Below are 57,671 nucleotides of genomic sequence, written 5' to 3'. Positions count from 1 at the left end.
GACCTTGATGTGCCAGAACGTGATCGCCAATAACAACGGCAACAGCAGCACAAACCAGCGCTTTCTCCAAACAAAAGACACGCCCTATTCTCCGCTGGCTTCCCGCAACAAACGCTGGAGGGAATATTCCTGTTGCTGGGCTGCGGTGGCTTTCTGCATGCGGTACTCGGTGGATTCGCCGTCCGACTGCTTGATTAAAATGCGCCGTTGTTCGTCTTTGTCATCGCCGGATATTTCGATAGAAGGGAGATCATCGCCGCTCAGCTCCGGTTTCGGCGTAAGCCGCAAAGTCCATTGCGGGCCTTGCTTTTCGGCGGCGATGGCATAGTTAAGCTGCAATTCTTCGGTACGGCCTTGCAGGATGCTGCGAAACACCTTGATTTGCTCGCCCGCAGGCCCTGCCGAATCCAAAGCCGCGCTGTGGCGCTGGTTTTGCTGCGGATCCCAGTAGAGCATGCGCTGTTCGGCGATAGCCATGATTACCCGCGTGGGTTGCAGTTGCAATTTGACCAGACTGCCGTCAGCCCCAGATAGCATCTGACCTTGGCCATGCCACGGTTCGTTAGCCAGTTCCAGTATGCGCGTTTCTTCATAGCGAAACTGCGCCTGACCCTTTTGGCGAATGCGCGCCAGCAATTCGGTCAGCACGCTGTCATCGGCCGATCCAGCAATTGGCAATAAAGCCAAGAGCAAGAACATCGCGCGTTTAATCGTCATCCCTTAAATACCTTATGGCCGTTCATAGCGATGACTTTAAACGTCTCCAATGCCGGCGGAATCTCCAAATCCGGAAAACGCCGGTGCCGGTAAAACCATTCACCGGTTCCGAGTAACCCCATCAACCCATACACCACCACACCGGTGTAAAGTGCCCAAGCGGTTTGCCCCGCGATAGCCGGCAGGGCGGCGCAGATGACTATATTAGAGGCAAAAAATAAGGTCCATATCCAGGTCAGATTCCGGCAATAGTCGGCAATGCCCGGCACTAACTCGGGAAATTGCAAACGCACCAAGCGTTCGATAAACGAAGGTGGCGACCACAGGGTATGCCCGAATAAGAATGTCAGCCACAGATAGGCGAATGATGGCACCAGCCAGACAAAATAAGTCGTCGCGAAATAGGCGCCGGCTAGTAACACCGCAGCCAGTAAAAAACTAGTTAAGCGTGCAACTAAGCCAGACGCGGTAAAACCGCGCCACAGTGTCAATGCTGCAAATACAATGAGTTCAAAGCTGGCAAAGCCCAGGCCGGCCAGATAAGCACTGAGGAAGGGATAAGCAACAACAAAACCGGCGATAATGATCGGTTTGACGACATTACCCATACTTAACGGGTGCGATTAGCGGCGACGAAGTCTGCGAGCGAGCGGAGGGAGAGAAAAATCTGATTGTTGCGTTCGTCGCCGGAGGTGATCTTGATACCGTATTGACGGTCCAGCATCACGCCAATTTCCAGGGCGTCGATGGAGTCCAAACCCAGTCCACCACCAAATAAAGCATCATCCGGCGACAGGTCATCCGGGACGATGTCTTCCAGGAGCAAGCCTTCGATAAGCATGGTTTTCAATTGGCTGATCAAGTCATCTGACATGGCTGTTTAAATTCCATTAATAAACGCCGGATTCTACACAAATTCCCTTAGAGGTTCAAAATCACTTGGATTGCGGCGCAGGCAATGCCAAAATTGCCAAACGCTTAACCACTCAACACCCCATGCCGATAGATAGATACGTGCGTCCTTTCCTGGCTTTAAAAATCCTGTTATTCACGTTACTCGTCCCTGGTGCGGTGCTGATTTACGTGCCTTATTGGTTACTTTCCGATCCGAACCGCAACTTGCCGCACGCCAATCTGGCATGGGCTCTGCCCTCAGGACTTTTTATCATCCTGGGTTTGGCTATTTATCTGCGTTGCGCTTGGGATTTTGCCGTCGAGGGCTCGGGTACTCCGGCTCCCATCGATCCGCCGAAGACACTGGTCGTGAGTGGACTGTATCGCCGGACCCGCAATCCGATGTTTCAAGGTGTTCTAATGCTGCTAATGGCGGAATGTGTGTTGTTTGCCGATCCGGCCCTACTGATTTATGCCGGCTCGATTGCCCTGTTTTTTCATATTACCGTGGTATTTCGCGAAGAGCCGGACCTCGCCAGCCGGTTTGGCGCGTCTTATAAACTCTATTGTCGACAGGTGCCGCGCTGGGGCTTTGCGTTAAAAGCCTTTTCGCCAGAGCCCGTTTGATGCGCGTGATGCGCTTTGCATACGATTTCTTTCTTAACTTATTCACCATTTCACTGCCATGAAGGAAACACTGAAGAATTTCATCTTTGCCGAGCTTATTTACCATGAAGATCCAACCTCATTCGGCGATGACGATAATCTGCTGGATGCGGGGCTGGACAGCATGGGTATCATGCGTCTGATCATGTTTGCCGAGAAGGAGTTTGGGGTGACGCTGCCGGACACCGAAATCGAACCGGATAACGTCGGCAGCCTGAATTCTCTGGAAAACTGGCTCCGCCGCAGCGGTTACGCCGGATGACCAATTCCACGGAACAGCTGTTCAATCCTGGCGATTATTTTACCTACGTACTTGATCAGGAGATTCGTAATGCCGGCATGCCCGGCGGTTATTGCGGATTTGCGCTGCAACTGGCGGAAACGCCTGATTTGTCTGGCCTACAGAATCGACTGGATTTACTGGTAGAACGCTTTCCGCAAGCATCCGCCAAAATCGAGCCGCGCGGCAAGCGCTTTGCGTGGGTCGCCACCGGCAAGCCCATAGCGCTGGAACTTCATGAATGCCGGGCGGATGCCGATGAAGCGGACGAATCGCAACGCATATTGTTGGAGATTTTCAATCGCCCGGAATCCCGGCCGCTGACCGTACACTGGATAGCCGGTGCAGACGGCGGCACCTTGCTGCTCATCTGGCTGCATCCGCTGTTAGATGCCCGTGGCTGCAAGATATTATTGGATTTCCTGTCCTCCGAGCGGCCGGAAAGCTTTAAAGATTCGCCGTCGCTGATCGAAGCCAAATTGGCGCAATGGAGCTTTTGGAAAAAACTGCAATTATTCTTCAAAGCCAAACGCCACAACACGCAAGCCAATAGCCTGGACAGTTGCCTGCCTACTCAGGTTGAACAAGGCCCACAACGCCTGAAATTGAAATTACAAAGTTTCGATGCCGACCAATCGCAGCGCATTGCCAAGTTGGCACAACAATACACTGGCCTTACTGGCCGCACCCTTTATTACCTCGGCTGTTTCATGCGGGCGATGGAACTGGTGGGACCGCCGGCGGCAAAAGACGGCTATTGCATCCCTTATGCGTTTAACTTGCGTCGGCAGAATGCCCCAACACCGGTGTTTGGCAACCATATCGGCTGCTTGTTCGCCCGCGCTACTCGTCAACAAGTGCGAGACCGAAACGGCTTGTTTGCACATCTACTCAGCGAACATAAACAAGTGGTTAGGGATGAGCTGGATCTGGCTTATCTGCCGCTGATGTGGCTGGGCCAATGGCTGGCACCGGCCAAGTACGCCAAAATCTTACGCAAGCAACACAGCGGCGGCGAATTGAGCTCACTGTGGTTTTCCGATATCGGCGAGTTGTCCTGGCGCAAGACGGGCTTTCTCGGCGTTCCGGTTAGCAATATGTCGCTGCTGTGCTGGATGCCTCTACCGCCGGGTTTAGCACTGTTAGCCTGCCAGCTTGAAGGCAAGCTGGTTTTGTCCTATAGCTACTTATCGCCGGCGATAGACGAAGCGTGGCTGGATAAAGTGATGGCGAAGATGAACACGGAGTTGTTGGAAACCGGGGAGAACTGAGTGATCTATCGCTCCCACGCTCCAGTGTGGGAGCGATAATCAGAACCTTCATTTTTTTAGCGAAACCTAAACAGATGTTGCTAGCGCCATTTCTAAACCAATGCCAACACCAACCCGACGCGCTGGCTTTGCAAGAGCAAGATCGGCAAGTCAGTTATCGGCAATTGCTACAACAAGCGCAAACTATCGCCGTCGCCTTGCAGGCAAGGGGCATCCAACCCGGCCAGCCAGTAGCGATTCATCTGGATCGCGGCATAGACGCCGCCAGCGCGCTGTTCGGCGTTCTGCTGGCCGGAGCCTGTTATGTGCCACTGGACTTGAAAAACCCAGCCTCCAGACTGAGCTTTATCGTCACTGATGCTCAGGTTTGCGCAGTCTTAGGCTCGGGTTCCGCGCCGGATTGGTTGGATGAAAACTTGTGGTTGGACATTGCCAGCTTTAGCGAAGGCGTTCCGGAGCCAATCGAAATTCCCGCCGAAGCGCTGGCCGCGATTTTGTACACCTCCGGCTCCACCGGCCAGCCGCGTGGCGTAGCGCTCAGTCACCGAGCGATTTCGGCATTCGCTTCATGGGCAACCGGCTTATTGAAACTAACAGCTGCCGACCGCATCGCCAGCAGCGCGCCGTTCTTCTTCGATCTATCCACCTTTGATCTATATGCAGTATTAGGCGCCGGCGCCAGCCTGCATTTCGTGCCATCCGGTTTAACCATGGCCCCAGCCCGTTTGAGCACCTGGCTAAGCGAACATGCTATCAGTGGCTGGTACACCGTGCCCTCGCTGCTGGCCTTCCTGACCTATAAAGGCAACTTGGCGCAAACACCTTTGGCAGCGTTGCGCTTTCTCATCTTCGCCGGCGAAGTGTTTCCCACCCCGGCGCTGATCGATCTGGCCGCCGGTTTGCCGCAGACGGCCTTGTACAATTTCTTCGGCCCTACCGAAACTAATGTCTGCTGCTATTGGCCGGTGGCGAGGGAACGCTTGATCGCGGAACAATCCATCCCCATCGGCCTGCCTGCCGCTGGCTGCGAACTATATATCGACGCCGAAACCGGCGAGCTCTGGGTACGCGGACCGACGCTCGCCAGCGGCTACTGGCGCGACGGTCACGTGAAGTATTTTATGAACGCTGACGGTTGGTATGCCACTGGCGACCGCGCCAGCCAGGAACAAAACGAATACCGCTTCCATGGCCGCCTGGGCCGCATGCTGAAATGCTCCGGCTACCGCGTCGAACCGGCGGAAATTGAAGCAGTTGTGAATGCCATCCCCGGTGTCAAAGCTTGCGCGGTGATCGGCATAGACGATCCGACTGCCGGCCAGCGTCCGGCATTAGCGGTGGTTTTAGAACTGGGAATGAGCATCGCCGAGGTGCGCAAAACACTGAATATACAATTGCCGGCCTACATGCAACCGAGTCGTTATCTGGTTTTGGAGGAGTTGCCGCTATTGGCGAATGGGAAGTTGGATTACGGCAAAGTGCGGAGCTTACTAGTAGCGTAAAGTTTAGGCGGAAAACCATCAGACTGCGTTTATTGCTGGGCATACTGCAATCGGCGATGATATACGGAAACTTCACAATCATTTGTTGGAGCTCGATGGTGATTCACGAATCGCACTACTGGAAAGCACCGTTGGTTAGAGCCGCTGGCTGGCTCAATCTATTGCGAGTCAATGATAAAAACAGCGAGGCGGCATTGGCGCGCGCTGAACGCGAAATATTTATCGGCTTCTATGCAATCAGGAAGCTACTCAGCACATTCAAACTCTCTGAGTCAACGAAGCAACTCAAATACGAAATTGAGTGGTTTCCGGGTAAGCCGGGGCGGGCGGTCGACTACTTCAATCGAAGTGAGATCGACGAGCTATTCGACCTAAATCAGAAGTCAGTTGAAACTCGCGACATCGGCTTTCTCTGCAATCAAGTAGTGCACAGCTTCATCTTCATTATTACGCTCGGTGAGAAAGGCGAACTGGAGGGGTTCTTTCTCACTTCTGACACCATGCGCTATAGGCGGCTTTACTTTGTCTCAATCGGTTCAGTTCTTCATGCTTTTCGCACCGTTGGGAAAGACTACCCCTCAAAGCAGAGTCTCAAACGAAATGAAGAGACTGGCCAATGGGAGGCATTCGACGGCGAGCCCTAACCCTTCAATCAAGAGGACGTCACCAGGCAAGCCGCGCGCCGCCTCTTATTGAATTCCAGCGAGCACCCAATGGGCCGAAGCGGTTACACCATCACTGAACCTCAGCAAGCGCATTTTATGACCTGCACGGTCGTTGAGTGGCTGCCGGTATTTACCCGACCGGAAACCGTGCAAACCCTGCTCGACTGCTGGCAATTTCAACGGCAACAGGTCGGTTTGAAGCTATACGGTTACGTGGTTCTGGAAAATCACCTGCATTTCATCGCGCAGAGCGCTGCACTGGATAAATGCGTTGCTAGTTTCAAAGCCTTTACCGCGCGGAGAATCATAGATCACTTGCAGGCAAAACAAGCCGAACGCTTGTTGCAACGATTGCGGTTTGCCAAATGTGCGCACAAGCGTGATCGGGAGTTTCAGTTCTGGCAGGAAGGTGTGCATGCGGAGTTGATTCTTAGTGAAGCAATGATGCGGGAGAAATTGGATTATATTCATGCCAATCCGGTGAAGCGGGGTTATGTGAGTTTGCCGGAGCATTGGCGATATTCCAGTCCTTCTAACTATTTGGGACAGGACGGATTGATCGAGATTGACGTATGGTAATTGTGACGCTGGAGCGTCTGAGGCTGCATTCCCACGCTGGAGCGTGGGAACGATAAAAATTCGTAGCCGGGACGCTGGAGCGTAAGAACGTACATAAGATACACAACATTTGGCTTACTTTATGACCTCCTTTAGCCTGATCGACGCCGCCGAGCATGACAAACAATTCATATTTGACGCGTTCAAGCTGTCGATGCGCGATTACGTCGATTGGGCATGGGGATGGGACGATGAATTTCAACATACCGGTTTCTGGAGAAACCTTCAGGTGCAAAACTTCAAATTGATTTGCATCGGCGAAGAACCTGCCGGGGCTATCTATGTGCAGGAGGGCGAGCAAAGTCATTGGGTTCGCACCCTGTTCCTGTTACCTGAATTTCAAAGACGAGGAATAGGCTCCACTTTGCTGGCGCAAGAAGCCATTCGGGCAAAAAATCTCAATAAAAAACTGGTGTTAACTGTCATAAAGATAAACCCTGCAAAACGTCTTTATGACCGAATGGGCTTCAGCGTTATTGATGAAGACCGGGTCTCGTATCACATGGAATTAGGCTGATACTTAAAATTGTGTCGTGCTGGATGGTTGCTCTATGGCCGCCGCCACTCTAGAGCGTTCGGGGCGGCATTCCCATACGTTACAGCAACGGCGAAAAAACTGCCGTCACGGATTCGCCATGTAATCAAAAAATTCCCGTAGCCAATCCTCGCCGCGCTTTTTCGGAAATTGGTTGGGGTGTTTCTTCACCCATTGCAACGCGTAAATCATCGGCACCGAATCAAGGTCTTTGATGTGGCTGGTGCGCCATAGTTTGCGGACAATTTTGGACACCTGAAATTTCAACTCAATATGTCTGACGTGCTCCGGTGTCGGGTTTTGGCAATGTTCGGCCGGCGATGTCACCAGGTATTCCCGGCAGGCCAATGGCCGGACCGGATGGATGGAGCAGCTTTCCGCTTCCAAAAACGGACAGGGCACGCCTTGCTGAAAATAAGTCAGCGCGTGTTGCTGCACCGCTTCGTGGCTCGTACCATCCGCCAGCATTCCTTCGAGCCGGCTCAGCCACTGAATAGCGTCCAGTTTTTCGCAAGCGTCGGCAAAGCGTTGCTTGACCGCCGAACGTCTGGGCTCGGGCATTTGTTCGACCACACCGGCGATTTGATAGGCTTCAAATTCCGCCAACGGCACGACTTGTCGGCAGCAGGCACCGCAGCCGGCTTGGCAGGAGATGGTCTCCTGGTCCGCAACGAAGGCAGCTACTGCGGTTTCGACAAACGTGTTGTTGAGGCGATGCAGTGTCGGCAGCATTGCCACAGGCGTCACCTTTTGCGTCGGCGCGCTGATTTCCAGTTCGATAGGCTTGCCGTAAAGCGTTAGTTTGATGTTGGCTGGTGTGGTTTTGCTCATGCGTGCTGTTATTAATCGTCTCAAGTTTATGCAGGAAGGCAATGAAGGTATTGGCGTTCATGGTGCCCGCAATGACGTCAAAATGGAGGTCGCCGAGCGAGGGCAACTTTGAATACTCATCAGCCTGCGAGTTCTATCAAGCTTCTTGCGGGTTGATCCAAAATTTATGCAAAAAAATATGCTTGCAGAGCTACCATGTCGTGAGCAGAGATCACACGGTTTTCCCGGCTAATATGCTCCTCTTGCAAACCTGGTATGTAAAATTGCCAAGCTTCCAGCGCACCCAGTTCATCCGGAAGAACGGCATCCTTTATCCCCATAGTGCGGCTTGCCGGCGTGGCTCTGCCACGGCTCATTTCCACGGCGAGATTCTGCTTGTGTTTATCGTGCCACTTTTCTTGCGGAGCGAAAGTGCCCCAAAAGCCGGATGCAGTCACTTTTAATGATATTTCGATATAGTTGTCCAGTTCATTCCAGTCAATGGGAACCGCAGACATATAGCGCGCCATCGCACTCATATCAATTTTATTAAGCTTAGCTTGTTCGAATCGGCCAATAGCACCTTCATAGTCTTCCTTAAACGGGCTTACCGCACACCACCATGGCGTTATTCCATACTTGGGATCGGACTTAGCTTCCCCTTTGCTTAATTTGAAAAGTTTGAATCCTGCCGGTAAAGTCTCGACGCGAACCGTGTCTTTAACAAATGCGTCTATATGAGACTGAGGTATATACCAATTGCCAAGCTCTTGCCTTGCTTGGCCTGCCTTAAAATCGCTTATCATCAGACCGTCGTTAACGCCCATAGCCGCTCTCCATTTTTCGTTTTCTTACACCCTTTTCCCAAATCCTGCATTTTTTCATTTCGTCGTTTAACTGACAGTATCAAAAGATCAATAGCTGATTTGGTGATGTAAATTATAGTCAGAAATAACCGCCACTCTTACCGTAGGTCTAAATATTTAAATGTTTATAATGTGGAAATTCCTAATGTTTAACTGTGTTTTTATGTGAATCTTACCTGGGTGTAGTGACTTAAAAATCGGCTGCAAATTGCAGCCCGGCAGCCTGTTGATTGAGCAATGACCAAAAGCCCAACTCTGTTATCATTGCGTCCCGCATGTCGGCAAGCGTGCCGCATCTTATCGATTAGAGTCTTTGTGAATACACCTGAATTTTCGTCCCTGCCGTTAAAACCCGCCCTACTGGAAAACATCGAATCCTTGGGCTACACCCACCTGACACCGATTCAGGCCGAAAGCCTGCCGCATATTCTTGAGGGTAAGGATGTGATTGCCCAAGCCAAGACCGGTAGCGGCAAGACCGCGGCGTTTGGGATCGGTTTGTTGTCGCGGCTGGATTTGAGCAGCTTTAAGGTGCAAGCCATGGTGATCTGCCCTACCCGCGAACTGGCCGACCAGGTATGTAAGGAAATCAGACAATTGGCCCGCTTCACTCAGAACATCAAGGTTCTGGCTCTATGTGGCGGCACACCGTTTGCCCCGCAACGCAGTTCACTAGAGCACGGCGTGCATGTGGTGGTGGGAACGCCGGGCCGTTTGCAGGAACATTTGCAAAAAGCCAGCTTGCGCCTGGATCATTTGAAAGTGCTGGTGCTGGACGAGGCCGACCGCATGCTGGACATGGGTTTTGCCGACATCATCAGCGACGTGATTTCCTATGCTCCCACCCACCGGCAAACCCTGTTGTTCTCCGCGACATACGCGGAGCCGATTCGGGCCTTGAGCCAAAAGTTTCAATTCAAACCGGTGTCGGTCAGCGTCGAAACCAGCCATCATGACAACCCTATCGAGCAGCGTTTTCATCAAGTAGACAAAGCCAAGCGCCTAAACGCTTTGGGTTATTTGCTGGCTTATCATCGCCCGGAATCGACAGTGGTGTTTTGTAACACCAAGCGCGAATGTCAGGACGTTGCGGACACGTTGAGCAATTGCGGCTTTTCCGTGCAGGCCCTGCATGGTGATTTGGAACAAAAAGACCGCGATCAAGTGCTAGTGCGGTTTGCCAACAAAAGCTGTTCGATTCTGGTTGCCACCGATGTCGCCGCGCGCGGCTTGGATATCAAAGACATGCAGGCAGTGATCAATTACGAACTGCCTTGGGACCCGGAAGTTTACGTGCACCGAATCGGCCGCACCGGCCGAGCCGGCGCGAAAGGACTGGCGCTGAGTTTGGTCAGCGAAGCAGAGTTGACCCGCGTCAAAGCGATTGAAGACTATATTGCGGGTTCCGTGAAATGGGATGAAATCGCCCCGTTTAAACTGAGCAGCGAACACCGCTTCGAACCGCCGATGATCACGTTGTGGATAGACGGAGGCCGTAAGGACAAGATGCGGCCCGGCGATATTTTGGGCGCACTGACCGGCACTAACGGCATAAGTGGCAGCGAAGTGGGCAAAATCGATATCTTCGATAAACACGCCTACGTCGCGGTGAAGCGCGGCAGCGCCGATAAAGCCTTGACCTGTTTGCGGGCCGGAAAAATCAAAGGCCGCAATTTCAACGTACGCAAATCGCAATGGAATTAGCTTAAAGGCAAAGGCGTTGTTTGCTCGGCTCTAAAGCGCTGATCGGGCATCCCTCCTTCGCGGGTTTGACAGCCACGGTTGGCTCATCGGCGTCTTGCGCTTGCAGAACACCCGGCAAATAAAACAGCGCGCAGATAGCCGAATAGCCAAAGCCTGCTATACCTATCCCAGCCGATACCTCCTACTTCAAAAGACTCAAGCCCGTGGCGCCTAAAACTCATATCAGTTACCTGGACACCATTCGCGGTCTGGCGGCCTTGGCCGTTATCAGCGAACATTTCGTGATCGCTTATGGACTACCTTGCGAAACGCCGATCTGTCAGCAAGTGCTGGATTTCTCGCCGCTACACATTTGGTGGGACGGCTCGGCGGCGGTTTCGATGTTTTTCGTGCTCAGTGGTGTGGTGCTGTCTATGCGTTATTTTCGGGCCGGGCATATTCCTGATTTGAGCGAATTCCATTTGGCGCGCTTTTTGATCAATCGGATGTTTCGGATCTGGCTGCCTTATTTACTGGTTTTGCTGATCAGCACGGGCCTGTTTTTGCACACGTTCGACAGCGATATACTCCAAACCAGTCTGCCGCCGACCGACTGGATAACCGGCATGTGGCATAAATTTCCGTTAACCCCTGCCAATATGCTGCGCGAGAGCTTTTTATTGAAGTTACCATCCTTGATCGTACTGCTGCCGCAAGCTTGGACTTTAAGTATTGAACTGGTACTGTCTTTGCTATTGCCGGTAGGTTTATTGCTGGCGGGACGCGGCACTTCCTGGCTGGTATTTTTTGGCTTGCTGGCGACCAGCCTGTTGGGTGTGTCGATTTTCTTGCTGCATTTTCTATTGGGTATGACTATTGCCAGACACTATACCGATCTAACCCATTATTTATCCGGTCGGCGCTGGCATCGGCGTTTGCTGCTATTGGCAGGCCTAGCATTTTATACCAGTGCCACGTTTGTACCGTCTGAGTTATTGGGCGATAAGGCCATTTGGCTGGGTTCCGGTCTGGGCGCCGGCCTGATTTTGATGTTCGTATTAGGTTCTAAAGATGCACAAAGGTTGCTGTCGCAGCCGGTGTTAAGGCAAATCGGCAAAGTGTCTTACAGCGCTTATCTCAGCCACATGGCTATCCTGATATGCCTGACGCCGCTTGTCTTAAAATTTCTGGAAGGGTTTACCGAAAACCGGTTGGCGCTTTGGTTTGGCGGCTGGCTTATCACCATAGTCTGTGTACAAGGCGTTTCTCTGCTGTTTTATCACTGGCTGGAGATACCCAGCATGAGTTTGGGACGACGCGTGACCGATGCAATAGCCGCCATCGGCAAGCCGACGCTATAATCCCAACCAATCACTCCATTTCCTAGGCACTTCATCATGCGACTTGCTGCCCTTTCGACAATATTATTAGGCGTTGCCGTTTTTTGCGTTAGCTACGAGGTTAAGGCCGGCTCAACGGCCCAAGACTGGGCAAAAATTACCACACCGACCCAGGAATCCAGCCAAAGCATAGGCACCTACACCAGCGGCTGCATCAGCGGCGCGGCGACCCTGCCCCTTGACGGCCAAGGCTATCAAGTCATGCGCTTGTCCCGCCATCGCTATTATGGGCACCCCAATTTAATCGGCTTTATCCAGCACTTGGGCCAATTCAGTGCTGAACAAAAACTGGGCTCGTTGCTGATTGGCGATTTGGGACAACCGCGCGGCGGCCCGACCTTAAGCGGACATCGTAGCCATCAGTCAGGCCTGGATGTGGATATATGGTTTTTGTTATCCGAACAAGCCAGTAACCGGCAATTAACAGCCAACGAACGCGAAACCTGGAGCGCGCCGTCGGTCGTGAACATGCAAAATGATACTATCGATTACCGGCATTGGTCGTTGGATCTGGCAAAAGTGTTGGAAGCGGCCGCTCAGCAACCGGAGGTTGACCGGATTTTCGTCAACGCCAGTATTAAACAAGAGCTATGCAAAAACAAAAGCGCCGGCTCCGCTGAATGGTTGCGCAAGATTCGCCCCTGGTGGAAACATGACGATCATTTTCATGTGCGCTTGAAATGCCCACCGCATAATCCGCATTGCGACTCGCAAGACCCCTTACCTCCTGGAGACGGTTGCGACGCCAGTTTGGCTTGGTGGTTTTCCGCAGAAGCCAAAGCACCGTCAAAAAATGTGCCGCTGCCACCACCGCCGTTACCGGCATTGTGCGAACAGCTGTTACGGCAGCCATAATTCTCGTGGGAAAACCAAGCTTGTGGGATGAGTCAGGTGCCTCTTCCCACAAGCCTGCCTCGGAATTCTCGGGCTAAAACTCCAGGCGGGCGCCCAGTGTAAATAAATGACTTTCCACGTCCCGGTATCCCACCAGCGCGTCGTAGTTCAAAAAGGCGCTTAAGCCCTGTGCAAAGGTGCCCGATACCCCCGTACCTACCGTAAAATAATTCCGGTCCGGCGCGTTAGTCACCGTGTTAAAGGCTAAGCCGCTGCTGTTATCGCCTAGAAAGCGCACCGCGATATTGCGGCTGCCGTCTTTATACTGATGATGCCATTCGCCGCGCACATTGGGCGTAAACACGCCCCATGCCGTACTAACCGCGTAGGAAATCTGGCTACCAACCGTGGTGGTGACCGACTCGACACCCTGATCGGCAAATGCCATTCCCCAGCCACTGCCGCCTGATTCACTAAAACCGTCGACATCGAGTTTGATGTAATTGGCTTTTACGTAGGGATTAAACAGCCATTGTTTTACCGCAAAGTTATAGCCGCTACCCACGCTAACTGAATATTGGTTCCCGGTAGGCGCAGCTTTGGCAAGCGTATTCACAGTTTCACTGGGTACCGTATATTGGATATGCCGCACCGACGCGTAATCGATGGCGCCCATAGTTGCCACACCGTCGAAATACAAGTTATCCGTTGCGTAGTAAGTACTATAAAGCGCGCCGGTGTAAGCATCGCTATCCAAGGTACCGCCGTTGCGGTCGAAACTGGACTCGGTGCGCGTATAGGTAAACGCAGCACCGACAATCAAATCATTACCAAACCGATAGTCTATGCCGGCATTAATGCTGCCGCTATTTAAGTTATACCCCAGTTGATTGACATCCGTATCGACATTGCCGGTGTTGTAATTTCCGTTGACGAACCCACCCAACCTGTCCCAAACGCCGCCGCTATCGCCAGCCGCGCCGCCAAGCGGATTTGCCAGCGAAGCCAAATTGATCGGCAGCGCACCGCTACCCAAGCCGGCAACCTGAAAGCCGCGAGCGCCGGCTCGCAAAGCAGACATCCGTCCGGCAATCGCGTTGAAAGAAGTACGCGTAGCAGAAACACCTTGCGAAGGTATCTGCTCCGGCGAGGTTTGTTGTAGCGCGTTAAATGTTTGCGGTATCGATTGGTTAAGAGCGGAACCCACTACCGCATCGCAGCGATTCTGAAAATCGTTCGAGTTAATCCCCCGCCCACCTGGACAGGCAATTTCAATCACATTAGCCATATTGCTCTGGCTGGAATTGATGCCGTCGGTATTTTGCAGCAATCCCGCGATAGGCGACACGGCTGGCGTGGCAGCCGAGAAGCTGGAACCTATCAACAGCACGCCAAGTTTTAACCGTACCAGCGGGTAACTAGGGCCGGATATTGCGCCGGTCTTATTTTGCATCGTCATCATTATTTCTCCCCCCATGAAAATGCTTATGTGCTTTAAAAAATCTAAGTATCAAATCAGCAATTTGGTCTTAGCATAGACGATAACGAAAATACCTACATACTTACTGCGAAATTGCAGAAGTTTAAACTTGTTGCCAGGAAATAAATCAGCGTAAAAGTCGGCATCGCTGATGGGTAAATAGTTACAATAAAACTTTATTCTTTAGTTGAGATAGCCATGCCGCACTTCTTACTTCATCAGCAACTAGCCCAAGATTGTTTCAAGGTGGGGAGTTTTAGCCTGTCGGAATTGTTAATGATGAACGATAGCCAATATCCCTGGTTCATCCTGGTACCAAGGCGCCACAATATCAGAGAAATTTATCAGCTTGACCAGGCGGATAGACAGGCTCTGCAAGCCGAGTCCTGCCTACTTGCCGAGACACTTGTAAATATTTATCACCCCGACAAACTCAATATTGCCGCAATCGGCAATCTCGTACCGCAATTGCATTTGCATCATGTGGTGCGCTACCAAACCGATGAGGCCTGGCCGGCGCCGGTATGGGGAAAGCTCGCCAGCCTACCCTATGCGGGCTACCAGACAGAACAACGAATCACCCAGCTCCGCTCCGCTCTGCAGCCGCATTTAATCAATTGAGAATCGAATTAATGTTTTCCGTTACCCATTACGTGGTGTGTGACAACGGCCAAAAATAAGCACAAGGCGTTAAAAAATCCTCATGGACATAATCCAGTTGGAGGATGGGCAAGCGAAAATATGAAATACGCTTTCGGCAGCTGAAATAACCCAATTTTTATGTGATTGACGCTGACAATAAAAGCACGTCACAATCAAAAAAAAGTCGCAAAGTAAGGACAGGTGTTCCGTGAACGGGTAAGTCCAGGTGCTTTTAAATACCCTCAAACTAGACTGTGCGAGCATGACAGGCTCAGAAAATTTCGAGCCTAGTAGGCCGATATCGATTGCTGAAATGCGTCGAGCTTAGGGCAGACTGTGTAAAACTTCAAAAGCCATTGTTACTACCATGCCTATTTTCATCATCTGCTGTTTAATATTAAGCACCCTAACCCTAACCCAAAATGCATTTTTACCCTTACTCAATATAGAGGCCGTATGGGGTGCGTGGGCCTGTCTCGCGGTACTCTTTCTGTTGAGCGGTTGTTTGAAATTAGTACCCGGCAAGATATGGCACGACGGTTTTGCCTGCGCGGGCTTATGGACTTGGTACGGTTACTGGAGCCCGCAATTCAGCGACGGCTCGCCGCAATTCAGCGTGTTTCCGGTCTATTTCGCCTTGCTTAGTAGCTGGATGCTGCTGGGTTTAATTAACAAAAGCCCGCAGTTTGATTGGGAATCGCAAGAATCTTTGCGTTATATGCAAAAATATTTGGCCCGCTTCGACACTTGCGTAGTGGCTGGCTTGGTACTAGTTTGTCTGGCATTGCCGGAGCACTATCTATCCTATCCAATTGCCATGACTTTCTTCATCGTCCGTAGCGCTTTTCAGCGCTGTCTGGAGATTATCGATAGCCTGTAAGTTTGGTAAAACCGAATTGTCAGGCCATACATCGGTTTTACCGTTCCTTTACTAAGTACTTAAGTATTGTCTGCCGGAGCAGTGCGGAAGCCCACCTGAAACTGGGTTACCGCTTGCTCCGGCAAGATGCCTAAAATGCGCGGAGCTAAGCTACTTCCTTGGCCTTATCCTGATAGCTGTCGATTTGATCGAAGTTAAGATAACGGTAGGTATCCGCGCTGGTTTGTTCGATGCTGGCGGCGTATTGCATATACTCGGCAACCGTCGGAATCTTACCCAACAACGAGCATACCGCCGCCAATTCCGCTGAAGACAGATAGACGTTGGCGCCGTTACCTAAACGGTTGGGGAAATTACGCGTCGATGTTGAGACCACGGTGGAGCCTTCCGCTACCCGCGCCTGGTTTCCCATGCACAATGAGCAGCCCGGCATTTCGGTGCGGGCACCGACTTTACCGAAAGTGCCGTAATAGCCTTCTTCGATCAATTGGTTTTGGTCCATTTTGGTCGGTGGAGCCACCCACAAACGGGTCGGCAAGGCCCCGGATTTTTCCAGTAATTTGCCGGCAGCTCGGAAATGGCCGATGTTGGTCATGCAGGAACCGATGAACACCTCATCGATTTTAGTGCCGGCGACTTCGGACAGCGGTTTGATGTCGTCCGGATCGTTCGGGCAAGCTAACAGCGGCTCGGTGATTTCGTTCAAATCGATTTCAATAATTTCCGCATACTCAGCATCCTGATCTGCTTCCATCAATACCGGGTTCGCCAACCAATCTTGCATGGCTTTGATCCGGCGTTGGATGGTTCGGACATCGCCGTAACCCTCGGCGATCATCCATTTCAACAAAGTGATATTGGAATTTAGATATTCGCGAATCGGCGCTTCGTTGAGTTTGATGGTGCAACCGCCGGCGGAACGTTCCGCTGAAGCGTCGGATAACTCGAATGCTTGTTCGACTTTTAAATCCGGCAAACCTTCGATCTCCAGAATTCGGCCGGAAAACACGTTTTTCTTGCCTTGCTTGGCGACTGTCAGCGAACCGCTTTTCAGAGCCGCATAGGGAATGGCGTTGACCAAATCCCGCAAGGTAATACCGGGTTGCATTTGGCCTTTGAAACGTACTAACACCGACTCCGGCATGTCCAATGGCATCACGCCGGTCGCGGCGGCAAACGCCACCAAACCGGAGCCCGCAGGAAATGAGATACCAATCGGGAAACGGGTATGCGAGTCGCCGCCAGTGCCGACAGTATCCGGCAATAGCATGCGGTTCAGCCAGGAGTGAATCACACCATCGCCCGGACGCAGGGACACGCCACCACGGGTCATGATAAAGTCCGGCAAGGTATGCTGCATTTGCACGTCGACCGGCTTGGGATAAGCGGCGGTATGACAGAAGGACTGCATCACCAAGTCGGCAGAAAAACCCAGACAGGCCAAGTCTTTCAGTTCGTCGCGCGTCATTGGCCCAGTGGTATCTTGCGAACCGACCGTCGTCATTTTTGGTTCGCAGTAACTACCCGGTCTGACACCGGCCACGCCGCAGGCCTTACCAACCATTTTTTGCGCCAGGGTAAAACCTTTGCCGCTGTCGTGGGCCACGCCTAAGCGACGGAATACGGCCGATGCCGGCAAGCCCAAAAATTGGCGGGCCCGGTCGGTCAAGCCGCGACCGATAATCAGGGGAATCCGGCCACCGGCGCGGACTTCGTCAAAAATCACCTCGGTTTTTAACGCAAACTCGCAGATTACTTCATCCGTACCATGGCGTTTAACGACACCTTGATAAGGATAAATATCGATCACATCGCCCATCGCCATGCCGGTCACGTCGCATTCGATCGGCAAGGCCCCGGAATCTTCCATGGTGTTAAAGAAAATCGGGGCGATCTTGCCGCCTATACAAACCCCGCCGCCACGCTTATTAGGAATGAACGGAATGTCGTCACCCATGAACCACAGCACTGAGTTAGTCGCGGATTTACGTGACGAGCCGGTGCCGACCACGTCGCCGACGTAAGCCACCGGAAAGCCTTTGGCTTTAAGATCGATGATTTGCTGCTCGGCGTTAGTGATGCCGTCGCGCGGCATTTTCAACATGGCTTTGGCATGCAAGGGAATATCCGGCCGCGACCAGGCGTCGGGGGCCGGAGACAGGTCGTCGGTATTAGTTTCGCCGGTAACTTTGAATACGGTAACTGTGAGTTTTTCCGGTACTTCCGGCTTGGCGGTAAACCACTCGGCATCAGCCCAAGATTGCATCACCTGTTTGGCATAAGCGTTTCCAGCTTCGGCTTTTTCCTGCACATCATGGAAGGCATCGAATATCAGTAGAATTTGCGACAAGGCTTTCGCGGCAATCGGTGCCAACGCGGCATTTTCTAGCAATTCAATCAACGGCGCAACGTTGTAACCGCCAAGCATCGTACCCAGTAATTCGGCGGCTTTTTCCGGGGTCAGCACGGGTGACGTCGCTTCGCCTTTTGCAACGGCAGTCAGAAAACCGGCTTTGACATAAGCCGCTTCATCCACGCCGGCTGGAATCCGGTTGGCCAGCAAATCCATTAGAAAATCGGCTTCGCCAACGGGCGGATTTTTCAATAATTCAACCAATGCCGCGACCTGCTCGGCATCCAAGGGTTTAGGCACTACGCCTTCGGCGGCGCGTTCTGCTACGTGTTTTCGGTATTGTTCTAACATGATGGTTTCCGGTGAAAAGATATTAGGCTTGGGATGCTTCGGCGGCGGCTTGTTCGGCGATAAATGTGCGCATATCGTCGTTATCGACTCTGGCATAAATGTCAGCGACACTGAGAGTCAATCCAACCGATTCGAACGGCACGTCATCGCCGAGAAAATAGTGATTGGAGACCCAGCCTTCGCTACGGCGGCAGACTTCGACGTCGACGATGTCTTGTTCGATCAGTACGTATTCCTCTAACGTCGGGATAGTTTGATACAAGCGGCGCTTGAGGGTTTCGTCGCGGCGACGGGTGGATTTTGACAGCACTTCGACGACCAGTACTGCTGCCTCGGCGTAATAGTCATGGGTGGATGTGTCGTTACAGACCACCATGGCATCGGGGTAAAACAAATAGTTACCGATTTTGAGTTTTACGTCGGAGGAGAACGGTTCACATGGTTGGCCACGCAAATGCACGTGCAACGCGGCAGAAACATTACCTTTAATGCGTTCGTGATTTTTACTGGTTCCAGACATCGCCACCAGTTCGCCTTCGTCATACTCATGCTTGGTATCGCTCAGTAATTCCGCCGCCAGATAATCTTCGAGAGAAATCCAGGTTTGCTCAAACTGTGGTTGCGCGCTCATAACCGCCTCCTCCAATAAAATCAACTCATCGCGTCGACAATGGCCTGACCCATTTCCTTGGTGCCGTATTTGCTATCCGGGTTCAAATCGGGGGTTACATAGACACCACCGTTCACAACTTTTTCAATGGCGTTTTGCATGCGGGTAGCGGCTTCGTGTTCGCCCAAATGATTCAGCATCATCACGCCTCCCATCATCACTGCGGTGGGGTTGGCGATATTTTTGCCGGCGATGTCCGGCGCACTGCCGTGTACCGCTTCGAACAAAGCGGCGTCCACACCTATATTCGCGCCGGGAATCAAGCCCAAACCGCCTACCAAACCGGCGGTCAAATCGGACAAAATATCGCCAAACATATTGGTGGTTACGACTACGTCGAATTGTTCCGGCTTCATCACCATGTGCATACAAGCCGCATCAACGATTTTTTCGTCGAATTCGATATCAGGATATTTTGCCGCTATTTCCCGCGCCGCTCTCAGGAACAAGCCTTGAGTGTATTTCAAGATATTGGCCTTATGACAGACCGTTACTTTCTTACGGTTATTATCGATTGCGTACTTGAAGGCGTACTCGACGATACGTTCCGAACCGGCCTTGGTGACCACGGCCAAGCTCTCGGCAATATCCTTGGCCGGAGTCAAATAATGTTCCAAACCAACGTATAAGCCTTCGGTGTTTTCCCGAACAATGACAATATCTACATCGTCGTAACGGGTTTTTACACCCTTCCAGCTTTTCGCCGGACGCACGTTGGCATAGAGATCGTATTGTTTGCGCAGTTCGACGTTGATGCTTCTAAAACCCTCGCCCACCATCGTGGTTAACGGGCCTTTAAAAGCCACCCTGGTTTGCGCAATGGATTCCATCGTAGCATCCGGCAGCGGCGTACCGGTCCTTTCATATGCCGACATACCGGCGTCCGCCTCATGCCAATGAATTTTCGCACCCGAAGCGTTGATCACCGCCACTGCGGCATCCATGATCGAAGGGCCAATCCCATCACCTTTAATCAACGTGACGTTATGCATTCATTTCTCCTAACTTGATAATTAAAAATAACAACTCACTGGGCACGCTTGGCTGTATCGCGATTAGCATCAATTCGCCCTCACAATAAAGCGCCTACATAATGAGTAATAATACACAGTTTCGCCGCCCGCCGCATGGGCAAGCCGCAAGCGGATACGCCTTAATTTCTGGCATCCTTTGGCGACATCGCCAAGCTCACTAGATAAATCCAGCAAAATTCATACCCAAGTACGGCAAGCCGATAATCGGCGTCCGGCATACAAAAAAGCGTTATCATCAAACCAGCACTATTTCCAGATCCAAGTCCCGATTAAAACTAACCATGATCACCGTCGATAAGCTGATTTTCGAATACCCCGGCCTACGCGCATTGGACGATGTGTCGTTCAACATCGCCGCCGGCAGCATTACCGCGCTGGTCGGCCCTAACGGCGCCGGCAAAACCACGCTATTGCGTTGCATGGCAGCCTTGGATCAACCGGTCAGCGGTTCGATCAATATCGCCGGCATCGACGTGTTGGAACAACCGCGCGATTGCCATCGGATCATCGGCTATCTGTCTGATTTTTTCGGACTTTATCAACGCTTGACTGTGCGGCAATGCCTGCATTACGTGGCCCGCGCCCAGGGCATTTTCGAAGCCGATTGCGCCGCCGCTATCGACGATGTCAGTCGGCGTTTACATATCCAAGATAGATTGGAAAATAGCCCAGCCGAATTATCGCGAGGCTTGCGGCAAAGGGTAGCCATAGCGCAAGCCATCATCCACAAACCGCCGGTGGTGTTACTCGACGAACCGGCCTCCGGCCTGGACCCGGAAGCCCGCCACGAACTAGCCGAGCTGTTTCTGGACTTGCAAGCGCAAGGCATGACACTGCTGGTGTCCTCGCATATCCTCGCCGAACTGGAAGCCTACTGCACCGACATGCTGGTGCTACGCCAGGGCCGGATAGTCGAGCAAGTGGCGGTAAAGGCACCGTCCTTGCTCAAACCATTTAAATTAGTTCTGGCTAATCCTTTAGAAAACCTGCTTCCGCTCCTGCAATCCCTGCCAGGTATTAAGGTGCTAAATAGTGACGATAAACAACAAGCCATATTGCAGCTAGACGGTGGCGCATCGCAACAACACCAAGTACTGAAAGCCCTCATCGCGCTGGATTTACCGGTCTGCGAGTTCGCTCCTGCTGCCAGCAATCTGCAAGACGCTTACCTACAAACCATCCGCCACAACTCATGAATCTAAATCCCGAATTTGAACGCCAACTAATTTTGGAATGCTCGCAAGCCCGGCTGGTCGGCGCGCCTGTGGTGTTAGGGGCGGTGTTTACCTTAACCTATTTCCTGGATGACTATCGGCTAGGCAACATAACCGCGCAAGCCGCACTGACGTTGTTTATGCTAATTACCCTGCTATGGGGCACCCGGCAGAGCCTGGACAGCATCGTGGAAGAATATCGCGACCGTACCTGGGACACGCAGCGCCTGTCGGCGCTAGGGCCGTGGCAAATGACCTGGGGCAAACTGCTGGGCAGCACCAGCATGGCCTGGTACTGCGCCGGCATCTGTTTGCTTGTCCATGCGCTAGCCACCGACAATCCGCCCGCCCTACCCCTTCTGTTTTTTTATGCGATTGGCACCGCTTTATTGGTGCAAAGCGCCGGTCTATTGCTGGGTTTACTGGCAGTGCAACGCGGTCAACTTAAAACCGGTTCGATCCTCATTTTGGTCTTGGTGGGTTTCATCGTTTTCATGCCGTCACTGTCCGATTTAACCGATACGGCAAATTATTTGTCCGGTAATTTTCAAAGTAATTCCTGGTATAGCCTGACGGTTAACTCGCAGACTTTGCACCAAATAAGCCTATTTTTCGCCTTATTCTGGTGCGTAATGGGCAGCTATCGCTTGCTGGCACAAGACTTGGGATTGCGCAATTTGCCCTGGGCATGGTTCGGTTTTACGCTGTTTTTGATTATCTATTTGGGCGGCTTTATTCCCAGCTCCAGCTACTCGTTTTCCCTGGCTGCTTTTGCGGTTTGCAGCGTATTGACTTACGTGGGTGTGATCGTCGAACGGCACGAACCAATGCGTATCAAGCGTCTGCTGGACTATTACCGACAAGCCAACTGGCGCCGAGTGGGCGAGGAACTGCCCTTGAGCGCATTGAGTTTTGCGCTAAGCCTGCCGTTTGCGATATTTCTAAGCTTCCAAGAGCAACGATTCGCCTGGCTGGACATCTCCCTGCATGCCTATCCACTGGCTATCGCACTTTTAGTACTACGCGATTGCACCATTTACCTGTTTTTTTGCTACGGCAAAAATCCGCAACGCGCGTTTAGCCTGAGTTTACTGTCCGCAGCGCTGCTGTACGGCATCCTCCCCGGCCTGTTTGCCGCCATCGGCATGACCGGCGTTTCAGCCTTATTCTTTCCGCTGTGGGCAGAGTCTGCATTTTCTGCGTTAGCCTGTGCTGCGCTGCAATGCGCACTGATTTTACGCCTGCTCTATCAACGCTGGCGAAAAAGCGTTTAACCCCAGCAGAACGTGTCTGTGCGTTAGCACACATAACTTGCTTAAGCGCGCCAGAATAGAGAGAATAAAGCCAAGCTACAAAAACAACAATAACTTGGCTATCGGAAAAACTGATGCGCCCTTTGCGCCGCACCGAGTACGATGGTTGCGACCGGGACCCGCGGCATGCGCAAACCAAATCCATTCATCGAGCATCTTTCCAGCCAGGCTTTTTTTCGGGCACCCGCCCGTCGCCCGCTCGAGCGTTTACTCGATACCAAGCTGTCGCTCAGCCCCATCAAACTATTTGCCATCCCCCAGTTTGACGAAGACACCGAACGACAATTTTGGGAAGAACGTTATTTGGTGTTGCTTAGCCCCTTGAAATGGGCGCTGGGCTTGGGAGCCGCCGCATTCCTGGCTTATATTCTGCTGGATCTACAGATTGGCAATACTTCAAATACCGAAGCGTTGTTACGGCTGCCCATCGTCCTAGTGCTGGTGGGTTTATTCAGATATCTACATGTCTGCGTCGAAGCGGTAGCCAAAATCAACACCATCGCCAAACTCAGCGCCGGACTGTCCGCAGCCAATTTAATCGCTGTCTTGTTATACGACGGCAACCCGCGTTATTACGCGGAAACCTGGCCGGCCCTGCTGCCCATGTATTTTTTCAGTTACGGGCAAATGTTCATGTCTCTGCGCGCAACGATAGGCTTTGGCTGGAGCACCGCACTAACCATGCCGCTAGCCGGTTATTGCCTTGGGCTGACCATGATTGACTTGATCCCGTCTATGCTGAACCTTTGCATCGTCAACATCTTTGGCGTGTGTACCCGATGCCAACTGGAAGCTTACGCCCGCAACTCGTTCCGCGAAAAACGCAAAGCCCAACTCAGCGCCGACGACAAAACCCGCTTCTTACAGCAAATGGGCCACAATCTGCGTCAACCCTTGCAAGCCTTGGCCTGCTATGCCGCAGTGTTAGACACAGCACAAACCAACCCGCTTAGTAACAGCGCAGCGTTTATGGTTAACCGCATGGGGCTGGTGATAGACGAATTGAATGCCGCCTTTAACCACGTATTGGATATCGCCAACCTGGAAACTGGTCGGCAAATTCCGCAACCGACCAGTATCGATCTTAATGCGTTGCTAACCGGCTTGGAAAATCAGTATGCGCCGCAAGCCGCCAAGCGCGGTATCCGGCTTAAAGTAGTGTTGCGCCGCCAAGAGCCTTACAACCTATGCAGCGACAGCAACATCCTGCGGCAAATTCTCGGCAATTTGCTGGATAACGCCATCAAATATACCGAGAGTGGCTGGATATTGGTCTCTGCTGTAAAAACCGGTAAGCACCGTTTGACGCTACATATCTGTGACAGCGGCCCTGGGATTGCGGAAGAGATGCGGGAAGAAGTATTCAAGGAATTTGTCCGCAACCAGCGCCGCCAGAACGACACCCAAGTACCAGGCCTAGGCATCGGTTTAGCCTACGTGGCCGCTGCCGTAAAATGTTTACCCGACCACAGCCTGAGCTTGGTATGTGGTTCGCGTTTTGGATGCGACTTTAAACTCCAGCTGCCAATCGCCGAGCCGATGCTGGCGATACACAACGGATTAGATAAAGACGGCGACTTCTCCGGCTACTTTGTGATGGTGGTTGACGACGATGCCGAGGTATTACAAGCCATCGCCAAGCAACTAAGGGCCTGGGGCTGCCTGGTGCAAGAAGCGTCTTCGCTGGCGGAAACCGCCGAATTGCTAGCCGAAAACGATAGAGACCCCGACTTATTGATCACCGACTTTTACCTGGGCAACCGCGAAACCGCCCACGACATTATCGCCACAGTCCACGCCGCCTGCGGGCCGGTGCCGACCATGATCCTGTCCGCCCGCGCCATCTCAGACCAAGAGAAAGTTACGTTACCGGAACACACCGCCATTCTGCGTAAACCTGCCGGCGCCAAAGCACTGAGGGAAACCATGGTTAAAACCATGCAGATAACCAAATCCGTGTGAAGGACAGTCGACAAAGAAAATCCGTTTATTAACCAATGGCATAAAGTTAAGCTTTGGCGCTATTAACTCCCCTCTTAGAAAAAGAGGGGCCAGGGGAGACTTTATAAAAATCCCCTCAACTTCGAAGCCTTCAGTTGCCCACCCCCGGCTTCCCAAACACAATCCCCCGCTCAAACACCTTCACCAACAACTCAGTACGCTTAGCCACACCAAACTTTTGATAAATCGGCCGCAGGTGATTGCGCACCGTTTGCTCTTCTATACCCAACTGCCGGGCAATCTGCTTATTGCCTATCCCTTGCACCAACCAAGTCAGCACCTCAAACTCACGCTGTGTCAGACCTAAACTGGCCGAGTCGGTCACCTCGGGTATTTCTGTAACGCTACCGACATCCAAACTAGTCGCACGTTGTTGCCCTACTGCCGATGCCGGTAAATACACTTTACCGGCCAATACATCTCGCAACGCATCGACAAAGACCTGCCGAGACACTGTCTTAACGATAAACCCCATCGCTCCCAAACGTAGCGCCTGAAATACCAGCTCCCTATCGTCCAGCCCGGAAAACATTACCACGCACAAATCCGGAAAGGCTTCTTTCATTTCCACCAATCCTGATAACCCATCTTTGCCGGGAAGTTGAACGTCCAGCATAACCAGATTCAAGAGTGTTTGCTTGGCCAAGGCCAAGCCCTCGTCAAAGCTCTCCGCTTCGAACACTTGTAACTCAGGGATAATTTGTTTCAAAAGACACGCCACACCCTCGCGGGCGCAGAAGTGGTCGTCAATTAACAAAATATTCACAATCACAAATCTCCCAGTAAACGCCTTTATTTGATTCTACTCGCGGTAAGTTTTGAAATAAATCCAGTACGTTTGTACTGGTACGGAAAACAACTGGCTATTTCAAAGCAATATGATCAAACTTTCATCAGGATAAATCTTGATTTTCAATTTATTGAAAAGTGGACTTTACACTATGCATTATTTCAAGCAGTTCATTATTTTATTCGCTTCATTAATTGTTTCTGGCTGTTCTTTGCTAAATGGTTCACCTGAATCCCCAATAGATATCGATAAGATCAGTGCCGAGATCACGCCGAAATTAGAAAAGTTCGACTCCAACCAAATTACTGATCCTTCAACCCGCAATATAGCAATCAGCCAAGCCCTGACATTAATTGATTTGCGTTATGCCGAGTTCGTTAATAACGCCGGATTACAACAACGTACAAAAGACATGGTCTTCGACTTTGCGGAGCTATCGCTAAACCTAGCCGGAACTGCCGTTGGTACTGCAGGTACCAAAACACTATTGGCTGCTCTATCCACCGGTATATCCGGTACCAATATCGCCTTCGACAAAAACTTTATTTACGAATCCACAGTACCCGCATTAATTATGCAGATGAATGCCGATCGTGCTGAACTCTATAGGATGATCGCAACCGGCATGCAATCAACTTCGACATCAGGCCAAAACGGATACTCATGGGCACAAGCGGTGCATGATCTAATTGACTATTACAACGCCGGTACTCTTCAACACGCGATTAACTCAATCAAGAAAAATGCTGGTAGCAAGCAAGTTGCCGAGGAAAAACTGACTAAGGACTTATTAATGCCGCAACTTGCTACCGAAGACGACGTGAAAATGCGAGCTTCCATCACCAGTAGCTTAAAAAACATTACGGAACAAAATCTAGCCAAGGTAAAAACCAGCTTCGGCCCCCTGAGTAAAGGGTTAGTTCATCTAAACGGATGCAAGATTCTTGGAGAAAATACGGAAGCAACTATTTCAGTTGCAGACGCCAAAAATCTGCTAATCGAATGTATTCGGGATGTCAGCGAAGAAAAAAACAAAGGTGTAACATTTAAAGACGATCTGACCGAAATCAAACAGCAATTTATTACGGTTGGTCTGATTCCAACCAGTTAGGTCATTCTACTTATACACCAAAAAGGGAGCCTCTAAAAATAAAGCAAACTCCTTCTCTCACGGGGAGAAGGTTGGGATCGGGGAATTTAAATCAATTGTTCACATCCCTCACCCTAGATCCGGAGGGAAAGAGAGTTTTTAGAGGTTCCCAAAAATCAATGGAGATTTTTCACTATGAGAATGCGCGGTTATGAAGGCCATTTGAGCCTTGATCAATTACAAACGCAAATACGCTTCGAAGAGGCTGGTTCGTTGGAATTATTCGATTGCGTGACGGCTTCTGACAAAAACAACAAACCTCTTAATGTGTGTAAATTTAACGAACTTCCTCCAGGCGACATACCAAAAGATATTTTCTTGGTTGTTACAAATTCACCCAAACCGGCTGGCGCAACCAACAAAGTTTTAACTGACACAGTCATAGTAAACAATCAATTTACGACCGTAGATTTTTATCGGTGAAAAATCAACTATTAATTAATTTAATAGGCATTAAATCCGAATGTATTTTGGAGGGAAAATGGCAGGAATCAACTTCACGCCCGCATTACGAATCGAATATGACCGATTATTCAATACCTGCATCATAAACGCAGGTAAACTAACAGAGGTTGGAAAATTATGTGATCAACTAATTGCCAATCGCGCTCGTTACCAAAATATCGGCAATAACTTGGGAATACCGTGGTTTTTCATTGCCGTGATTCATAACATGGAATCCAGTCAAAAATTCTCGAAACACTTGCATAATGGTGACCCACTCACTGCTCGTACCGTTCAAGTCCCTGCTGGCCGCCCACGCACAGGCAATCCGCCTTTTACCTGGGAAGAAAGCGCTTCCGATGCACTAGTGATGCATAATCTTAATGGGAATAACGATTGGTCTACCGCCGGAGTGCTCTATCAGCTGGAAGCCTACAACGGTTGGGGTTATCGAAAGCACCACCCTGAAGTTTTAAGTCCTTACCTTTGGTCTTTTTCGAATCATTACAGCAGTGGAAAGTACATTGCCGACGGCACATGGTCAGACACGGCGATTTCCAGGCAATGCGGAGCAGCGGTTTTGTTGCGACGAATGGCAGAGCTTGGTGAAATTGACTTTACCGATCAGCCACGACCTGTTGAATCGCCCACCCCATTGGTAGTCAGTTATTCCGAAACCAAGTCCGAAGACCTGAGCACGATTAAACAGGCTGAGGATTTGCAACGCTGGCTTAATACCTTTTCCGGTGTGTTCGTATTGATTGATGGCGTACCGGGAAAGAAAACTTCGGACGCTTTCAAACAGGTTACAGGTTCGTTTTTACCGGATGACCCTAGAAACTAGATTGGTCTGAATTACCGGTAAATATATAAATCGGAAAAATGGTCAGATTCCCCGAGGCAAAGCTGATTGTTAATTGCCTAGGCTTTTATGATACTGAGCAAATCCCTCCTTAATTGCAAATATGGACGCTGAAACTCTTGAAGAAAAAGAACTTATTTCTCTAGAGCGAACAAAGCTCGAAAGAGAACGGCTTGAGTTCGAGCAAAAGAAACTACAACGCATGACAATCGGAGTCTCGACGGTTGCAGTCCTCGTATCGCTTCTTCAGGTCGGCATCGCCTATTTACAAAGTCGCCTCTCAACTGCGCAGACAGTTGAGAAATTCATTCCGTACCTTCAAAAACAGGAAACTCGTGATGCAGCTTTACTAACTATGTCAGGATTCGTCGATCAGCAATTTGTCACGCAGTTAGCCGAAAAGTCGAGAGCAACCACTGTTCTCGAAACATTTCAGGTAAAAGGAAGTGAGCGGGAAAAATCACAAGCAACCGCAGCGCTTTCCGAGTTGGATAGAAAGCGTAGAGTTTTAATTGACAAGATCTTTGACTCCAGTAAACCCGCGCGAATCGAAGCGACGACCGAACTAATTCGCCAGTGGAGTACGGATCCCAACATCATCCCACAGCTTATTGAAGTGGCATCAGCAAAACTCGCGAATCAGAGTGGTATTGTCAACACATTGGTGATTTTACGAGAAACTCCCCCTGATATCCTTAGAGCAAACGCCGAGGATCTTGCATCGTTTTTGAGTAAAGCAAAGCTGAATGGTCATCAAACAGCTGGACTTGTAACAGATGTGGAAAATCGCGCAACGGCTTCGCGTTAACACGAGGAATGATATTGCGAGGTTTTTCAAATATTGACACTGGAGCAACTCATAGGAGACAAAAAATGAATGAAAACGTAGCTAAATTGATTGCAATTGCAGAAAATGAGGTCGGCACCCGCGAAGGCGCCACAAACAATACCGGCGCACGCATAGTCGAGTATCAGGGGGCAACTTGGTTGGCACCAGGTGCATGGCCTTGGTGCGCCGCGTTTACAGCCTGGATAATGCGGGAATGGCTCGAAGATGAGAGAGTTCGAGAAGCATTAAATTTGCCATCGTTTTCCCTAGCGGATAAATGGCGCTGTAAAGATGCGAGTGCGTTTGGTTGGGAAAAATGGGCAAAACAAAAAAATTTGCTAGTACTGCCGGAAACAGAAAAAGCCAAGGCCGGCGATTTCGTTATATTCGATTTCTCACATATTGCTTTAGTTGTAAAAGATCAAACTACAGTAAAAGAAAAACTCATAACAATTGAGGGTAATACTAACGGCAAGGGTGATCGAGATAGTGAAACTGGCGATGGCGTGTGGCGAAAAGAACGCCAACCAAGCTTAACCAAAAGCTACGTCCGGATAATACCTGTGTGATCGACTAGTTGTTCACTCTATCAGCTGTGCGCCCTAGCCTCCTGAAATAGACTTCTGAGCATCGGCAACACCTAAGACGAGTCAAATAAGAGGAACCAACATGACCATCACCCTAGGCCCCATTATCGGCCAGACCACCGACACTTCGGTAAAAATCTGGATACGCGGCGCGAAAGGCCCGAATCATGCCAGTCGCGAGTTTTGTTACGGCGCTTTCGATTTATACGATGGCGCGAGGCTGGTAGCTTCGAAATATTGCTTTTTAAAGGATTATTACGATTTCACCGGGGTGGTGTATTTCGATGGTCTAAAAGCCAATACCGCTTATCGGCTGGAATGCGGGCTGGTTTATAAGCGTGACGCACAAGCGCCGGCTACTGATGTTTTGGTGCAGGGACCAGTCGTGAATAGCACCGAAAAAGTCGGCACCACGTTTAAAACTCACCGGCCCAGCAACGATACCACGCTAAATTTTGTGTTCGGTTCCTGTCGCTATTTGTACTGGGACAATTTTGTTTTGAATGACGCGGAAAAAGGCGACAAGACTTTTCGTTCTATTTTCACTCAGCATCAGCAAAATCCGCTGGATTTCTTTTTAGCGGTTGGTGATCAGGTGTATGCCGATCCGTTGAACAAATTGCATGAGTATTCCAACTTCGACGAGTTATGCGAGATTTATCGCAAGTCGTTTAAATTGCCGAATATCCGCGAATTGATGAGTTGCGTGCCCACTTACATGATTCTGGACGATCATGAAATTCGTAACGACTGGTCAAAAAACCAGATGCGCGATGAAAATAGCGGCTTTTTCGCGACGCGGATGCGGGCTTATGCGTCTTACCAGCACCTCCATAATCCTGATACTCCCAACGGCCAGTTTTGGTATACCTTCGACAAAGGACCGTTTCCGTTTTTCGTGATGGATACGCGCACATTGCGGATTAGCGAAGCGACCAGCATCGAGGGTAAAACCATGCTCGGCCGCGAGCAGTTGAATGCGTTTTTGGATTGGCTGCACCAAAACCGCAATGCGCCCGTTAAATTCGTGGTGTCCAGCGTGCCCTTCTTCCCGGACCCTAAGCCTATGAAAGGCAGCGAGGACAAATGGGCCGGCTTTAACGACGAGCGCAGCATGATCCTGGAATTCATTCGCGTGGAAGGGATTAGCGACGTGGTGTTTTTGTCCGGCGACGTGCACAACTCCAGTTTTGCACGGATGCGTTGCTACCAGGACCCACAGTTTTTGTTGACCTCGTTGGTGTCATCGCCATTTTATTGGCCCTACCCTCACGAAAGCCAAAGCGACTTTTACGGTGGCAAGACCCTGGAATTCATGCAGTGGTCTGACGGCACCCGCCGGCTACGCGACCGCGTTGAATACCGCTACGAAGGCGAAGGCTTTATCGGCGATGAGAGCTTTACCCGAGTGTCGGTGGATATTGGTAAGGGCAAGCCTTGGTGTAGCGCGGAGATTTTTGATAGGAAGGGTCAGCTGTTTCGTCAATATTCCCAACCGTTTTTATTTTAGGGCTTGCCTAAACGCTTCCACTCTCAGAGCAAAATGCTTGCTTTGTTGGAAACGATTCCTTTTCCCTCATTTAATTCTCCTCACCCCAACCCTCTCCAGCAGGAGAGGGGGATTTCTTTGTTATGGTTGGAGCATTTCTGGATTCCCGAATTCACGGGGATGACGGTATGTGCCAAGTGCGGCGATTTATTTCCCACCGCCAATTAGCGCCACCATCTCCTCCCGCTGAATCACCTCTTTCTCTTGCAGCAAGTCCGCCAACTTATCCAAATAACCGCGTTTCTCGCTCAATATCTTTTGCGCGCGGCGTTCGGCGTCTTCGATTAAACCCTTAATTTCCGCGTCGACCACACGAGCGGTTTCTTCGCTGTAATTGCGTTGTTCGGACATATCGCCGGGCAGGAATTGCAATTGCTGGCGTTGGCCGTAGATTTGTGGCCCCAGCTTTTTACTCATGCCCAGGTAGCAAACCATGTTACGGGCAATTTCGCTGGCCTTTTCCAGGTCGTTTTGGGCCCCGGTGGAGATACTTTGCAAAGCCAGCTGCTCGGCGACGCGGCCACCCAGCAGTATAGCCAACTGATCTTTCAGCTCGTTTTCGGTGGAAAGATATTTTTCCTCGACGGGTAGTTGCAAGGTAAAGCCCAGTGCTGAGACGCCGCGCGGAATGATGGAGATTTTATGCACCGGCTGACCGGTGGGGACATTTTCCGCGACCAAAGCATGGCCGGCCTCGTGATACGCCACCCGGCGCTTTTCGTCCGGGCCGAGGATACGGTTTTTCTTTTCCGGGCCGGCCATCACTCTATCTATGGCTGCTTCGAAATCGGCCATATTGACGGTGTCGCGACCGCCGCGTGCCGCCAGGATGGCCGCTTCGTTGGCAATGTTCGAAAGATCGGCACCGACGAAACCGGGCGTACGTTTGGCAACAGTATTTAAATCGATATCTTTGTCCAGTTGCATGGCTTTGCTATGCAGTTTCAGAATAGCCACACGATCTACCAGGTCGGGTTTATCGACCACAATTTGCCTATCGAAACGGCCGGCGCGCATTAGGGCTTTATCCAGTATCTCCGGTCTATTGGTAGCCGCCATCACCACCACACCGGAAGTGGCGTCGAAGCCATCCATTTCGGTCAATAACTGGTTCAGGGTCTGTTCGCGTTCGTCGTTGCCGCCCAGCATTGCCGGACCGCCACGCGAGCGGCCAATCGCATCCAGTTCGTCGATAAAGATGATGCACGGGGCTTTTTGCCGAGCTTGTTCGAACAAATCCCGCACCCGCGCCGCGCCGATACCGACGAACATTTCGATAAACTCGGAGGCGCTGATGTTAAAAAACGGTACCCCGGCTTCGCCGGACACCGCACGGGCCAATAGCGTTTTACCGGTACCCGGCGAACCCACCAGCAACACACCTTTCGGCATGCGTCCGCCCAGCTTTTGCAGTTTTTCCGGGGATTTTAAAAATTCGATGGTTTCCTTCAACTCCTGTTTGGCACTCTCAGCGCCGGCTACATCGTCGAAAGTGGTTTTCGAGGTTTCCTGCTGAATACGGATTTTATTGCCCAAGTTCAAAAAGCCGCGCCCTGCCCCCCCGGTCATTTTCGGCAGCAACCACATCCACAGCCCGGCCAATATCGCGACGGGAATCACCCAGTTGAACAGCAAATTGCTCAACCAGTTGTCGCCGCTCCTGACCACGTATTCGACTTTATGCTCTTGCAGGTTTTTAACCAGCGACTCGTCCCAAAGCGGAATCGTGAAAAAATGCTTGCCGATCTTTTTATCTTCTTCTTTTAAAGTGCCATTGATGAATCGTTGGGTAACCACGGCGTTATCGACTTTATTATCGTTAACGAAGGTTAGAAACTGGCTGTATGGTATTTCCTGACCTTGAATGCGCTCGCCACCGGCGAACAACGAAAGTACAAATATGCCCAACAATACATACAACCATACCGGAGAGCGCTTGGGTTCTGCGCTGCCGGGTTGATCGGCGCCTGGTTTAGGTTTGGATAGGCTTTGCAACGTCGATTTGAGCCAAGCCCAAAACACGCATAGCCATTTAACAAAAGTCTGATAAAGCTCGGTTAGTTTTTGCTGGTCTATCATGACGCACTCCCCTCTTGTAGTTATCGAGGCCATTCCAGGGTCCCTAATCCGCCATTCAAGTCAAGGTGGAGATTCCGGTTTAGGCCTCTTTTGTTTGTTCACTGTACTCCAGTTTTACCGGTTTTTAGCGAGTAATCAAATGTAATGTACTGGAGACTTTTCACTAAATTTACGCAAATCCAGTTATTAACTACTTCTAGGCCACAGCTTCGCGTGAGCAACGATATTCAAGGCGCGGGTAAGTGGGATAAGAACAGACTCACTATTTCTTGCCGTTCGGAAAGTGAAAAATGCATCCAAACCTTTGGTATTTTCGTACATCTCTACACAACCGAATTTCGGCATAATCACCTCATCAATTGAGTTGCTGTTTCGTCGCGTTTGCTATTTAATGACCAACGGTCAAAGCAACCCGGGCGCACGGCGTCCCGCAACTCATTTTTCCCAACTTAGAAGGAGGGACAAAATGTCAAACCCGCTTAGTAGGCTGATCGGCAAACTATTCACAGACCCGGTCGAACAAGTCGGCATCGCTCTGCCGTCCGCTACTTTGGTAGCAGTGTTTTTTAATTATCGAGAGCAGATTCACCCTGTCTTGCAGCATTTGCCCAACCCTTTCGCCGCCAGCACAACGGGCGCGCTGATTTTTCTGCTACTGACGCTGGCAGTCTCCCTCATCGTCAAACGCCTGTCGCACGACTTACTCAATACCACTTACGATTATTTGTATCGAGACCGCAAGCGCTTGAAGTCGGATAGTTGGTACCGGCGAGCACAAAATCTGGCTTTATCCACCAACGACCCCTTGCTGAGTAAATATCATGAAGCCTTGGATAGACTCAGGGATAACGATAATCCGGTGGTCGCCAAGGTGGAGGCCCTGCAAATTCAATCCAAATTGGCGCGCAGCCTGACCTTGATATTGGCGATCTTTACTTTGGTATTGTTTATCGAAAAGTTGATGTTACTCGGGTTGGTGTGCGGCGGTGTTTCAGGATTAATGCTGTCTAGTTTTTGCAAGGAACGTTGGGCCGCATCTGAATTGGTTTATCAAGCGCTTTACGAAACCTATTACCGCCAGGAGCGCCGCCACCCGATATGGACTTCACCGATTATTCGCATCAACAAACCGGTACAGCCGTCATGCGAGACCGAGTCTGTAGGATAAGAAAATCGAAATTGGCAAAAAAAAACCGGTCCAGAGTCGCAGACATCGATTACTAGACCGCCAGATAGAGCGGGTATATCATCCGCCCGGCAAGCCTAAATAGAGACCTTAATCGATCAACCGGATCGTTACCAAAAAGGCGGACTTATGCACAAACCGACATATCGACTTAAAGCCTTGGCTTACGCCGGGCTGAGCCTGCTCCCGATTTCCGTTGTCGCTCAAACCGCGGCCGTTAACGGCGAGGACAAACCCATCGCCTTATCCATTCATTTTTTAATTACGCTGGGCATCTTGGCGGTAGTTGTGCTCGCCTTTTTGCTGTATCTGCGGCATCTGCAAAAAACCTTTCTGGAAACCTGCACCCGCGAAAAACAATTGGCGCTGTTCTTTCAAAGCCCGGCAGGTCTGCCGGAAGGCACGATACGCGGCGTGATCGCCATGCTGATCGTCACCGCCTCGATGCTGTTTTTAGCCTTACCCAACAACCAGTTTCCGGACGTATTGGGCGGTATCCTCGGCACCATCATCGGCTTTTATTTCGGCGCGCGCGGGCAAAATCGCGATTCCGAAAGCGCCGCATTGCAGCAAGCCCACGAAGCCACGACTCAACGCGACGAAGCCGTCAGCCAGCAACAGCAATCCAAAACCGGTTCCATGCTGGAAACCGTCAGCAATGGCATCGACATGGCCCGTACCGTGGCCGGTTTATTGCCCAAAGACATCGGCGGCAAATACGTCGATCTGGCTAACAAAGTCGAAAAAGGCGTGAATGTCGCTAAAGGCCTGATGGGCGAAGGCAAGATCGAAGATGCACTGCACGCGGTCACCGACACGCAAACCGCACTCGATCAGGACGGTCCCTTAACCGACATCGTCGGCAGCGCCGTGAAAACCTTCGGTGCCACCCTGGGCACCTTTATGCCGCCAGCGGCATTGATCGCAGCCGTGGTGGCCGGTACCGTCAAATTGACCGGTATTTATTACCAAAAATGGAAAGCCCGGATTTTACACATGCCGATCTCGCCGGCAGCCGGTTTGACGCTGGAACCGGTCGACGACAACACCGGCTTCATGTTGCTGCGGCAAAGCCCCTTATTTCGTAACGCGTTCCAGGCGCAAATGGAAAATCCCAAGTTTCTGAAAGAGGCCGTCAACGATTTCATCGGCAACGCCAATTCGGCGGATTTGTTCGAAAAATACGCCGAGCTAGGCGGCTTTCAAACCTTAGAACAATTTGAAGAAGGCCTGGACGAATTCCATCGCACCGCCGCCGACCGGGAATTGAAATCCTTGATCCTGGCCCGCGACCCGGCCATGTTCGGTAGCACCGGTGGTTACGAATCGGTGTTACAAGCCGTGGACAAATTGCATCAAAACCCGGACGCATTGAAAGACCTGGATAGCTTGATCGTGGTGACCGAGAAGTTGCAAGCCGAAGACAAACCGGTCGCCGGCATGATCACCAAAATTCTGGAGGGCCAAGCGTCATGAAGCGGAATCTTAAATTCATCATGCCCCTGTTAATAGCAGTTTTGTTAGTCTCCGGCTGCGCGACCCGGCAATTGAAAATCTTTAAAGAAGCCGCCGCTGAAAACAATTGGCAGGAAATCGCCGCAGCGGAAGTCGATTGCAAAGTCGACGACGAGGCCTGCAATCAGCTGCATTTGCTAAAAGGCGATGCCTGTTACCGACTGGCCAAACAAAACACCGACAGCGTCAAAAACTACCAATGCGCCGCCGAGCAACTAGAACAAGGCATTCACCTGACAACCGATTGGGCCAATGCCGAGGCCGTAGTAGGCAAACGCGCCCAGTATTTCGAAAACTGGTGCGAGTCGCTGCGTTTGCTGCGTAGCGAACAAACCAGCACAGCCGCCGCCACACCTTACAATCAAAAGCTTCACAGTTGTGCCCGCGAATTTCTGCAAGCCCCCGGCGACTTAAAACCGGCCGCCACCTTTTTTCTGCACAACGCGGAACTGGCCACGATCCGTTTTCAAATCAACGACACCGGCAGTTGCCAAGCGCTGAAACAATTGCAACAAAATGAAAGTCAAGCTGCCGCGCAGGCCGCCCAAAGCCGCTACGCCGACCATCACCGGCGATTGTTAAACGACATCGCCGGGATCAAAGCCTCAATTCCCGGCTGCCCATAAGCCTTTAGCAGATAGGAGCAGGTCATGGCCTTTAGTCGCCCTCTTAAATTTCAATTGCCTATGCTGCGCGGCCGCGATGTTCTTGAAGTACAAACGCGGTTAAAAGCTTTGCAGATCAATGGTGTCGGCCAACCTGACGGATTATTCGGCGCGAAAACATCCGCAGCCGTCGTGGCATTTCAATCCAGCCGTGGCTTGGACAATGACGGAATCGTCGGCCCGTTAACCTGGAGCAGTCTGTTCCAAGACGACAGCCTCCCGAATACGCAACGCCCCGCCGCCAACGACGCCGGCAGCACCACCATCGGTCAAGATTTACTCGACGAATTAAAAGCCAGGCATGCCTATCAAGACAGCGTGTCCTGGCAATTAACCGCACAAGGCTTATTGGTAGGCAACGACAATGCGCCACTAGGTAGCGGCGGCGAGCCGAAAACAGTTGCCAAAATCTGGAGCCAATACGGCAGTGCGTTGACGCATTGGTCTACCGAGTTAAACGTACCTGTAGAACTCATCATCGCCACCATCTGCACCGAATCGTCTGGCAATCAAAACGCGGTGCGCGAAGAACCCGGCTTTATCGACGAAGTGCGTACGCCACACAAAATTTCGCCGGGTTTGATGCAGACTTTGATTTCCACCGCCCGAGCGGCCTTGAATAAAGACGACATCGACAAGGCCTGGCTATTAGTCCCCAGCAATTCGATTCAGGCCGGCACCGCTTACATCGCCGGGCAATGGAAGCAAACCCATTTCGATCCGCCGAAAGTGGCATGCGCTTACAACGCCGGCGGCATCTATCGTAACGACTCGGCCCGCAATCGCTGGAAAATGCGCCAATATCCCATCGGCAGCGCCGAGCATGCCGACCGCTTTGTAAAATGGTTTAACGATTGTTTTGTGTTTTTCGAGAACAACGGCGGCGCGCCCGAGTGTAGTTTTTTTAATGCTTTGCGCAAATAAGTTTAACTGCTGCACCTGACTATTAGACTCCCTGAAGCTATCATTTCCGAGAAAGTGAGCGCCGGTAGACCACCGAGCGAATCCAGGCAAGAGGTCTCCCACCTGTATCGGCAGTCCTCCCTCTCCTCGCGGGAGAGGGTTGGGGTGAGGGGGATATACAGCATTGATCTGCATACCCTCAACCTGCCCTCTCCCGAAGATAGAGGGTTCTGTGTTGGCTTTTACGACAACCACCTTGGGGAAACGATGTTTGAGCTTAGGGTTAATCACAAGATTGGCTCTTCGGTTCCGAGACTTCCCTACCACCGCCATTTGACAATTCCCTGCCCTAAGGAATCTTAACCTCATGAAGGTGTCGATTGGCGTAAGGTATTGCCGCAACGCCACCATCCATGGCATAACGTCGGCTGACCTGCTTGCCAACATTGAGGCCCAACATGCTGCAAAAACGCCTGATTGCTCTGCTGTTGCTGTTGATCCTGTTACCGACTTTATCGGTCGGTTACATGGCCTATCGGTTTGCCACCGACAATATCCGCACGGATCGCTTTAAGATTGTCAGCCGCGTCGCGGAAAGCCGCCATGAACAACTCAAACTGGTACTGGAACGTGCCGACACCCGCGCCCACGCCTTCCTGGCCGAAGTGCTGATGAAATGCGTGGCGGCGGAGCAATTAAATCGCGCCTGCGCCGCTAATTTCTTGAACGACTATTTACTCACCGAAGGCGCCGCCGGTGCGGTTTTTTTTCGCCGCGACACCCATTCCGGCACGGTCAGCGTCGGCGAGCAACCCGTCGCACTTGCCGATTTAAACGATTTTCAACCAGGACAACTGGCCGACTTCAGCAAACCTGTTCAGGAACAGCCACGTTTTTATTATGTGATTGCCAAAGATGCCAAACTGCCCTGGCAATTGTTGGTCAGCTATCCGGTTAGCCTGATTCAAAATATTTTTTCGCCTCACCCCGACCTGGGTAAATCCGGCGAATCTTTCTTGGCCGACAGCAGCGGTTTTTTTGTTACCAAACCGCGCTATGCCAGCCGACAAGGCAACAGCCACCCCATCGCTGCGCAAGCGATGCAAAGCTGCCTGGCCCGGCAAAATGCGGAAATGATGGACAGCGATTACCGTGAGCGTGCGGTTATTCATGGTTTCCGCACTATTCCGGAAACCGGCGGCGGCTGCATCATGGCGCATATCGAACAGGCCGAGGCGCTGGCCCCGATTCAGCGCCTGGAAAAACAGATGCTGATCACCGTGCTGGTATTTGTCGGCTTGACGACGATAATCGCCAACGCCCTGGCCAGGCGTATCGTCCGGCCTATCTCACGCCTGACTAGCACCGCCAGACGCATCCGCGACGGCGACTTGTCGGTGCGCGCCGCAGTCAGCGGTCTTGATGAAATCGCCGAACTGGCCAGTTCCTTCAATCACATGACCGATGCGCTGGCCGATGCCCAGCATAATCTGGAAGCGAAAATCGCCGAGCGCACGCAAGCCCTGCGCACCAGCGAGGAACGGTATATGCTTGCCGAGCGGGCCGTTAACGACGGCATCTGGGACTGGGACATTGTGCATCACGAATACTACTTATCGCCGCGCTGGAACAAGATTCTCGGGTATGCCGACGGTGAATTGCCTAACGTGGAATCGATTTTCTTCGAATTAATCCATCCCGACGATAAAGCCCGCGCCAGCGAAGCGTTTCGCAAACACTTGGAACATAACGAGCGTTACACCACCGAACTGCGTTTACGACACAAGGACGGCAGCTACCGTTGGGTGCTGGATCGGGGGGATGCGTTGCGAGATACCGAGGGCCGGCCGGTACGGATGGTCGGCTCCATCACCGACATCACCGAACGCAAGGCGGCGGAAGAGGAGTTGTTGAAATACCGCGAACATCTGGAAGAACTGGTGGCGATGGCTACTACGGAAGTTAAAGCCATCGTCCAAACCGCAGTCAATGGCGTGATTTCCATCGACAGTAGCGGGCTGATTCGGATGTTCAATCCCGCCGCGGAAAAACTGTTCGGCTGGAGTAGTGCCGAAATCGTCGGTAAAAATGTCTCGCTACTGATGCCGGAGCCCGATGCCTCCGCGCACGATAGTTACATTCAACATTTCTTGGCGACTCATCAGGCCAAAATCCTCGGCATCGAGCGGGAAGTCATCGCCCAACGTAAAGACGGCAGCCGCTTTCCCGCCAATTTGGCAGTTGGTCACGGCATTATCTCGGAAGGTCGGCATCTATTTGTCGGCTTTATTTCCGACATCAGCCTGCAAAAACAAGCCGAGCAGGAATTGAGACTTGCTAAGGAAGCCGCCGAGGCAGCCGCCAAAGCCAAGGCCAATTTCCTGGCTAACATGAGCCACGAAATCCGCACGCCGATGAATACCGTCATCGGCTTTGCAGAAGTTGCCTTGCAAGATCAAAACCTGGCCGGTGATACGCGCGGCCATATAAAAACCATCCTTAGTTCCGGCCGGCATCTGTTGAGCGTGATTAACGACATTCTGGACTTTTCCAAAATAGAAGCCGGTAAGGTGGAGCTGGAGTCGGTCTGTTTCAATCTGCCGTTTGCGGTGCAAGAGGCATTGCAGATCATGGGTTTGCGCGCCGCCGAAAAAGGCTTGCGCATCGATTTGGCGATAGAAGCCGGCTTGCCCACGCATTTCGTCGGCGACCCGAACCGCTTGCGGCAGGTGATTTTGAATCTGGTCGGCAACTCGGTAAAGTTCACCGATACCGGCAGCATAGGCGTGACGATCACCCGCGCGGAAGGCGTCGAAATGTTGCATTTTGCCATTAGCGACACCGGCATCGGCATGACCCCGGAACAAACCGAACACATCTTCGAATCGTTCTCGCAAGCCGATGCCTCCACCAGCCGCCGTTTCGGCGGGACCGGCCTGGGCACCACCATCAGCAAACAAATTGTCGAGATGATGGGCGGCCGGATTTGGGTAGAAAGCCAGGCGGGTGTCGGCTCGGTGTTTCATTTCACCGTACATATGCCGGAATCGGCCAACGCGGAAAACTGCCTGTACGATGTCAGCTCTGTGCATAACGTGGCTTATTTCTCCCCACGCCGCTTCAAGGTATTACTGGCCGAGGACATAGAAGCCAACGCCACGCTGGCGCGCTTGCGCCTGGAGCAGCAGGGCCATCAAGTCAGTTGGGTTAAAAACGGCCAGGAAGCGGTGGACGCCTTTCAAAGCGGCGACTACGACTTGATTCTGATGGACCTGCAAATGCCGGTGCTGGACGGTATCGCCGCCACCCGGCAAATTCGCGAACTGGAAAAACCCGGCGGCAGCCATATCCCGATTCTGGCCCTGACCGCCAGCGTGTTGAGCCATGAACGCCGCGAATCGCTGGATGCCGGCATAGACACCATAGTGGGCAAACCTATTGATGTCGATGACTTATTGACGCAAATGGAAAGACTGGTGCCCAAAGGCCAAGGCATTGCCAATACCGGCCTCAGCATCGCCGAACCGCCGAAAGTTGCCGTGGACTTCACGCCGTTGGCCGGCGTCGCGGATTACGAAAAAGGCTTGACCACCTGGCTGGATCCATTGATTTACGCCGATGCCTTATTAAATTTTGCCGAGCAACATGGCGCGGACGGCGCCAAATTACTACGCAATCTACAAGAGCACCCGGAGAATCTCGAAGCGGTCCGGCGCATCGCCCATGCGTTAAAAGGCGTGGCCGGCAATCTGGCCCTACCGGTTATCGCCGGCCTGGCCACTGAGGTTGACGCGCAATTCAAAACCGGCGACCTGCAAAACATCAAGGAATTGATCAAGACGCTGGACGTCGCGCTAAACGCCGCTGTTGAAGCCGTACACCAACTAAAACTGCCGAGCAAACCGGCAGCGGTCGCCGCAACAGCCTTCGATGCGGAACGGGTCGGCAGCCTTTTACAGCAATTGAACACCGCGCTGGACAGTTTGAATCCTGACCACGTCGAACCGGTTTTACAAAGGCTTGGCGCGTTTCTCGCTGAAACCGAGCTGAAAGCCATCCGCTTCGAAGTGGATAGTTTCGATTTCGACGCCGCGAAAATCCAAGTTAATCGCTTGGCGGATAAATTAGCGATCACGTTTAAGGAATAAGCCATGAAAGACAGCTACAAAGTATTGCTGGTCGACGACGAACCGAACAATTTGAAAGTGCTTCAGCAAATACTCAAGGACCGCTTTCAACTGCTGTTTGCTATCAACGGCGAAAAAGCCCTGGCGGCCGCCCGGGAACATCAACCCGACATTATTCTGCTGGACATCATGATGCCGAATATGGACGGCTACCAAGTGTGTACGCAGTTAAAAGCCGATCCGCTGACCGCGAAAATCCCGGTGATTTTCGTTACCGCGATGGGAGAAATGGAAAACGAAGCGCGCGGTTTCGATGTCGGCGCGGTCGATTACATCCAAAAACCGGTCTCCGGCCCCATCGTGCTGCGGCGGGTGCAAACCCATTTATCACTGGTGCGAGTAGATGAACTGGACCAACTCGCCCGCGCCGCCATCGAAATGCTCGGCGACGCCGGCCACTATAACGACCCCTACACCGGAGATCACATCTGGCGCATGGCGGCCTATTCGGCGGCACTGGCCCGCGCCGCCGGCTGGTCGCCGGCGCAAGTGGCGATGATGGAATTGGCCGCCCCCACCCACGACACCGGCAAAATCGGCATTCCGCACGGTATTCTTAAGGCGGCGCGGGCGCTGAACGAAGAGGAATGGCCCATCATGCAATCGCATTCGCAAATCGGCTACGATATCCTGAACAAAAGCGATAATCCGGTCTTCAAAATGGCCGCGGAAATTGCCCGCCATCACCACGAAAAATGGGACGGCAGCGGCTACCCGCTGGGCTTGGCCGGCGAAGCGATTCCCGAGTCGGCCCGAATCGTGGCGATTGCCGATGTGTTCGATGCCTTGACCACTAAACGTCCTTACAAAGAACCGTGGCCGCTGGAAGAGACTTTAAAATCGATGCAAAGCATGGCTGGCAGTCACTTCGACCCGCGCCTGCTGGCCTTGTTTATAGAGATAATGCCGGAAATCTTACGGCTGAAAGCGGCGTGGGGCCAATAAGCTACTAAATATCGTATCGGTGACGATTTTCCGTAACGATTGCAGTCGGAACCCGGCTTTTCTGTATCCGCCCCTATCACGTTTTCAGTGCTCAGGCCACAGCCTACAAGGCTTCGCGATACACTGCCCCAACCCCCGTTAACTTCGATAGTTTTGGCATTTTTTATGCTGCGTAATCCTTGTCATCAAATAACCAGGGGCGCGTCATGAAAACTTACGAAAAAATACAAATCGGCGATGTCATCCACAGTAATTGGTATGGCGACGGCACCGTCGCCGACCTGAATGAAGCCGGGACAGGCAAAATAAAATTCGGCAGATTTTTTGTGATGTTTCGGGAGTTTGAGATTTTTTACGCAAACGGCTGGATGTTGGCGGTATAAGGTCATTACCACCAACCGATTGGCTAATGCTGTCGGATACGATGGCGTAAGCGGTATGAGAAATCGCGGAACGCTGCTTAAACAGGTTTTAGTTCGGGCATTAACTCTGCGGATGCGCCAATTGACGCATCCGCAGCGAGGTTTGCAAACATTTTAAACGGCTGATTCCGTCTTGAAACCGACATAGAAGAATGTGCCTACCTAACTACCCAGCGTTCTCAATAAACAAATTAACCGCCGACAGTCGCCAGATTTACGATTTAGCCGCACTCTTACTGCCCAATAAAATGGTATGGCGTTGGTAGCCATCGTCTGCTGCCGCGGCCTCTGACTCGGTTTTCCGCAATTGCTCGGCCCGGTCTTTTTCTATGGCTTCTCTGAGCACCTCGCGATAAGACCGATTGATGCTGCTGGCGTACTGCGTGTATTTTTTCTCTTGCGTTTCGGCGATGGTCTTGGTGGGTTCCGGGTCGTAACGCTCTTCAAGTTCCTCAGCCAGTTTTTTTAGCTGCTGGCTGATTGCCAAGGCCAATGCAGACGAATGGGTTTTGTTGTCGGCCAAATTGAAAATCCGGATCAGTTCATCCCGTAAATTAAACCCGTACACCACCGGATCGCCGTGCTTTTGCTGAAAATCATAGGCAATAAAAAAATCCAGCGGATTGGTGGGATTTTTATCGAAGAAGATCGTGGCGCTTTCCATCGTGTAATTCAGCGCCTCGACAAACTGCTTCCTGGCCTGTTCCATTTCGTCAAAGATAAAGTCATCGGCAATTTGTTTTACGATGTATTTCATAATCCGCCCCGGCTTAATTTCGATAGACCCGTCAACATAAAACTCGCTGCATCCTACTCTGTTTCATAGATGGCGGGAATCATTGCCACCGATTGTATCAATTTGCTTTGCTCGTGCACCTATTAACCCGGCCCTGTTTATCACTGGTATGCCGTTCGGGCTGAACTCGTCGAAGCCCGGTCTGGTGCGCACTTCGACAGGCTTTTACCCTAGGACATTAGGGCGAACGGTACGTTAATAATCGAAATATTGCCATTTTTCAGCGCTTTTATGCCTAACAAAATGCCCACCCATCACGCCGAGGGCGTTCCCCATGAAGCCATGACACCGAGCACACCGGCAAGCGCTTCAAACACAGCGCCGAGCTTTCCGCACTCGCCGATCCTCGGCAACACCGCTAATTCTTCCGCATGTCTCGCTGACGCTCCCCATTACGGTGCGCACCACGCATGTGCAAAAAAAGCACTTCCGAATCAATAGAGTGCATCGTTTTTTATGCGCGCAGAGATGAACCTGCTAATTCCTCCAAATTGAGGCTTGCAGAAAACTGACGTAAAGCACTGTTTATAAACGTTATTTATAAAAATCCATCACAAGACTCATTAAACTGGCATCAGCATTGCTTAGTAACAAGCAATACTCCAGTGTAGGAGTGGTAAACCAAAACCCCGCTCACTGTTGAGCACCAAAGACAAAGGCGTCTACTGTCCGGCTTGCAAGCAAGTCGGGCATAGACGCCTTTTTTTTGGCCAATTTTTCTCAATTGACAGGAAACGATATGAAACAGAACAGCATATTCACCCCCAAGACACTAGCCGCCGCGCTAAGCTCGGTCGTCGCTCTGGCGGTACTGGGCTTTTCCAACCACAGTTTCGCCGCCGGCAAACTGGAAAAGGAAGACTTGAAATTCGGCTTCATTAAACTGACCGACATGGCACCGCTGGCGGTGGCTGCTGAAAAAGGCTTTTTTGAGGAAGAAGGCCTGTTCGTACAACTGGAAGCGCAAGCCAATTGGAAAGTAGTCATGGATCGCGTGGTGAACGGCGAATTGGATGGTTCGCACATGCTGGCGCCTGCCCCATTAGGTTCCAGCATTGGCTACGGTACTAAAGCCGACATCGTCACCGCTTTCAGCATGGGCTACAACGGTAGCGCGATTACCGTATCCAACGACATCTGGAAACAAATGAAAGCCAACGTGCCGATGGAAGGTGGCAAGCCTGTGCACCCCATCAAAGCCGACGCCTTGAAGCCGGTAGTGGATAAATATAAAGCAGAAGGCAAGCCATTCAACATGGCCATGACCTTTCCACCCGGTAGCCACAACGTCAAACTGCGCTATTGGCTGGCCGCCGGTGGCATTAACCCCGGTTTTTACGCGCCGCCCCAAGACACATCCGGCCAAATTAATGCCGACGCCTTATTGGCGGTAACCCCGCCGCCGCAAATGCCGGCCACATTGGAATCCGGGACTATTTTCGGCTACTGCGTCGGCGAACCCTGGAACCAACAAGCGGTGTTTAAAGGCATCGGCGTACCGGTCATCACCGACGACGAACTCTGGAAAGACACCCCGGAAAAAGTCTTCGGCGTCACCCAAGCCTGGGCGGAAAAATATCCGAATACGTATTTAGCCGTCACTAAAGCCTTAATACGCGCTGCGATGTGGCTGGATGCCGAAAACAACAAAAACCGTAAAGAAGCCATCGAAATGCTGTCGCAAAAACAATATGTCGGTGCCGACGTTGACGTGTTGGCGGCCAGCATGAACGGTACTTTTGAATACGAAAAAGGCGACAAACGCTCCCTGCCCGACTTCAACACCTTTTTCCGTCACGGTGCCAGCTATCCCTCCTACAGCAGCGCGATCTGGTATCTGACCCAATTACGCCGCTGGGGCATGATCAACGAATACAAACCCGACAACTGGTATATGGAAACCGCGAAAAAAGTTTATCGCCCTGACATCTATCTGGCTGCCGCAAAAGAACTGGTCGCCGAGGGTAAAGCCAAAGCCGAAGACTTCCCTGCCGACACCAGCATCAAGCCGTCGCAAAACTTTTTCATCGACAAAATTCCGTTCGATGCCAACAAACCTAACGATTACCTGGCCAAATTTGCTATTGGCTTGAAAGGCAAGCAAACCGTCTCCGGCGGCAAGATTGTCGACTAAGAAACTCTGGTGGGTGCTCTACACAAGGATCGTATGTTGATGCAAGGACGCATCCTTTTTACCGACACCATTAAGACAAGCGAGTAAAGACATGACTAATACACTGATCAAATTTTTCAACATCACCGGCCTGACCTGGTTCGTACCCTTAGTCAAAATCGCCGCCGGTGAAAACCCAGCCCAACAAATGCGCCAGTTATGGCTGGTCATGGGCGTGCCCATCATCGCTTTCATCTTGTTTTTGGGGTTTTGGAGCGTCACCGCCGCGCGGATCAACACGAGCTTGGGCGCTATTCCCGGCCCGGTCGCGGTCTGGTCGGAAGTCAGCGGTCTGGTGACTGAACACTATGCTGAAAAAACCAAAATGGCCGAGTTTTATCAACGCCAGGAATTGCGGAATAAAGAAAAGTTGGCCGAAGACCCCAAAGCGGAAATCAAGCCGCGCCCCTACACCGGCAAGCCGACTTATCTGGACCAAATTCTTACCAGCCTGCGCACCGTGTTTGCCGGCTTTATCATCGCCACGCTGATCGCGGTGCCGCTAGGCATCATCTGCGGCATGAGCCCCGTGCTTAATACAGCTTTTAACCCGCTGATCCAAATCTTCAAACCGGTATCCCCGTTGGCCTGGCTGCCCATCGTCACCTTGGTGGTGAGTGCCATGTATGTTACCGACGACGATTCCTGGTTTGCCAAATCGTTCGTCACCTCGGCCATAACCGTGACTTTATGTTCCTTGTGGCCGACCCTGATCAACACCGCCGTCGGCGTGTCATCGATAGACCGCGACTTGGTCAACGTCGGTAAAGTGTTAAGACTGGATTGGGCCACGCAAATCAAACGCATCATTCTGCCCTCGGCTTTGCCTTATATCTTTACCGGGATGCGCCTATCCTTGGGGGTGGGCTGGATGGTTTTGATCGCTGCCGAGATGCTGGCGCAAAACCCCGGTTTAGGCAAATTCGTCTGGGACGAATTCCAAAACGGCAGTTCCAATTCCTTGAGCAGAATCATGGTGGCGGTATTTACCATCGGTATTATCGGTTTCATTCTCGACCGGGTAATGCACTCGTTACAAAACCTGTTCTCGTTCCAAAAAATCTGAGGATACCGTCATGAGCGCCGCCCAAGCCAAAATCATCGAACTTTCCATGCACAAACAATCCGCCATGTCTTCCGTTCCCGCCAACGATGCGTATAAGCCGCTAGTAGAGTTAAAAAATGTCTGTAAATCCTACGGTGAAGGCAAAGATAAAACCTCCATCCTCAGAGACATCAATCTGGACATTCGCGAAGGCGAGTTCATTGCTATCGTCGGTTTTTCCGGTAGCGGCAAAACCACGTTGATCTCGATGATTGCCGGTCTTATCCATGCCGATAGCGGCGAACTATTGAAACAAGGCCAAGCCATTACCGAACCGGGACCGGATCGCGGCGTGGTTTTTCAAAACTATTCCTTGATGCCCTGGCTAACGGTTTACGAAAACGTGGCGCTGGCGGTGGATGCGATCTTCAAGGATTGGACGCCGGAACAGCGCCGCGCGCATACCGAAAAGTACGTAAAAATGGTGAATCTGGGCCGGGCGATGGAAAAAAAACCGGGTGAACTGTCAGGCGGCATGCGCCAACGCGTCAATGTCGCCCGGGCGTTGGCCGCCAACCCGGATATTTTGCTGCTCGACGAACCGCTCAGCGCTCTGGACGCGCTGACTCGCGGCAACTTGCAAGATGAAATCCTGCAAATCTGGGAACAGGATAAAAAGACCGTCATTTTGATTACCAACGACGTCGACGAAGCCATTTACATGGCTGATCGGGTCATTCCTCTCAATCCCGGCCCGGATGCCAGCTTCGGCCCGGCCTTTACGGTCAATTTGGAACGGCCGCGTGATCGCACCGCACTGAACCATAACGAAGAATTTAAGCGCCTGCGTGCCGAAATCACCCGTTATCTGATGAATATCGGTATGGAAAAAGCCCAGGCCGACGCTGGCGACAAGCTCAAACTGCCGGATGTGCGTCCCAATACCAGCAACGATTGGAAGCTCGACACCTCGGCACTGAAACCCAGCACTCGCGATCTGGGCAAGGCCCGTTATCTGGAGTTTGCCAATCTCTCGAAAATCTACCCCACCCCGGACGGCAACAGCACCGTGAAAGTGGTTGACGGCTTTGACCTGAAAATGAAAAAAGGCGAATTCATTTCTATCATCGGCCACTCCGGTTGCGGTAAATCCACGGTGTTGTCGATGACCGCCGGCCTTAACGAAATTTCTGAAGGCGGCATTATTTTGGATAACCGGGAAATCAACGGCGCCGGCCCGGATCGCGGCGTGGTGTTTCAGGCTCCCAGCCTATTCCCTTGGCTGACCGCCTTCCAAAACGTGATGTTGGGCGTCGATAAAGTGTACCCACATGCCTCGCAAGACGAACGCGAGGACATCGTCGAATACTACCTGACACGGGTCGGCCTGGCCGATTCGATGTTCAAAAAAGCCGGGGACATGTCCAACGGCATGCGTCAGCGCGTCGGCATCGCCCGCGCCTTTGCCCTGTCGCCAAAATTGCTACTGCTCGACGAACCGTTCGGAATGCTGGACTCGTTGACCCGTTGGGAATTGCAGGAAGTGTTGATGGAAGTCTGGGAGCGCACCCACGTCACCGCAATTGTGGTGACGCACGATGTCGACGAAGCCATTCTGTTGGCCGACCGTGTGGTGATGATGACCAACGGCCCGCATGCCAAAATCGGCAAAATTCAAGAAATCGACCTGCCGCGCCCACGCACCCGCAAGGCCCTGCTGGAGCATCCCGATTACTACAAATACCGGGAGAGCCTGCTGACCTTCCTGTCCGAATGCGATCACACCCATTAATTTATAACCGCTTGTTTCCCTAGGGGGCCTTATGCCGCAAACACTCAAACGTCCAACCGGCAAGTTACCGGCGACACTATTATCACTAACCTTCTTCAGCCTGCCGGCCGCCGCCGACATTACCAAAGAAGTAGAAGATGCCTTAAATTTCTACCATTACGGCAGTAACGGCGCAGTAAAAATGGATTTGAACTACCGCTGGGAGAATGTCGATAAAGACAACTCTGTCCGTAAACCCGCCAATATGGGCGGCCAGCCTGTGGAAACCGCCAACGCCAATACGGTGCGCCTGCGGCTGGGTTTCCTGACTCCGGTTTTTCACGATTTTCAAGGTTACGCGGAATACGAAGGCCTCTACGCGGCGCAAGCAGACTACGACCGCGGCGGTACTACCTCGAACCGTGACCGCAACTATGCCGTGATTGCCGATCCGGCGCGCAACGAACTGAATCAATTCTGGATAAGCTACAAAGGCATTGCCGACACCCTTATTAAAGTCGGCCGGCAACGCATCAAGTTGGACGACGACCGCTTCATCGGTAACGTCGGCTGGCGGCAGATGGAAATGACCTATGATTCGATTCTGATCACCCACAACAATCAGACCTTGTTCGGTTTGACGGCAAACGTCGGCTATATCGACCACATCCAAAACATATTCGGCGAAACGCATTCGATAAACGCGCCATTCTTAAACCTGAATTACAAGATCAATGACTGGGGCAACCTGATCGGTTACGGATATTGGCTGGATTACCGCGAACGCGCTAACTACGCTAACTCCTCGCAAACTTACGGCCTGCGCTTCGACGGTAAATCGCCGCAGTTTTTTGACACCGTCAACGCCATCTACACTGCCGAATGGAGCAAACAATCGGACTACGGCGACAACCCCAACCACTATCAGGCTGACCGCATTAACCTGATGGCGGGGGCCAGTGCTTACAATCTGACCGTATCAGGTGCCGTGGAGCAGCTAAATGGCTACGGAGCCGGCAGGACTTTTCAAACCCCGTTGGGCACCAATCACGCTTTCCAGGGTTGGGCCGATTTATTTCTAACCACGCCTGCTAATGGTATCCGCGACGTCTTCGCCACCGCCAGCTACAAAGCGATGAATGACAGCTTGATCATTACCGGCGTCTATCACGACTTTAAAGACGATACCGGCAAAATAGAATACGGTAAGGAATGGGATTTCCAAGCCGTGAAGAAATTTGGCAAACACTACTCACTGTTGGCCAAGTACGCGAACTTTAATAGCGATAACCCGGCGTTCCCCGACACCCAAGTGATTTGGATGCAAGGCAACGTCAGCTTCTAGGCAACAGCGACGCAAACTGTTTTGAACAGTTTGCGTCTGATTTCCCACCGATCTTCGCAATAACCACCGACAACATCATGAAACTCAAATTGGTAGTGATAGGCAACGGCATGGCCGGCATGCGCACCGTTGACGAATTGATTCAAACCGTACCGGATCGCTACGACATCACCGTGTTCGGCGCGGAACCGCACGGCAATTACAATCGCATCATGCTGACGCCGGTGCTGTTCGGCGCGAAAAGCGTTGCCGACATCATGATTCACGATTTTGATTGGTATCTGAAAAATCGGGTGACCTTGTATTGCGGACCGGAGAAAGCGGTTGTGAATGTCGACCGCGAACGTCGCTGTGTAATTGCCCATGACGGCACCTGCGCGTTTTACGACAAACTGCTAATCGCCACCGGCTCTTTGCCGTTGATGCTGGATATACCCGGCCGCGACGTCGAGGGCGTATTGGGCTTTAGAGACATCGCCGACGTGGAAACCATGATAGAAAAAGCCGCCAGCAAACGCCATGCGGTGATTCTGGGCGGCGGTTTACTGGGTCTTGAAGCCGCCAACGGCTTGTTGCAGCGCGGCATGCAAGTCAGCGTCATCAATCGCGCCGACCATTTGCTGAACCGGCAATTGGATCGTAAGGCAGCGGCGTTTTTACAGCGGCAATTGGCGGATAAAGGTATACATTTTCATCTCGGCACGACTATCCAACGCGTAGACAGCCGGGACAGGCATATCAGCGCGGTAGAACTGAGTAACGGCGAGGTCTTACCGGCCGACATGCTGATCATGTCCACCGGCATCAAGCCCAATATCAGTCTGGCTAAACGCATTGGCCTGGATTGCCAGCACGGCATCGTGGTCGACGACCGCATGCGCAGCAGCGACCCGGCGATATTCTCGGTCGGCGAATGCGTGCAACACCGGGGCGAACTATTCGGTTTGGTCGCACCGGTCTACGAACAGGCCAAAGTTTGCGCGCAACAGCTGGCCGGCAAAGCCGACAGCCAATTTAAAACCTTATCGTCCGCCACCATGCTGAAAGTCACCGGCATTGATTTATTTTCTGTGGGCGATTTCGAAGGCGACAGCGAATGCCAGGTTTTGCAACTGATCGATCACGGGCTGGGCATCTATAAAAAAATCGTCCTGCGCGGCGACATCGTCGTCGGCGTTATTTTGTACGGGGACACCAGCGACAGCGCCTGGTATCTGAATTTGGTTAAAGACAAAACCCCAATCTCCGCGATCCGCGACCGCTTGATGTTCGGCAGAATCCCGCTAGTGCGCGCGGCTTAAATTCCTTTATACATGAACACCATCAAAACCACTTGTCCTTATTGCGGCGTCGGCTGCGGCATCGAAGCTACGGTAGAAGACCGCGCGACGCACCGGGTCAGCATCAAGGGCGACAGTAATCACCCGGCCAATTTCGGCAGACTTTGCTCAAAAGGCGCGACGCTGGGCGATACCGTGTCGCTGGAAAACCGCCTGCTCTCCCCCAGCATCCAAGGGCAACGTGTGGATTGGGAGTCTGCCTTGGACCATGTCGCGGAACGCTTTAAAACTATTATTGCGCAACACGGACCGGAAGCCGTGGCGTTTTATGTCTCCGGCCAATTGCTGACCGAGGATTACTACGTCGCCAATAAATTGATGAAAGGCTTCATCGGCACCGCCAATATCGACACCAATTCCCGTTTGTGCATGTCCTCGGCAGTAGTGGGATATAAACGCGCGTTCGGCGCCGATACCGTGCCCTGTAATTACGAAGACCTGGAACAGGCCGAGTTGATTTTACTGGTTGGTTCCAATGCCGCCTGGTGCCATCCGATTGCCTTTCAACGCATCCGCAAGGCCAAGGAAAACAATCCCAATTTAAAAATCGTCGTCATCGATCCGCGCGCCACCGCCAGTTGCGACATCGCCGATTTACACCTGCCGGTCAAGCCAGGCATGGATGCGCTATTGTTCAACGGCATTTTGGCTTATTTACAGCAAAACAACCGGATTGATCAGACTTATATCGACACGCATACCGAAGGTTTTGCAGCCGCATTGCACGAGGCTGTAAAAGCCGCCGGCAGTATCGAGCAGGTTGCCGCCGCCTGCGGTTTGCCTAGCGAAGCAGTCGCCACCTTGTTCGATTGGTTTGCCAGCACCGAAAAAACTGTTACGGTGTATTCGCAAGGCATCAACCAATCCAGCTCAGGTTCGGATAAATGCAATGCGATCATCAATTGCCACCTGGCCAGCGGCCGCATCGGCAAACCGGGCATGGGGCCGTTTTCCTTCACAGGTCAACCTAACGCAATGGGCGGCCGCGAGGTGGGTGGCTTGGCCAACACCCTGGCTGCGCATATGGACTTGGAAAACCCCGAACACGTCGACAGAGTCGGCCGCTTTTGGGGCAGTGACAAAGTCGCCGACAAACAAGGCTTGAAGGCAGTGGCCATGTTCGACGCCATCGCCGCCGGCCAAATCAAGGCCGTGTGGATCATGGCTACCAATCCGGTCGTATCGATGCCTGACGCCGACAAAGTTAAACGTGCCTTGCAACAATGCGAATTGGTGGTGGTATCCGATTGCATCGCCAACACTGATACCGCCAAGCTGGCCCACGTGCTGCTGCCGGCCACCGGCTGGAGCGAAAAGGACGGCACCGTCACCAACCTGGAACGGCGCATCTCCCGGCAACGACCCTTGTTTCCGGCATCCGGCGAAGCCAAACACGACTGGTGGATCATCAGCCAAGTTGCTCAGCGCATGGGTTTTAGCGACGCGTTTAATTACCAATCCAGCGCCGATATTTTTCGTGAACACGCCGCGCTGTCGGCCTTCGAAAACGATGCCGAGCATCAGTTACGCGATTTTAATTTATCGGCCTTTGCCCTCTTGGACAGGTCAGGCTATGACGCGCTGCAACCGGTGCAATGGCCGGTCACCAACGTGCAAAGCGCAGGCGCAGCCAGAATGTTTACTGACGGCCAGTACTACACAAGCAATCGTAAAGCCCGCTTCATCCCGATTACCCCGCGTCCGCCTGTTAACGCGCCGGATAACGATTATCCATTTACGCTGAATACCGGCCGTTTGCGCGATCAATGGCACACGATGACCCGCACCAGCCTGGCCGCCAAATTAAACGCGCATCGCCCGGAACCCTTCGTCGAAATACACCCCGCCGACGCCGAACGCCTCGGTTTAGCCACGCGCAGTCTGACGCAGATAGAAAGCCGTTGGGGCTCTATGCTGGCCCGCGTCGAGATCAATCCGGGTCAACAAATCGGCAGTCTGTTCGTGCCTATGCACTGGACCGATCAAATCAGTAGTCATGGCCGTATGGGCGCTGTGGTCAATCCGGTGGTCGATCCGCATTCCGGGCAACCGGAAAGCAAGCAAACGCCGGTAAAAATCAATGCCTGGCCGGCACGTTGGTATGCCACTATTTTGTCGCGCCGTTCCTTGCAGTTCGCCGGGGTAGAGTATCAAGTCAGCGTGCGCGGCGACCATTATTTTCGCTACGAATTGGCTTCCACAGATCCCGGGCAGGACTGGCGGGCATGGAGCCGTAGCCTGCTCGCAGCCGTCGAGCATCGCGACGAGGATAGCTGCTGGCTTGAGTACAGCGATCAGCAAGCCGGGCACTACCGCACGGCTTATTTACCGGACCACGAATTACAAGCCTGCCTGCTGGTCGGCCCGGATTGCGAATTGCCCGAGCCGGGCTGGCTGGGCAGTTTATTCGCTAAAAAGCAGCTAAGCCGAGCCGAGCGCCTGAGTTTGCTGAGCGGACTTCCGCCGAAAGGTGAAGCCGATATTGGCCGAATCGTCTGTTCGTGTTTCAATGTCGGCGAAAAAACCATCAGACACGCAGTGCAAGCCCAGCAATTGCAAAGCGTTGCCGACATCAGCGCCTGTTTGAGCGCCGGTAGCGGTTGCGGTTCCTGCGTCGCGGAGTTGAAGGAGTTTTTACCCAAACCCAGTTAAATTGATAGCCCAAGGGACGATGCAAGCTAAAACACAGTTATTTCCATATTTCCAACCCATCATTTCGGTGGCCAGCGGCAAAATCGTCGGTTACGAAGCCCTGGCCCGCCAATACGACGGCAAAGGCAAAGTCGTGTCCGCCGGCGCCCTATTCTCTTCAGCCGATGTCGATGCCAAAACCCGTATCGAATTGGACAGACAGGTGCGCTGGCAAGCCCTGGAAAAATTCTCGGCCTTAGCCGATACGCAAAGCTATCTGGCACTGAATATTTCCGCGGCCTGGATAGAAAATCTGCGCCAATTGAATACGCTGCCCACGTTGCGCATGTTGGACGAGCTGAATATCGACAGGCGGCGCATCATCGTGGAAATTTCCAACGCGCATGTCGATCCGCAGAAATTAAAACAAATCGTGCAGCGCTACCGCAAACACGGCTTGAGCGTGGCTATCGGCGATTTCGGCGCCGGCGCCTCGCAACTGGAACGGGTGATCGCCATTCAACCCGACATCATCAAAATCGACATGCGGCTGTTCAAGCTGGCCACCAAGGGCGGCATCGCCGGCGACATCATTCATATGATTTCGCGTCTGGGCAAACGCACCGGTTGCCGGATTATTTGCGAAGGCGTGGAATCGGACGAAGCGTTTTTATTTAGTCTGAACTGCGGTGCGCAATTCATGCAGGGGTTTTTGTTTGCCAAAGCCGAAGCCAATTTTCAGCCCGCAGAGCTATTCGAACAGCACATCGCCTCGTTACGCAATAAATTTCTGAAAAACACCCTAGCCAAGGTGCAAAAGAAAGTTAGCGCCATCAACACCACTAAAACCCTGATCTATAAGCTAGCCGAAACCCTGCAAGACGATTTCAACCTGAACGAACTGGTCAGCTGGAATTTTACCGATAGCGGCGTGATTCGTTTTTATCTGTGCAACAACCAGGGCGACCAGATTTCCCCAGACTTTAATTTCAAAGAAAATCAATGGTATACCGATCCGCGCAAGATCGGTTTTAACTGGTCGTGGCGCCCATATTTCTTTCAGTTGCTGGCGCTGGAAAACTGCGGTGATCGCGGCCGCATCGTTACGTCCGAACGCTATATGGATTTCGAAACCAGCTTGCTTTGCAAAACTTTGTCTCTGCGCCTGGACAGTGAGCGGATACTGCTCGTCGATACGGTGTCCGGCGATTGAGCTACTTTACGTACACTATCACCAGGAACAACAAGGCCAAACCGGCATAACGCCAGCTGCTATCAACCGTGCGTGTGCCGGACTTGGCAAAAGCCGCTTGCTGCAAGGCTTGATCCAGACTGTCGGCATCAGTCAGTCGTCGATACTGTAAACCGCTTTCAGCGGCCAGCTGGCGCAGATAGCTTTCATGAAGCCGGCTCAAATGCTCGTCGCCGCTGGCCGCTTCGCTGCCGAACGGCGCGTTGCGGGCGTCGTAGCCCTGGATCTTCTCGGGATTCAAATCCGATTCGCCAAACGATGAGCGGTGCGGCACGTCTTCGGGTTTATAAAAACCCTGGCGTTGCCCCTTGGCGTCGAACTTGGGGATAGGCGACAGTTGGTCGCCGCCAACGCCGATAATGACACCGGCTACCTTATCTTTCAGCGCGGATAAATCCGGTTTGTAACGCGGATTGGGCGGCGGTGCTTCCTGGCCGTCGCTGAAAAACACCAGGGTCTGGTCTTTACCTTGCAGCATCTCCAACGTACTTAATAAGCCACTGGCGATACGGCTGTCGGCGGCCCAGGCCATGCGCCAATCCAGCGCCGCTAGCGCCGCGTCGATGTCGGCAAAACCCGAGCAGACTTCGATCGGTTCGAACAACAGCGTCGAACGCCGTTCGGTGAACACCCCCAAGCCCACTTGCGAACCGCAAGGCAATTTTAACAACTCCTGGCGTAGCGCATGTTTGACAAACTGCAAGCGGCCGACCGGCTGCTTATCCAGTTGGTAATCCTCGGTGTTCATACTGCGGGTAATGTCGACGATGAATGTCAAGCGGTATAAGGCCGCTGGCGCAAGGCTTTGCGGATGGAAAAACACCACCGACAAGGACAATAAAGCCGCTGTCAGCAGCCAGAAACGGTAATCCTTGAAATGGGGCGTTATGCGCATGTAGTGAAGTTATGGATAGGAAACAAAGCCGTAGCGCTACGGCAAACCACGCGGAAACCCCGGCAAGGTAGTCCACAGCTGGGTCTTTTGGTTCAGATCGTCGGCATCGTCGCCGCTAGTGATTCGGTCCATCTCCGGCAGCAACCGCATCGCCACTTCCAGGTTGTATTTGGCATCCCAAAACTGACTATCCAGCGTCAAGGATTCGCGATAAGCTTGCTTGGCTAGGCCCAGCAACGGCATCGCTTCGTTGACATTGCCGGCTTGCGCTTTTTCCATGGCTTGGCGCAAATATAGATTACCCAGATTGTAACGGGTGTATGCCTGTGCTTCAGCGCCGGCTTGTTGCAATAACAAATTCAGTGTCGCCAGGGCTTCGTCGTAGCGCTGGTGCTGGCTCAGATACACCGCCCTAGCCATGCGCACTTCCGGGGCCGATGTCGCCAATTCATCAGCACCGACATCCTTGTCGGCCAGCAACTGACTGATCAAGCGATTTTGCCCGGCAAGCCCATACAGTTGCAGCAACTGCGTCAGCGTCGTTAATACGGCTACAGCCAGTGTGGCCCATAGCAACCCATGTTTTAGTTTGCGGATCACGGTCTGGCCTCGCAAAGTTTCACACCCAGCAAACACAGCAACATGGCCGCGGCCCAGGCATAACAGCGTGTCGATAAATCCTGCTTAGGAATCCGTTCGAAATAATGCAAGGGCCGGTTTTCCAGGCGGTTGATGTCGGCTACCGCCTGTTGCAAGGCACCCGGAGTTTCGGCTTCGTAGGCTTGATACGGGATATGCAGGCTATTAAAAAATAGATGCAGATAGCGCTCCGGCATGGCCTGGGCGTTGTCGTCGCGCGGATCGTCCGGAATTTCGAACAAGCCGGGGCTGTTGGCGGTACGCAGGAATACCCAGTACAAACTGACTTGACGCTGTTTGAACAACTCGCGCAAGGCCGCTTCGCTGTCCGGATCGATCACCGCCGCACCGTCAGACACCAACAACACGATGCGCGAGCCGGTGACCGGTTGGCTATCGAAGAATTCCAAAGCCATGCTTAAACCCTTGCTGACGTTGGTATAGGCCAAGGCCGGCAAGGCGGTGGCGTCTATCGCCGCATGAATGGCGGCTTTATTTTCGGTCAGCGGCAGCACGAATAGCGGCGACGTACTGTATTCGGCGATGCCGATCAAATCGTGCTCGCGGCGCTCTACAAACTCATTCAATAAGCGGCGGGCAGCGCTGGCTTTCGATTCCTCGCCCTGGGTTTCCGGCGTCTTGCCGGCAAAAGTATTGTCCATGCTGTTACTTCGATCCAGCAGCATGACGATATGCGCACCGTGGCCGATGCGCTCCACCTGCTGTTCTTGCAGATAAGCCCCGGCCAAGCCCAGGATCAATCCGCCTATCGCCAAGCCCCCGAGCAAGCGAATCAAGGCGCTGATAGCCAGCGATAGCGGATCGACAGGCAATATCGCCAGCCAGGGATAAGGATTAGCGACCGCCCCGATTCTCAACATTGGCAACAGGCATAAGCCAAAACCGAGCAAGACCCACGGATACTCGAACCCCAAGTTCATCGGCTGCCTCGCTCGATTTCCCGGCAATGCAGGCACAGAGTTTTGATTTTT

The 57,671-nt window shown here is 52.2% G+C and carries 52 protein-coding genes (2 of these 52 running past the window's edge); 35 read left to right on the top strand and 17 right to left on the bottom strand.

Features of this window, described 5'->3' with window-relative positions; genetic code table 11:
• The 4 genes in view from ACR64Q_RS10180 to ACR64Q_RS10165 are tightly spaced (at most 3 nt apart) and all read right to left on the bottom strand, a layout consistent with a single transcriptional unit that may run on beyond the window.
• Positions 1-81, bottom strand: partial view of an MMPL family transporter gene (locus ACR64Q_RS10180; protein ID WP_313734565.1) — the beginning only. 2,250 nt of this gene lie to the left of the window's left edge; 81 of the gene's 2,331 nt are visible here — the first part of the coding sequence; it begins with the start codon at positions 79-81; its stop codon lies beyond the left edge, outside the window.
• A gap of 3 nt (positions 82-84) precedes the next feature.
• Positions 85-717, bottom strand: a complete 633-nt coding sequence (locus tag ACR64Q_RS10175; RefSeq protein WP_313734564.1) for a LolA family protein — start codon at positions 715-717, stop codon at positions 85-87.
• On the bottom strand, positions 714-1,325 hold the full coding sequence (locus tag ACR64Q_RS10170) for a COG4648 family protein (RefSeq protein WP_313734563.1): 612 nt from the start codon (positions 1,323-1,325) through the stop codon (positions 714-716). Before ACR64Q_RS10170 ends, ACR64Q_RS10175 begins: the two co-directional genes overlap by 4 nt.
• A 2-nt stretch (positions 1,326-1,327) precedes the next feature.
• A complete protein-coding gene (locus ACR64Q_RS10165) occupies positions 1,328-1,591 on the bottom strand; it encodes a phosphopantetheine-binding protein (protein ID WP_020481178.1) in 264 nt (87 codons plus the stop codon).
• Between the two features lie 65 nt (positions 1,592-1,656).
• On the opposite strand from ACR64Q_RS10165, the gene ACR64Q_RS10160 reads away from it, so the two are divergent.
• The 7 genes from ACR64Q_RS10160 to ACR64Q_RS10130 all read left to right on the top strand — a co-directional run bounded on the left by ACR64Q_RS10160 (position 1,657) and on the right by ACR64Q_RS10130 (position 7,130).
• Positions 1,657-2,238: a methyltransferase family protein gene (locus tag ACR64Q_RS10160; protein ID WP_483823320.1), complete on the top strand. Its 582-nt coding sequence runs from the start codon at positions 1,657-1,659 to the stop codon at positions 2,236-2,238.
• Between the two features lie 58 nt (positions 2,239-2,296).
• Positions 2,297-2,539: a phosphopantetheine-binding protein gene (locus ACR64Q_RS10155; protein ID WP_026600733.1), complete on the top strand. Its 243-nt coding sequence runs from the start codon at positions 2,297-2,299 to the stop codon at positions 2,537-2,539.
• A complete protein-coding gene (locus ACR64Q_RS10150; protein ID WP_313734561.1) occupies positions 2,536-3,828 on the top strand; it encodes a hypothetical protein in 1,293 nt (430 codons plus the stop codon). Before ACR64Q_RS10155 ends, ACR64Q_RS10150 begins: the two co-directional genes overlap by 4 nt.
• Before the next feature lie 74 nt (positions 3,829-3,902).
• Positions 3,903-5,330 (top strand): AMP-binding protein, encoded by a 1,428-nt coding sequence (locus tag ACR64Q_RS10145; RefSeq protein ID WP_313734559.1) that lies wholly within the window; start codon positions 3,903-3,905, stop codon positions 5,328-5,330.
• A gap of 95 nt (positions 5,331-5,425) precedes the next feature.
• Positions 5,426-5,974, top strand: a complete 549-nt coding sequence (locus tag ACR64Q_RS10140) for a hypothetical protein (protein ID WP_313734558.1) — start codon at positions 5,426-5,428, stop codon at positions 5,972-5,974.
• A 69-nt stretch (positions 5,975-6,043) separates the two neighbouring features.
• On the top strand, positions 6,044-6,574 hold the full coding sequence (locus ACR64Q_RS10135; RefSeq protein ID WP_313734556.1) for an REP-associated tyrosine transposase: 531 nt from the start codon (positions 6,044-6,046) through the stop codon (positions 6,572-6,574).
• Positions 6,575-6,695: 121 nt separating this feature from the next.
• Positions 6,696-7,130: a GNAT family N-acetyltransferase gene (locus ACR64Q_RS10130; RefSeq protein WP_026600728.1), complete on the top strand. Its 435-nt coding sequence runs from the start codon at positions 6,696-6,698 to the stop codon at positions 7,128-7,130.
• Between the two features lie 105 nt (positions 7,131-7,235).
• On the opposite strand, the gene ACR64Q_RS10125 is transcribed toward ACR64Q_RS10130, so the two are convergent.
• Positions 7,236-7,979: a YkgJ family cysteine cluster protein gene (locus ACR64Q_RS10125; RefSeq protein ID WP_313734553.1), complete on the bottom strand. Its 744-nt coding sequence runs from the start codon at positions 7,977-7,979 to the stop codon at positions 7,236-7,238.
• A 164-nt stretch (positions 7,980-8,143) separates the two neighbouring features.
• Positions 8,144-8,785, bottom strand: a complete 642-nt coding sequence (locus ACR64Q_RS10120; protein WP_313734551.1) for a hypothetical protein — start codon at positions 8,783-8,785, stop codon at positions 8,144-8,146.
• Between the two features lie 354 nt (positions 8,786-9,139).
• On the opposite strand from ACR64Q_RS10120, the gene dbpA reads away from it, so the two are divergent.
• The 3 genes from dbpA (at position 9,140) to mepA (ending at position 12,762) form a co-directional block, all read left to right on the top strand.
• Positions 9,140-10,528 (top strand): ATP-dependent RNA helicase DbpA, encoded by a 1,389-nt coding sequence (dbpA, locus tag ACR64Q_RS10115; protein WP_313734550.1) that lies wholly within the window; start codon positions 9,140-9,142, stop codon positions 10,526-10,528.
• A 203-nt stretch (positions 10,529-10,731) separates the two neighbouring features.
• Positions 10,732-11,868, top strand: coding sequence for an acyltransferase family protein (locus ACR64Q_RS10110; protein WP_313734548.1), 1,137 nt, complete (start codon positions 10,732-10,734; stop codon positions 11,866-11,868).
• A gap of 36 nt (positions 11,869-11,904) precedes the next feature.
• Positions 11,905-12,762, top strand: coding sequence for a penicillin-insensitive murein endopeptidase (gene mepA, locus ACR64Q_RS10105; protein ID WP_313734547.1), 858 nt, complete (start codon positions 11,905-11,907; stop codon positions 12,760-12,762).
• A 73-nt stretch (positions 12,763-12,835) separates the two neighbouring features.
• Here mepA and ACR64Q_RS10100 read toward each other — a convergent pair whose 3' ends face one another.
• A complete protein-coding gene (locus ACR64Q_RS10100) occupies positions 12,836-14,203 on the bottom strand; it encodes an autotransporter outer membrane beta-barrel domain-containing protein (protein WP_313734546.1) in 1,368 nt (455 codons plus the stop codon).
• 216 nt (positions 14,204-14,419) lie between these two features.
• On the opposite strand from ACR64Q_RS10100, the gene ACR64Q_RS10095 reads away from it, so the two are divergent.
• Both ACR64Q_RS10095 and ACR64Q_RS10090 read left to right on the top strand, forming a co-directional pair.
• On the top strand, positions 14,420-14,842 hold the full coding sequence (locus ACR64Q_RS10095; RefSeq protein ID WP_313734545.1) for an HIT domain-containing protein: 423 nt from the start codon (positions 14,420-14,422) through the stop codon (positions 14,840-14,842).
• Between the two features lie 526 nt (positions 14,843-15,368).
• Positions 15,369-15,743 carry a DUF2975 domain-containing protein gene (locus ACR64Q_RS10090; RefSeq protein WP_231499571.1) on the top strand — a complete coding sequence of 125 codons (375 nt, stop codon included), beginning with the start codon at positions 15,369-15,371 and terminating at the stop codon, positions 15,741-15,743.
• Between the two features lie 145 nt (positions 15,744-15,888).
• Here ACR64Q_RS10090 and acnB read toward each other — a convergent pair whose 3' ends face one another.
• Genes acnB through ACR64Q_RS10075 form a run of 3 tightly spaced genes read right to left on the bottom strand, consistent with a single transcriptional unit; the run spans position 15,889 to position 20,109 of the window.
• The gene (gene acnB / locus ACR64Q_RS10085) at positions 15,889-18,447 is read right to left on the bottom strand and encodes a bifunctional aconitate hydratase 2/2-methylisocitrate dehydratase (protein ID WP_313734544.1); all 2,559 of its coding nucleotides are present in this window, start codon (positions 18,445-18,447) and stop codon (positions 15,889-15,891) included.
• A 22-nt stretch (positions 18,448-18,469) separates the two neighbouring features.
• A complete protein-coding gene (locus ACR64Q_RS10080) occupies positions 18,470-19,078 on the bottom strand; it encodes a Uma2 family endonuclease (protein WP_313734543.1) in 609 nt (202 codons plus the stop codon).
• 20 nt (positions 19,079-19,098) lie between these two features.
• Positions 19,099-20,109 (bottom strand): isocitrate/isopropylmalate dehydrogenase family protein, encoded by a 1,011-nt coding sequence (locus ACR64Q_RS10075; protein WP_313734542.1) that lies wholly within the window; start codon positions 20,107-20,109, stop codon positions 19,099-19,101.
• Positions 20,110-20,432: 323 nt separating this feature from the next.
• Between ACR64Q_RS10075 and ACR64Q_RS10070 the strand changes: the two genes are divergently transcribed.
• From ACR64Q_RS10070 to ACR64Q_RS10060, 3 genes are all read left to right on the top strand, one after another.
• Complete coding sequence (locus tag ACR64Q_RS10070) at positions 20,433-21,347, top strand: ABC transporter ATP-binding protein (RefSeq protein WP_313734541.1); 915 nt, start codon at positions 20,433-20,435, stop codon at positions 21,345-21,347.
• Positions 21,344-22,639 (top strand): ABC transporter permease, encoded by a 1,296-nt coding sequence (locus ACR64Q_RS10065; RefSeq protein WP_313734539.1) that lies wholly within the window; start codon positions 21,344-21,346, stop codon positions 22,637-22,639. Before ACR64Q_RS10070 ends, ACR64Q_RS10065 begins: the two co-directional genes overlap by 4 nt.
• A gap of 165 nt (positions 22,640-22,804) precedes the next feature.
• Positions 22,805-24,640 carry a hybrid sensor histidine kinase/response regulator gene (locus ACR64Q_RS10060; RefSeq protein ID WP_313734537.1) on the top strand — a complete coding sequence of 612 codons (1,836 nt, stop codon included), beginning with the start codon at positions 22,805-22,807 and terminating at the stop codon, positions 24,638-24,640.
• Between the two features lie 130 nt (positions 24,641-24,770).
• Here ACR64Q_RS10060 and ACR64Q_RS10055 read toward each other — a convergent pair whose 3' ends face one another.
• Positions 24,771-25,445 (bottom strand): LuxR C-terminal-related transcriptional regulator, encoded by a 675-nt coding sequence (locus ACR64Q_RS10055; protein ID WP_313734535.1) that lies wholly within the window; start codon positions 25,443-25,445, stop codon positions 24,771-24,773.
• 139 nt (positions 25,446-25,584) lie between these two features.
• On the opposite strand from ACR64Q_RS10055, the gene ACR64Q_RS10050 reads away from it, so the two are divergent.
• From ACR64Q_RS10050 to ACR64Q_RS10025, 6 genes are all read left to right on the top strand, one after another.
• Positions 25,585-26,580: a hypothetical protein gene (locus tag ACR64Q_RS10050; protein ID WP_313734534.1), complete on the top strand. Its 996-nt coding sequence runs from the start codon at positions 25,585-25,587 to the stop codon at positions 26,578-26,580.
• Between the two features lie 174 nt (positions 26,581-26,754).
• Positions 26,755-27,042: a hypothetical protein gene (locus ACR64Q_RS10045; protein ID WP_483823319.1), complete on the top strand. Its 288-nt coding sequence runs from the start codon at positions 26,755-26,757 to the stop codon at positions 27,040-27,042.
• Positions 27,043-27,100: 58 nt separating this feature from the next.
• Entirely contained in the window at positions 27,101-27,907 is an 807-nt protein-coding gene (locus ACR64Q_RS10040) for a hypothetical protein (protein WP_033193948.1), read from the top strand.
• Positions 27,908-28,028: 121 nt separating this feature from the next.
• Positions 28,029-28,733: a hypothetical protein gene (locus ACR64Q_RS10035; RefSeq protein WP_026600710.1), complete on the top strand. Its 705-nt coding sequence runs from the start codon at positions 28,029-28,031 to the stop codon at positions 28,731-28,733.
• A gap of 65 nt (positions 28,734-28,798) precedes the next feature.
• The gene (locus ACR64Q_RS10030) at positions 28,799-29,323 is read left to right on the top strand and encodes a CHAP domain-containing protein (protein ID WP_020481147.1); all 525 of its coding nucleotides are present in this window, start codon (positions 28,799-28,801) and stop codon (positions 29,321-29,323) included.
• Between the two features lie 100 nt (positions 29,324-29,423).
• Positions 29,424-30,851: an alkaline phosphatase D family protein gene (locus ACR64Q_RS10025; RefSeq protein WP_313734530.1), complete on the top strand. Its 1,428-nt coding sequence runs from the start codon at positions 29,424-29,426 to the stop codon at positions 30,849-30,851.
• A gap of 186 nt (positions 30,852-31,037) precedes the next feature.
• Here the strand turns inward: ACR64Q_RS10025 and ftsH are convergent, their stop codons facing one another.
• Complete coding sequence (gene ftsH, locus ACR64Q_RS10020; RefSeq protein ID WP_313734529.1) at positions 31,038-32,969, bottom strand: ATP-dependent zinc metalloprotease FtsH; 1,932 nt, start codon at positions 32,967-32,969, stop codon at positions 31,038-31,040.
• A 466-nt stretch (positions 32,970-33,435) separates the two neighbouring features.
• Between ftsH and ACR64Q_RS10015 the strand changes: the two genes are divergently transcribed.
• The 7 genes from ACR64Q_RS10015 to ACR64Q_RS09985 all read left to right on the top strand — a co-directional run bounded on the left by ACR64Q_RS10015 (position 33,436) and on the right by ACR64Q_RS09985 (position 42,753).
• Positions 33,436-34,137: a hypothetical protein gene (locus ACR64Q_RS10015; protein ID WP_313734528.1), complete on the top strand. Its 702-nt coding sequence runs from the start codon at positions 33,436-33,438 to the stop codon at positions 34,135-34,137.
• Between the two features lie 147 nt (positions 34,138-34,284).
• Entirely contained in the window at positions 34,285-35,631 is a 1,347-nt protein-coding gene (locus ACR64Q_RS10010) for a hypothetical protein (protein WP_313734527.1), read from the top strand.
• Positions 35,628-36,296, top strand: a complete 669-nt coding sequence (locus ACR64Q_RS10005; RefSeq protein ID WP_313734526.1) for a hypothetical protein — start codon at positions 35,628-35,630, stop codon at positions 36,294-36,296. Before ACR64Q_RS10010 ends, ACR64Q_RS10005 begins: the two co-directional genes overlap by 4 nt.
• 24 nt (positions 36,297-36,320) lie before the next feature.
• Positions 36,321-37,259, top strand: coding sequence for a peptidoglycan-binding protein (locus ACR64Q_RS10000; RefSeq protein ID WP_313734525.1), 939 nt, complete (start codon positions 36,321-36,323; stop codon positions 37,257-37,259).
• A 437-nt stretch (positions 37,260-37,696) separates the two neighbouring features.
• Positions 37,697-41,386, top strand: coding sequence for a PAS domain S-box protein (locus tag ACR64Q_RS09995; protein ID WP_313734524.1), 3,690 nt, complete (start codon positions 37,697-37,699; stop codon positions 41,384-41,386).
• 3 nt (positions 41,387-41,389) lie between these two features.
• Positions 41,390-42,370 carry a response regulator gene (locus tag ACR64Q_RS09990; protein ID WP_313734523.1) on the top strand — a complete coding sequence of 327 codons (981 nt, stop codon included), beginning with the start codon at positions 41,390-41,392 and terminating at the stop codon, positions 42,368-42,370.
• Between the two features lie 206 nt (positions 42,371-42,576).
• Positions 42,577-42,753: a hypothetical protein gene (locus ACR64Q_RS09985; protein ID WP_313734522.1), complete on the top strand. Its 177-nt coding sequence runs from the start codon at positions 42,577-42,579 to the stop codon at positions 42,751-42,753.
• A gap of 253 nt (positions 42,754-43,006) precedes the next feature.
• Here ACR64Q_RS09985 and ACR64Q_RS09980 read toward each other — a convergent pair whose 3' ends face one another.
• The gene (locus tag ACR64Q_RS09980; RefSeq protein ID WP_313734521.1) at positions 43,007-43,549 is read right to left on the bottom strand and encodes a hypothetical protein; all 543 of its coding nucleotides are present in this window, start codon (positions 43,547-43,549) and stop codon (positions 43,007-43,009) included.
• 778 nt (positions 43,550-44,327) lie between these two features.
• Here ACR64Q_RS09980 and ACR64Q_RS09975 point away from each other — a divergent pair.
• From ACR64Q_RS09975 to ACR64Q_RS09945, 7 genes are all read left to right on the top strand, one after another.
• Positions 44,328-45,722 (top strand): CmpA/NrtA family ABC transporter substrate-binding protein, encoded by a 1,395-nt coding sequence (locus ACR64Q_RS09975; protein ID WP_020481134.1) that lies wholly within the window; start codon positions 44,328-44,330, stop codon positions 45,720-45,722.
• 91 nt (positions 45,723-45,813) lie between these two features.
• Positions 45,814-46,827, top strand: coding sequence for an ABC transporter permease (locus tag ACR64Q_RS09970; RefSeq protein ID WP_026600701.1), 1,014 nt, complete (start codon positions 45,814-45,816; stop codon positions 46,825-46,827).
• Positions 46,828-46,837: 10 nt separating this feature from the next.
• On the top strand, positions 46,838-48,598 hold the full coding sequence (locus ACR64Q_RS09965; RefSeq protein WP_409521168.1) for an ABC transporter ATP-binding protein: 1,761 nt from the start codon (positions 46,838-46,840) through the stop codon (positions 48,596-48,598).
• Positions 48,599-48,629: 31 nt separating this feature from the next.
• The gene (locus ACR64Q_RS09960; RefSeq protein WP_313734520.1) at positions 48,630-49,922 is read left to right on the top strand and encodes an alginate export family protein; all 1,293 of its coding nucleotides are present in this window, start codon (positions 48,630-48,632) and stop codon (positions 49,920-49,922) included.
• A 77-nt stretch (positions 49,923-49,999) separates the two neighbouring features.
• On the top strand, positions 50,000-51,223 hold the full coding sequence (locus ACR64Q_RS09955) for an NAD(P)/FAD-dependent oxidoreductase (RefSeq protein WP_313734519.1): 1,224 nt from the start codon (positions 50,000-50,002) through the stop codon (positions 51,221-51,223).
• A gap of 12 nt (positions 51,224-51,235) precedes the next feature.
• Positions 51,236-53,914 (top strand): molybdopterin-dependent oxidoreductase, encoded by a 2,679-nt coding sequence (locus ACR64Q_RS09950; protein WP_313734518.1) that lies wholly within the window; start codon positions 51,236-51,238, stop codon positions 53,912-53,914.
• Positions 53,915-53,933: 19 nt separating this feature from the next.
• Complete coding sequence (locus ACR64Q_RS09945) at positions 53,934-55,106, top strand: EAL domain-containing protein (RefSeq protein ID WP_313734517.1); 1,173 nt, start codon at positions 53,934-53,936, stop codon at positions 55,104-55,106.
• Between the two features lies 1 nt (position 55,107).
• Here the strand turns inward: ACR64Q_RS09945 and ACR64Q_RS09940 are convergent, their stop codons facing one another.
• The 4 genes in view from ACR64Q_RS09940 to ACR64Q_RS09925 are tightly spaced (at most 36 nt apart) and all read right to left on the bottom strand, a layout consistent with a single transcriptional unit that may run on beyond the window.
• Entirely contained in the window at positions 55,108-56,040 is a 933-nt protein-coding gene (locus ACR64Q_RS09940; RefSeq protein ID WP_313734516.1) for a vWA domain-containing protein, read from the bottom strand.
• Positions 56,041-56,076: 36 nt separating this feature from the next.
• Positions 56,077-56,640 (bottom strand): MxaK protein, encoded by a 564-nt coding sequence (locus tag ACR64Q_RS09935; protein WP_313734515.1) that lies wholly within the window; start codon positions 56,638-56,640, stop codon positions 56,077-56,079.
• A complete protein-coding gene (locus tag ACR64Q_RS09930; RefSeq protein WP_313734514.1) occupies positions 56,637-57,620 on the bottom strand; it encodes a vWA domain-containing protein in 984 nt (327 codons plus the stop codon). The genes ACR64Q_RS09935 and ACR64Q_RS09930 overlap by 4 nt, the downstream gene beginning before the upstream one ends.
• Positions 57,617-57,671: the final stretch of a nonribosomal peptide synthetase MxaA gene (locus tag ACR64Q_RS09925; protein ID WP_313734513.1), read on the bottom strand. It continues 866 nt past the right edge of the window; only the last 55 of its 921 coding nucleotides appear in the window; the start codon falls outside the window, past its right edge — the gene reads right to left on this strand; it ends in the stop codon at positions 57,617-57,619. The genes ACR64Q_RS09930 and ACR64Q_RS09925 overlap by 4 nt, the downstream gene beginning before the upstream one ends.

The sequence above is a fragment of the Methylomonas sp. 2F7 genome (genome assembly GCF_057126975.1).
The sequence above is the reverse complement of the archived record's forward strand: the minus strand, read 5'-3'. Positions and strand labels throughout refer to the sequence as shown.

Excerpts from the sequence above, each read along its gene's own strand:
- ACR64Q_RS10175 (WP_313734564.1), bottom strand. The coding sequence starts at position 717 with ATGACGATTAAACGCGCGATGTTCTTGCTCTTGGCTTTATTGCCAATT.
- ACR64Q_RS10170 (WP_313734563.1), bottom strand. The coding sequence starts at position 1,325 with ATGGGTAATGTCGTCAAACCGATCATTATCGCCGGTTTTGTTGTTGCT.
- ACR64Q_RS10165 (WP_020481178.1), bottom strand. The coding sequence starts at position 1,591 with ATGTCAGATGACTTGATCAGCCAATTGAAAACCATGCTTATCGAAGGC.
- ACR64Q_RS10155 (WP_026600733.1), top strand. The coding sequence starts at position 2,297 with ATGAAGGAAACACTGAAGAATTTCATCTTTGCCGAGCTTATTTACCAT.
- ACR64Q_RS10150 (WP_313734561.1), top strand. The coding sequence starts at position 2,536 with ATGACCAATTCCACGGAACAGCTGTTCAATCCTGGCGATTATTTTACC.
- ACR64Q_RS10145 (WP_313734559.1), top strand. The coding sequence starts at position 3,903 with ATGTTGCTAGCGCCATTTCTAAACCAATGCCAACACCAACCCGACGCG.
- ACR64Q_RS10140 (WP_313734558.1), top strand. The coding sequence starts at position 5,426 with ATGGTGATTCACGAATCGCACTACTGGAAAGCACCGTTGGTTAGAGCC.
- ACR64Q_RS10135 (WP_313734556.1), top strand. The coding sequence starts at position 6,044 with ATGGGCCGAAGCGGTTACACCATCACTGAACCTCAGCAAGCGCATTTT.
- ACR64Q_RS10130 (WP_026600728.1), top strand. The coding sequence starts at position 6,696 with ATGACCTCCTTTAGCCTGATCGACGCCGCCGAGCATGACAAACAATTC.
- ACR64Q_RS10125 (WP_313734553.1), bottom strand. The coding sequence starts at position 7,979 with ATGAGCAAAACCACACCAGCCAACATCAAACTAACGCTTTACGGCAAG.
- ACR64Q_RS10120 (WP_313734551.1), bottom strand. The coding sequence starts at position 8,785 with ATGGGCGTTAACGACGGTCTGATGATAAGCGATTTTAAGGCAGGCCAA.
- mepA (WP_313734547.1), top strand. The coding sequence starts at position 11,905 with ATGCGACTTGCTGCCCTTTCGACAATATTATTAGGCGTTGCCGTTTTT.
- ACR64Q_RS10100 (WP_313734546.1), bottom strand. The coding sequence starts at position 14,203 with ATGATGACGATGCAAAATAAGACCGGCGCAATATCCGGCCCTAGTTAC.
- ACR64Q_RS10095 (WP_313734545.1), top strand. The coding sequence starts at position 14,420 with ATGCCGCACTTCTTACTTCATCAGCAACTAGCCCAAGATTGTTTCAAG.
- acnB (WP_313734544.1), bottom strand. The coding sequence starts at position 18,447 with ATGTTAGAACAATACCGAAAACACGTAGCAGAACGCGCCGCCGAAGGC.
- ACR64Q_RS10080 (WP_313734543.1), bottom strand. The coding sequence starts at position 19,078 with ATGAGCGCGCAACCACAGTTTGAGCAAACCTGGATTTCTCTCGAAGAT.
- ACR64Q_RS10075 (WP_313734542.1), bottom strand. The coding sequence starts at position 20,109 with ATGCATAACGTCACGTTGATTAAAGGTGATGGGATTGGCCCTTCGATC.
- ACR64Q_RS10070 (WP_313734541.1), top strand. The coding sequence starts at position 20,433 with ATGATCACCGTCGATAAGCTGATTTTCGAATACCCCGGCCTACGCGCA.
- ACR64Q_RS10065 (WP_313734539.1), top strand. The coding sequence starts at position 21,344 with ATGAATCTAAATCCCGAATTTGAACGCCAACTAATTTTGGAATGCTCG.
- ACR64Q_RS10060 (WP_313734537.1), top strand. The coding sequence starts at position 22,805 with ATGCGCAAACCAAATCCATTCATCGAGCATCTTTCCAGCCAGGCTTTT.
- ACR64Q_RS10045 (WP_483823319.1), top strand. The coding sequence starts at position 26,755 with ATGAGAATGCGCGGTTATGAAGGCCATTTGAGCCTTGATCAATTACAA.
- ACR64Q_RS10040 (WP_033193948.1), top strand. The coding sequence starts at position 27,101 with ATGGCAGGAATCAACTTCACGCCCGCATTACGAATCGAATATGACCGA.
- ACR64Q_RS10035 (WP_026600710.1), top strand. The coding sequence starts at position 28,029 with ATGGACGCTGAAACTCTTGAAGAAAAAGAACTTATTTCTCTAGAGCGA.
- ACR64Q_RS10030 (WP_020481147.1), top strand. The coding sequence starts at position 28,799 with ATGAATGAAAACGTAGCTAAATTGATTGCAATTGCAGAAAATGAGGTC.
- ACR64Q_RS10025 (WP_313734530.1), top strand. The coding sequence starts at position 29,424 with ATGACCATCACCCTAGGCCCCATTATCGGCCAGACCACCGACACTTCG.
- ftsH (WP_313734529.1), bottom strand. The coding sequence starts at position 32,969 with ATGATAGACCAGCAAAAACTAACCGAGCTTTATCAGACTTTTGTTAAA.
- ACR64Q_RS10015 (WP_313734528.1), top strand. The coding sequence starts at position 33,436 with ATGTCAAACCCGCTTAGTAGGCTGATCGGCAAACTATTCACAGACCCG.
- ACR64Q_RS10010 (WP_313734527.1), top strand. The coding sequence starts at position 34,285 with ATGCACAAACCGACATATCGACTTAAAGCCTTGGCTTACGCCGGGCTG.
- ACR64Q_RS10005 (WP_313734526.1), top strand. The coding sequence starts at position 35,628 with ATGAAGCGGAATCTTAAATTCATCATGCCCCTGTTAATAGCAGTTTTG.
- ACR64Q_RS10000 (WP_313734525.1), top strand. The coding sequence starts at position 36,321 with ATGGCCTTTAGTCGCCCTCTTAAATTTCAATTGCCTATGCTGCGCGGC.
- ACR64Q_RS09995 (WP_313734524.1), top strand. The coding sequence starts at position 37,697 with ATGCTGCAAAAACGCCTGATTGCTCTGCTGTTGCTGTTGATCCTGTTA.
- ACR64Q_RS09990 (WP_313734523.1), top strand. The coding sequence starts at position 41,390 with ATGAAAGACAGCTACAAAGTATTGCTGGTCGACGACGAACCGAACAAT.
- ACR64Q_RS09985 (WP_313734522.1), top strand. The coding sequence starts at position 42,577 with ATGAAAACTTACGAAAAAATACAAATCGGCGATGTCATCCACAGTAAT.
- ACR64Q_RS09980 (WP_313734521.1), bottom strand. The coding sequence starts at position 43,549 with ATGAAATACATCGTAAAACAAATTGCCGATGACTTTATCTTTGACGAA.
- ACR64Q_RS09975 (WP_020481134.1), top strand. The coding sequence starts at position 44,328 with ATGAAACAGAACAGCATATTCACCCCCAAGACACTAGCCGCCGCGCTA.
- ACR64Q_RS09970 (WP_026600701.1), top strand. The coding sequence starts at position 45,814 with ATGACTAATACACTGATCAAATTTTTCAACATCACCGGCCTGACCTGG.
- ACR64Q_RS09965 (WP_409521168.1), top strand. The coding sequence starts at position 46,838 with ATGAGCGCCGCCCAAGCCAAAATCATCGAACTTTCCATGCACAAACAA.
- ACR64Q_RS09960 (WP_313734520.1), top strand. The coding sequence starts at position 48,630 with ATGCCGCAAACACTCAAACGTCCAACCGGCAAGTTACCGGCGACACTA.
- ACR64Q_RS09955 (WP_313734519.1), top strand. The coding sequence starts at position 50,000 with ATGAAACTCAAATTGGTAGTGATAGGCAACGGCATGGCCGGCATGCGC.
- ACR64Q_RS09950 (WP_313734518.1), top strand. The coding sequence starts at position 51,236 with ATGAACACCATCAAAACCACTTGTCCTTATTGCGGCGTCGGCTGCGGC.
- ACR64Q_RS09945 (WP_313734517.1), top strand. The coding sequence starts at position 53,934 with ATGCAAGCTAAAACACAGTTATTTCCATATTTCCAACCCATCATTTCG.
- ACR64Q_RS09940 (WP_313734516.1), bottom strand. The coding sequence starts at position 56,040 with ATGCGCATAACGCCCCATTTCAAGGATTACCGTTTCTGGCTGCTGACA.
- ACR64Q_RS09930 (WP_313734514.1), bottom strand. The coding sequence starts at position 57,620 with ATGAACTTGGGGTTCGAGTATCCGTGGGTCTTGCTCGGTTTTGGCTTA.